We start from the raw sequence: 57,671 nt of genomic DNA on the forward strand, positions 1-57,671 counted from the left end.
TTCAATGCGCTTTTCGCTCAATGTTGAAATCAAATGCTCTAGGGCAGGCAGTAAACGCTTTTCAACGCTCAATACGCTACTGATTTGAATTGCTGTTGGTATAACATCATTGCTGCTTTGTCCCATATTGACGTGATCATTGGGAGACACGTTGCCACCTAACGATTTACTCGCAAGGGTCGCGATCACTTCATTTGCATTCATGTTTGAACTGGTGCCCGAACCTGTCTGGAACACGTCAATGGGGAACTGATCGAGATGTTGATCATTGATGATGTCTTGTGCAGACTCTGCAATCACTTGTGCAATGTCACCTTCGAGTAAACCAAGCTGGGTATTGGTGAGTGCGGCGGACTGCTTGATGTATGCCAATGCTTTGATAAAAGTGATAGGCATGGTGTGTTTGCTGAATGTGAAGTTGTCGATAGCGCGCTGAGTTTGTGCTTGATACAGGGCATTTTCTGGGACTTTCACGTCGCCCATGCTGTCTGTTTCTGTGCGGAATGTTTGCGTCATATCTGTCCTGTCCTTATGAAATCAATCTAACGGTGCTTGAAGATGTTGTAGCAGCATTTGAAGCTGAATGAATTTTCTGTCACCGTCGGGCACTTGCACGTAGTGTCTTTGCAGTGCATAAAGCGGGCTATGAACCGCATCAAGACATACTCGTCGAAAATGATGGCTTTTGTGGGGGCTTTGAATGGCATCAAGTAGCCTGAAATAGACCTGACGAAGAAAGAGTTCGTTCAAAATGATGTTTTCGTTTTCGGCACCAAGTTCATGATAGGACGCCAACATTAATCCTGATTGCACAAATCTCTGCACGATATCGGGTTCGAAGCCAAAGGCGATCTTGTCCGCATCGAACCGATCTTTCGCTTTGAAATACGCGTTATAGTGTTGTTGTTCTGCATCCATTCTCAGCCTCAATTCGCCCACCTAAACTGCAATGATAATTATTATCATTTAATGCATCTTATAACAACCCTCCGTTTGATATGTCTTCTGGTTGAAACATGGAAGCGTTAAGGGGGAGGACCGATGTTGGTTGATATACGGATAAACATGACGCTTTGACGGGTGAAAAGCTGAGTGGCAGGAAACAAAAGGGCACACCGTGCCCTTGTTTCTTGTTTCTTGTTTTGTTTCTCATGTGGAGGAACAAAACGGGAGGCGCGTTAACGTCAGATTAAATGGACTGATCTAACCAAGCCGTGAATTCCGACTGCGGCAGCGCACCATTGATTTGGTTCGCCATTTTTCCCTCTTTGAATACCATGATGGTCGGAATACTTCTGATGCGGTATTTCGCTCCCAGCTGTTGTTCTTGTTCGGTGTTTACTTTGACGAAGATGACGTCATCGCCTTTGCTAGCTGCTGTGGCTTCAAATATTGGCCCAAAGCTTTGGCAAGGTCCGCACCAAGGTGCCCAGAAGTCAATCACGACAGGTTTTCCTGATGCAATCAGTGCGTCCATGTTGGCTTCGGTACCTTCGATAGGCTTGCCGTTGATCAGTGATGATTTACACACGCCACAACTTGGGTTGTCATCAACACGTTCTGCCGGAATGCGATTCAGTTTTTGGCAGTGGGGGCAACGCACGGTTAATGTACTCATAATCAAACCTTTCCCTTGTTTTGTATTGTTCAGTTTATAGCTGTTTCGCTTATGGTTAGTAGACTAAACCGCTCATAGACAAAACACCATTGGGTTTTGTCTATGACTTTGATAGCTAGCCGCTATTGGTCGGCACTATTGGTCGGAACTATTGAGCGGAGTTTTTTATTAGGGTTGATGATCATTGCCATGTGGCTCGATGGTGCGCAACGACGAAATACACATTTCGAAGAAGTCATATGCTTGTGGCGAAATGTATCGGTCACGTAAGCGGAATACCCCAATTTGCCTTTCGACATCTGGCGAGGCGAGGGGCAACCAGCAAAGGTGTTCAGAGTATTCAGGAAAGGCCAGCTTGGGGAGTGTGGTGATACCAATGCCTAACTCTAATACCGAAAACAGCGAAGTAATGTTCTCAACACTATAGAGGGCGTTAGCTGCAAGCACATTCGCAGGCGTAGGCTCCAACAGGGAGCAGGTGCCGTTTTTAACAAACGGGAAAGGCGTGAGCGCTTCCCATTCTAAGGGGGCATTTGTTGATGCCAATGTATGGTCGCGAAGGCAAACAACGCCAATAGGATCTTCCATAAGGCGGGTGAATTCGATTCGTTCATCCTGAATGTGTAAACAGTTCCCCAATGCTAAATCAACATCGCCTGCCAGCAAACGTGCTTCGACGCCTGCGGCATTGTCGTCTATCAGGGCTACCTCCACGTTGGGGTGGCTGTCTGTATAGTCAGCCAAAATGCCAGGAATAAGCTTAGCGGCGACTGAGGGCACGCTGGCAATTCGTACTTGCCCTCGTTGTCCTGCAGCGGCAGCGCGTAAATCTGAATTGAGATCATCATAGCGGCTGAGAAACGCGTTGATTTTCGGTAAACAGAACTCCCCAAATGGCGTCAATTTAGCTTTGTGCCCCGAATCAAAAAGCGTTTGCCCAAGAATCCTTTCCAACTCTTTTACTGAAGTCGATAAGGCGGCTTGAGAGCGATTTGCCTTTGATGCGGCAGCCCTAAACCCTCTTTGTTCTGCAACCAACGAGAAATGTTTGAGTTGCTGAAGTTTGATGTCCACGCCCGCCATCCTTTTGCTAATGAGCCTTTTCTATATTGATAAGTAAAACTGAACAATTGTCAAAAATTAACCGTTCGATTTATCAAGCGTTGTGAGGCAGGATTTAACCATGTATTAACAATTGCGCCAAATGATAAGGAAATCCATGTCAGCTTTATCTCTTTCTATGCCTAAGAAGAGGGTTTATCAAACCGAGCTTTTTGCATCCAAAGCTCCTCTTGAGTGGGTCGTCACACATAACGGGACGCTGTATACAGCGCAAATCCCTATTGATGGCGATGGCAACTTGGTGGATGGCGGAATAGAAGCGCAAACCCGCCAAACCATGGGAAATCTCATGCACACGCTTAACGCCGCTGGCGTAGATAGCGATGCCGTATTGCAAGTTCTGATCTACGTAACAGATCGTGATGACCTCCCTCAGGTAAATAAGATCTATGCCGAATACTTTTCTGCGCCGTTTCCGAACCGAGCGGCAATGGTTGTGGCGGGTTTAGCGCGTGAAGGCATGTTGATTGAATTGGTCGTTTATGCCGCTGTGCCACAATAAATGTATCCAGCTGCTTTTTCGACTTCAGGCGATTAAGCAGCGGAATTTGCAGAGCGATTTTCGCCAAGACATTTGCTAAGGCAAATGTAAAGAGAACGGAATTGAAAAACATAAGGAGCATCATATGACGCACAACACGGAAAGCGCCCTCTATATCGGTGGTGAATGGCAACAAGGTACAAGCACAGTTGCCAATATCAACCCATCAAACATCCGTGAATCCCTCGGAGATTACGCGCAGGCCAGTGAAGCGCAAGTTCAGATGGCAATAGCATGTGCCCGAGAAGCACAGCCAACGTGGGAAAAAACACCGTTGGAGCAAAAGCAAAAAGTGCTACAAACCATTGGTGACGAGTTGATTGCTCGCTGCGATGAGTTGGGGCGCTTATTGTCTTGTGAAGAGGGCAAGCCGTTTGCGGAAGGGCGTGGTGAAGTGTATCGCGCGGGTCAATTCTTTCAGTATTACGCAGCAGAAGTGTTGCGTCAGATGGGTGACATTGCAGAGTCAGTCAGACCGGGTGTGCAAGTCGAAGTAACCCGCGAAGCCGTTGGCGTGGTGGCTATCATCTCTCCGTGGAATTTTCCGACTGCGACAGCGTCTTGGAAAATTGCACCCGCATTGGCGTTTGGCAACAGTGTGATTTGGAAGCCTGCAAACCTGACCCCAGCCAGTGCTGTGGCCTTAGCGGATATTATTCACCGTTCGGGTTTGCCTGCAGGTGCTTTCAATTTGGTTCTGGGTTCTGGCGGCGCAGTGGGCGATAGCCTGATCAATAGCGCTGATATTGATGCAGTGAGCTTCACGGGTTCTGTGGATGTTGGGCGAAAAGTTGCGGCAGCGACAGCGCCAAACTTCGTGCGTTGCCAGTTAGAAATGGGCAGCAAGAACGCTTTGATCATTGCAGACGATGCCGACTTGCAAGTGGCTGTGGAAGCAACCATTGCGGGTTCGTTTTCGGGAGCAGGGCAGAAGTGTACCGCGTCATCGCGCCTTATTGTGATGGATAGCATTCACGATGCTTACGTTGATGCGCTGTCTCAGCGTATGGCTCAGTTAAAAGTGGGGCATGCTTTGGATGAAGGTGTGTTCATGGGGCCTGTCGTTGATGAAAAACAGCTGTCATCAAACCTAGCGTGGGTAGACCGTGCTCGTGAACTGGGTGGCGAACTTGTCATTGGTGGGGACCGCTTGTCTCGTGAGCATGACGGCTTCTATATGTCGCCAACCCTGTTTGTTAATACGCAAAACAGCTGGGATGTGAATCAAGAAGAACTGTTTGCGCCTATGGCTTGTGTTCAACGTGTTCATTCCCTTGAAGAAGCCATTGCTAACGCGAATGACACGCGCTTTGGCCTCACCGCAGGTATTGTCACCACCAGTTTGAAAAACAGCGCGTTGTTTAAGCAACAAGCTCAGACAGGGTGTGTGATGGTCAACTTGCCGACAGCGGGTACGGATTATCACGTGCCATTTGGTGGAAGAAAAGAATCGAGCTTTGGTCCAAGAGAGCAAGGCATGTACGCGCGGGATTTTTACACCATTGTGAAAACTGCGTACCAACGCCCGTACTAATCGCGGACACCGTTACTCGTTTCGAGCAAGGAGTTGCCATGTACCAAAATGAAATCATCATCGACGGGTTGCAGTACTGCTATTGGGATCGCTCCTATTTTCAGTCGCTACAGAAAAGCGGGGTAACCGCGGTACATGCGACCTTGGTGTATCACGAGAATGCCAGAGAAACCTTGACCCGTTTTGCTGAGTGGAATCTGCTTTTTGAACGCAACGCGGATCTCATCATGCCAGTGATGTCGATGGATGACGTACGAGAAGCTAAACGCCTTGGCAAAGTCGGTATCTTCTTTGGCGCACAAAATTGCTCCCCAATTGATGATGAAATCGGGCTGGTTGAAGTGATGCGCAAGCAAGGTCTATTGATCATGCAACTGACTTACAACAACCAAAGCTTGTTGGCGACTGGGTGCTACGAAAAAGATGACGCGGGCATGACGCGATTTGGTAAGCAGGTCATTGAAGAAATGAATCGTGTCGGCATGGTGATTGATATGTCCCATAGCGCGGAACGTTCAACGTTGGAAGCTATTGACCTGTCTTCTCGCCCGATTTGCATCAGTCACGCCAATCCGACAAAAGCGCATGCAGCATTAAGAAACAAATCCGGGGATGTTATTCAGGCGCTTACGGCGCGTGGCGGATTGTTGGGCTTTAGCCTTTATCCGTTTCATTTACCGGATGGGAGCAAGTGTAGCCTAGATACGTTCTGTCAGATGATCGCCGAAACCGCTAATGAATTTGGCGTGGAGCATTTGGCAATAGGAAGTGATTTGTGTCTGAACCAACCACAAAGTGTGTTGGATTGGATGCGAAATGGTAAATGGTCGAAAAGCCCCGATTATGGAGAAGGCTCGGCTTCAAATGCTGGGTGGCCAGCGGCACTGCCGTGGTTCCCAGACAGTAGTGGTATGAACAATATTTATCAGGGATTGCGCGATATTGGGTTCAACGAAGCTGAAGTCACCGCGGTGATGGGGCGAAATTGGCTCAATTTCTTGGAAGCGGGTTTAAAACCAACTCACTAACAATCGCAGTGCGGGCTTAGCCCGCTCACAAGGATTAAATACAGTCTGCTAAGACGTGGAGACAGATGATGTCTGATTTACTCAATACCGAGAAGACAACAGAGACACAAAAACAGCAAAGTGTTTGGGTCAAATTGGGGTTAGACAACCCCGTACTTTGGCTAAGTGGCGGCTTTCTTACCGCTTTTGTGGTGATGGCGTTGGTCGACAACCAACTGCTTTCCAGCATGGTAAATAGTGGCTTCAGTTGGAGTGTGAGAATCTTCGGCCCTTACTGGCAATTATTGCTACTCGCCACCTTTTTGATTGGGATCGCCTTGGCGTTCAATCCTTCTACGGGCAAAGTTCGCCTTGGCGCGATGGATAAGCCTGAATTGGATACGTTCAAGTGGCTAGCCATCATTCTATGTACCTTGCTGGCTGGCGGTGGCGTGTTTTGGGCTGCCGCAGAGCCTATTGCGCACTTTGTGAATCCTCCTCCGCTTTTTGGTGTGCCTGAAGACAACATTCAACGCCAAGCCTTCAATGCACTTGCACAATCCTTTATGCATTGGGGTTTCCTCGCGTGGGCGATTCTTGGCACCTTAACCACCATTGTTCTTATGCACCTGCATTATGACAAAGGCTTGCCGCTTAAACCACGTACCTTGCTGTACCCAGTGTTTGGTGATCGTGCGATGAAAGGTTGGCTAGGTGCAGTGATTGATGCGTGTTGTATCGTTGCTGTGGCGGCGGGTACGATCGGCCCTATTGGCTTTCTAGGCCTACAAATCAGCTATGCCTTGAATGCTTTGTTTGCATTACCCGATGGCTTTACTACTCAATTTATTATCATTCTGTTCGCCATCGCTATCTATACCATTTCAGCATTGAGCGGTGTGAACCGTGGTATCCAGATCCTCAGCCGATACAACGTGATTCTTGCTGTGGCGCTCATGGCTTACATTTTATTAGTCGGACCCACTGACTTTATCATCAATGGCTACGTGCAAGGCGTGGGTACCATGATTGATAAGTTTATTCCGATGGCAACGTTCCGTGGAGACATGGGTTGGTTGAGCTGGTGGACCGTGTTTTTCTGGGGCTGGTTCTTGGGTTATGGGCCAATGATGGCGATCTTTATTGCACGTATCTCGCGAGGAAGAACCATACGTCAGTTGATTGTCACCATTAGCATTATTGCTCCCTTGATCACCTTTTTCTGGTTCACCATTGTCGGTGGCTCCGGTTTGGCGTTTGAAATGGCAGAGCCAGGTTCGGTAAGTAAGGCATTTGAAGGCTTTAATCTTCCTGCATCGCTGTTGGCGATTACGCAACAATTGCCATTCCCAACACTGATTTCGATCTTGTTCTTGATATTGACCACGATATTCATCGTAACAACCGGTGACTCCATGACCTACACGATCAGTGTGGTGATCAGTGGAGATCTGAACCCGAATGGACTGATGCGTACTTTCTGGGGTGTGATGATGGGGGCGGTTGCCATCATTCTTATCTCATTGGGGTCAGGTGGGGTGTCAGCCTTGCAATCATTCATTGTAATTACAGCTGTGCCCGTCTCTTTGATTCTTTTGCCAGCCCTGTGGAATGGGCCGAAAATTGCTCGGCAGATGGCAAAAGCGCAAGGGTTTGATTAACTCCGAACTTGATATCTGATTCGACGCATTATCAGGACAACGCCATTAGGCGTTGTTCTCGATACTCTAGAAAGGCTGAGGAACGGCCTGTTTGTCACGTGATTGAGTATAGGTAAAGTGATGAATACAAATTCTGCCTTGGAAGTTGCAACGGCGCTACGCGATCCAGCGATTGTGATGGATCCGCGTCGACTAGGGGCGATGCACCAAACACGTATCAGCTTTGTACGTTCGTTACTTCGTAAAATGGCGAACGAGGAATGGACGTTATCGACGAAGCGGTGGGATCTTCAGTCTGACGGCTTAGGTACGGTGATCTACGAATTGACGACGCCGAAACACACGTATCAACTCGTTGTGTTTTGTGATGCGATTGAAGACGAAGAGCGTAACGATCGTGTCATTGCTGAAAAATGGGATGTGACGTTTGCCTTGATCAAAGGACGCGTGAGCCAAAAAGGGCTCGATCAATTAAGACAAAATGTGCCACTGCAAGAGGCGGGGCGTAACTCACCCAAAGTATTGGTGCTTTCCCGCGCAAACAAAAGTGTTCGAGTGTTTGATTTGGTGATCTCTGCACTGGCAAAGGGTGTTCAGCCGGATCCGATAGAGATGGCGAAGGTCGGTTACATTCTGCGTACCACTGCCGTCTATGGTAATGGAAAATTTGGGATCGCCGATTTTGAAACCTTACAAGACAATGACGATTTCAATCTGTCTTTTAGTGCCCAGATGTGCGCAGTATATTTATTGCGTCAATTTAGCTTAGATTGGGTGCATTTCATTGCCGCTCAACAAGGTGGCGATAAAGCGACGACGCTAATGCCTGCATTACAACGGTACATAGGTATCGGAAATGCCACAGGCTTAGGTATGGCACCGTTTTTGATTACGCACCCTCGTGTGGTTGCTCAATGGATCACGCAACGCGAAATTGCGTTTGCAACCATACTGGCTATGCCGATTGACGTTGAACGTTTGCATGGGGTTTGCCAACTGCTCGAAAAAGCAAAAATCCATCTCTGCCAAGTGACGACAATTGATGAGCAGCAAAGAACGCTTAATCAACACAGCGTGTCTGAACTGAATGATCTCATTTTACGGGTTCAAGATAATGCGGAAAGTGCGACTCGATGGTCTGAAATTTATGCTTTGTGTGCCGAGTGTAGCTTTGAAACACAAGAGATATTTTTTAGCAGCATCATGGAGTTACACCCAGAGCAGGTAGATGCGCTTGCTGATGATATGAATTGCGATCCGAGTCTTTCGCTTACACCGGGTGCGACCGTTAGTGAAATGATTTCTTTAATTGAAACTCGCTACCAGTGGGCAATTAATATCGATTTCTCAGAGCCTGATAATCAGTACTGGTTTTGGTATCGTTCAGTGGATAAAGAAGAGCCAAGACTTGCTGTTCGAGGAGAAGAGCCCGGCGAGGAAAACGAACTGGCGTTGGACATTGCTCGTCAAGTATCGAGACTGTATAGCACGCTACAGGTCAGCAATGGTGAAGGGTCGCTCGCTCAGTTCTTGCTTATTCATCCAAAACTCAGAACCATAGCACGTCGGGTATGGACCTTGGGCAATGTGCCGATGGGCGATATTCAGATTAATGCGCTTGCGCGCGATATGCTGCCTATTCACCTGCTTAGGTGCAAACTTTCGATGTTTGGAGCGACTAAGTTTGATCCTCGCTCCGCGCGTTGGGTTCGTGTCACGCTATTCCAAGGCGCGCCGCTGTTTACTGACTTGAAGCCCAATCATGAGGAAGAGAGTTGGCTGTTTCCTTTGCTACCTAATACGGTTGCGAGCAATGAGGAGCGCTGCCAATGAAAGTGTCACATAACGAACTCGTGAGCTTATGCGCAAAAGCTTATGACAGCTTAAAGCGAGAATGTGGCGAAGCGGAAAACATCGCTAACATGGTCGTCGATTTGGAGATGGCAGGCATGAATGGCGTGTCACTGTTTTTGTCCGCGTTAGCCTCCATTGAACAAGAAGGTGATTTCCCTGTGGCTTCGGTTGTTCAGGACGGAGAGACGATCATCGTTGATTTGTCTGGTGCGAGCTTGCTGTGTCACTTTCCTGCGTTGATTGATGTCGCCGTGGATCAGTTGATTGGCGAGCAGCATGTTCAGCTTCATATCCGCAATTGCCGCAATAGATGGTTTGGGTTTAGCGAACTTCTTAAATTGGCTGGCAAAGGATTATCTGTGAGGGCGCAATGGGTAAACGGCGAATCACCTGAGTTTGTAGATTGTGTTCACAATGCGGGATATCGATACCCTGAGGTTTATTTTAATAAACCTAAGCAGATTGGGATAAGCGATTTGCCACATCACGATCTGTTGGTTGATATCCAGCTTGCGCCCTTTGAAGACGCCGTATTCGAAGGGGAACCAAGCATCAGTTCAGACATGCTAATGGCAGCTGAAGCGAAAGCATGGAAGAAAGGCATTAATGTGGATGAAAGCCATTGGCATGCGTTGAAGAAATATGTCGCTCGTGGGCTGGTGGAAAACAGTGAACGTTCGCTGCAAGGCGCAGGGGAGTGAGTTGACTTGCCTGATCAAGCTAGCGGCGATTAAACATAGCCATGTACTAAGCATGGTCAGTCATTAAATATGGCGACTAGACACTCTAGCCAATAAATAGCCTAATCAAAAAAAGTAAAGCCCTGATACCGAACTCATCAAAGAGATGAAAAGGCATCAGGGCTTTTTGTTTGCACTCAAAGACTCTTTCAGTGCAAAAAATGAGGGCGTAAATTTACGCGCGGCTCATGAACTTGTGTTCAGTGGTGTTAATGCGAATTTTATCGCCAATACCAATGTACTCTGGAACTTGAACGGTAAGGCCAGTAGAAACAGTGGCTGGCTTGGTACGAGCACTTGCTGAAGCCCCTTTGATTGAAGGAGACGTCTCGGTGATCACCATATCAACGGTTGAAGGCAATTCAATTGCTACAGGACGACCGCTAACAGTCAGAACCTGAATACCTTTGGTGTCTTCATTGATGAATAGAAGTTCTTCAGCAATGGTTTCTTTGTTGAAGTGGTAAGGCGTGTAGTCTTCGCTATCCATGAAGATGTACTCGTCACCATCGATGTAAGAGAAATCTGCCGCGTGACGGCTGAAGTCTGCCAGGTTTAGCATGTCATCAGCTTTGAAGCTTTCGTCAACTTTTGCACCTGTCGCTACATCGTAAAGACGCATTCTGTATAGGCTTGTACCTGCACGACCAGCAGGGGTTAGCTTAGAAATGTCTTTAACCGCAAGCACTTTGCCGCCATGTTCGATAACTGCGTTTTTTTTGATTTCACTTGCCTTTGGCATGGTCATTTTTCCAATTTAGAAAATTTGGCAAGAAAATATCATGATTCTAAATTTTCGCAAGTGGATCTATACCAAAACACCTACTCGTGTCTGTGCATGTGAATGTGATTGTGGTACTGAATCTGAAAGGTGAGGATGGACCAATTGTTCCCTGAGGTGCAGGGAAGAAAACGTAACAGAGCTTAAACTGTTGCTTAAAAACAAAGGACTATGCTAAACACAATGGCAGTGCCTATACCCAAACAACTTGAAGATGCAGGATTCAGTAAACTCGCACTGATGGGCTCTGAAATCGAGCATCTTCAGGTGGATTGGGTATATAACAACATGATGGATAAGCCCGTGATAAAGAAACTAGAAAGCCACATTGTCTACCAGAACAAATGGATGAGTGTAAGAGAAGATAAAGTGGTGCGAGCCAGTGGAGCAGAGGGTATTTATGGTGTCGTAGATAAACCGGACTGTGCAGCGATTCTCGCTATCGACAATGGCATGATTCATCTGGTGCAACAATATCGATACACGGTGCAACAACGCTGTTGGGAGATCCCTCAAGGCGCATGGGAATCAAACCCTGATGCCGATCACCTTGAATTAGCGAAAGGAGAATTGCGTGAAGAAACGGGCATGCAGGCAGAATCGATGACCTATCTTGGCGCGCAGTTTGTGGCTTATGGATTTCTTAATCAAACCTGTCACGTCTATTTGGCGACGGGATTAACTGATGTGGGCAAGCTACTCGATACTGAAGAAGAAGACCTGATTTCAGCGGCTTTTCCTATCAGCGAGTTTGAGCAAATGATTATCGATGGGAAACTGAAAGATACGGTGACTATCGCAGCTTATGGCTTGCTAAAACTTAAGCAGCTTATTTAACAACGTTTGCCTATAAAAAACCTTATAAACACAGTCGATTGGGTCGCAATAAATATGATGTTTATTGCGTCTATTTCACGGGTTGTTGTGTCGAATAACTGTCACTCATCCTCTCTACTCCGTCATATAAATGACACCTATTGCTTTCACTCCCAGAACAATTAAAAAATAGCGGATTCATTGAGTTATAGGAGTACGAAATCCAGTTTGTTGCACGTATAATGTATGAAAAAATACACTGTAATCCAACGGCTGATTTTTCATGGTCGAATGCGGTGCAGTCAATACACAATAACGCAGTAAAAATACGCTTCAAGAAGCTTTAGCGTGAATAAAACTGCGACATCCTGGAAGCCCATAATGCTTAAAGCCCGTCTGGCAGTCTCTACTGCTTGTTTAAGCCTACTTATCTCTTCGCCAGTAATTGCTGACGACGAACTTGCCGCGCTGTTAGACATGCCACTGGAATCGCTCAGCGATACCAAAGTTGTTTCCGCCACGCGAACGGCATTGAGCCTGTCCGATGTACCTGCCGCTGTTCATGTTATTACGGCAAAAGAAATTAAGCGCTCAGGCGCTCGTTCCGTGGCAGATGTTCTGGTACTAGCGCCAGGTTTGCACGTGGCGAAATATTCTAACTATGACTGGGGTATTGCTGCTCGGTCACCTAATGAAACGCTGAGTAACACCATGCTTGTAATGGTGGATGGGCGCAGTGTATTCAACGGCATGTTTTCTGGCGTGGACTGGGATTTGATCCCCGTTAGCTTGGACAGCATTGAACGTATCGAAGTGGTGATGGGCCCGGTTGGCACGATTTGGGGCGGTAATGCCGTGAATGCTGTTGTCAACGTCATTACCTACGATGCAGAAGACGCGCCACGCAATAAAGTGTCAGCCTCTATTGGTAATTACCATTACAAAGAAGCACGGGTTCACCACGGCGGCCAAGTTACCAATAATCTTTACATGAGTGGGTACGCTGAGCTTGTTGAGCACATGCCTTGGACAAGTGATGAAGGCCGTGTTCAACCGATACAGCATTTCCGCGTTCAGACAGAACGTTTCGGCGTGCGTGGCGACTATCAGAAAAACGACCGTGAAGTGTCGTTTCAGCTTGGCGGCATTCGTTCTCGTGAAGACTACAACTGGGGTTCTTATCAACCACACTTTTTGACGCCCGGTGTCGATGGCCCAGATTACGTCAACTACGAAACTGAAATGCTAGCGGAAGAGTATTTTGCTGGCGTTAAGTTCTTGCAAGAATTAGGTGATTCCAAACAGTGGGAGCAGCAATTCTGGCTAACCTACAGCAGTAGCGATGGCTCGGACCGTAATGCCTATTTCACTCGTATCGACTCGGAAACGCGCTACAGCGACAACAACGTGTTGGGTGGGCAACTGACGGTGGGCTTTGACTATCGTGTGATTGACGAATATTTCCGACCGTATGAGCCGAGTGAAATTTATACCTCTCCGTATGTACGTGTGGCAGACGAAGCCGGTTTTGTGAATCAAAGCGCCGCGGCGTATTTCAACTACACCTATCCGCTGACTGACACCACGTCATTGATGGTGGGTAACCGTTGGCAGTACTTCAATATGGTGAGTGAGACCTTCTCTCAGCCTCAAGTGCGTGTCATGCAAGAGGTGGGAGACAATCAGCGAGTGTGGGCTGGCTGGGGCAGGGCGGTGGTGACACCTGCTCGCCAAGGACGTACGACGGATTTCCATCAAAATGCCTATGGAAGCAACTTGGCATTGTGCGATCAAGGCACGCCGCCAAACTGTATTCCAGTTGATTACCTTCAGATCGTGGAGAATCATGGAAACGAGGATCTTCCTGTTCAGAGTGTTGATACATACGAAGTGGGCTACCGTTTCTGGGAAGGAAGCCGTTTCCAGTTTGATGCCAATTTGTTCTATAGCGAAGAAGACGGAATTACGGCTTGGCAGTTGATCAATTCACAACGCCTTTTCCTTCCAGAAAATTCGTCCCCTGGTACTGTTGGAACGATCATTGACGTCTTCCAATATCAACACATTGCACCACTCAGTTCTCAGACCTACGGTGGTGAGTTGAGCATGAAATGGCAGCCAACTTCCGCGGTACAAGTGAATGCGAGTTACAGCTATCGTGAAATTAAAGCAGACTGTCACGGCGCTATCTGTTCTTCGACGGACGTCCCAATGCGTTCTTACGAAAATGAACCTGTGCATTTAGCCAATGCCCAAATTATGTGGGATATCACACCGCAATGGTGGGTGAGTAACGTCGTTAACTATGTACATGCTAGCAGTCCCGATGACGTGCTTCAGGATGTCGAATACTACGCGTGGCCAGAAGTGTTAACGTGGGATATGGTGATAGGTTGGCAGGCATCTGAACACATGCCGCTCGTTACTCTGAGTGCGGAAAGTTTGTTCAACGACCAAGTGAACGAGTATCCCGAAAGTTACGCTGGGTTTAATAATGGTACGCAATATTGGCTAGAAGTCGATTGGCAATGGAAATAAAAAGAGTCTGATTTGGTAGCGCTTTTGAATGATTGATTTGGCGAAACGAGCTTTTTCGCGACAACTAAACTGGCTATTGTTGGCGACAGTCATCACAGTCAGCTTAGGTGCGCGTGCGAGTGATTTTCGTGATGAGGATTTGAAAGCGGTCTACCTATATCGCTTCGCTTTTTTGATTGATTGGAAAACCCTTCAACCGACATCAGGCCGATATGCGTTTTGTTCAGATAGCGACAACGAAGTCAGTCTTCGATTAAAAGATGTGGTTGCGAGAAAACCGGATCAAGCGAGCTTTACCGCTATCACACAACAAAGTGAAACTGATATAAACTGCCACATTGTTTATACCGCCAATACTTCTGCGCAGCACATCTCGACTTTACGCACTCAATTTCCCGACGCATTGGTTGTCGGTGAGGGAAATGAGTTCACTGCTAATGGCGGGATGGCGGCTTTTGTCAAAATGAACAACCGAGTTAGACCCCTTATTAATCTTAATAATTTACAGTACGCACCTTTTTCATTGCGTTCTCAGTTGTTATCAATTTCGATCATTGAAGAAGGAGATAACGTATGAACCTTCGTTTTCTCAACAACCTCCCATTAAGAGTGAAATTCATATTCCCAACTTGGGTATTGATGACATTGGGCTTGATCGTGTTAGGCAGCGCAGTTGACCATGCCGTGGTGCGATACCTAGAGAAAAGCCTGATTGATAGCTCGAAAGTGATGGCGATGTCTGCGGCAAGCAACCTCAATGCGGCTGTGGCATTTGGCGATGTAGAAACAGGGCGTGAACAGCTTCATGCGCTGAGTGCGAATCCCGATCTTATCGCAGCGCGTGTACTCACCAATGAACGTTTGGAATTTGCCTCGTTCTCTCGTTTACCTGATGATTGCGCTCGACAAGCGCAACATATCCTCTGTGCCAGCACGGCGGTGGAACGCGTGTCTGCTGAGATTGTTCTCGGCGACGACAAGTTGGGTGATATCTTTCTTACTGTATCGAGAAACAACATAGAGGAAGAACGCCGAGCTTTGTTGATGTATTTAACCGCAGGCACGACCGCGTTATCTATTCTGTCTCTGGTATTTGCTCAAATGCTTCATCGCATTGTTGCCTCTCCGTTGGCATCACTGCACCAATCTATGTCTGCGATTATTAGGCTTGGTGTGGTGAATCGGAGTATTCCAGTAAGACACAACGATGAGTTGGGCCAAGTGACTGCCTGCTTTAACGAAATGGTGACGAACCTTTCTGAGCGTGATGGTCAGTTGAAACAAACGCTACAGGAACTGGAGAATAAGAGCCGATACATCAGTCAGGTGATGGATACCATGGACCAAGGTGTAATGGTTATTGCACCGGGAGACAACGTTACCTATTACAACCCTGCGGCAGAAAGGCAGTTAACCCGTTTTGGATGCACACCCACTCGCCTTGAAAGCTTGTTGGGGGTGTTTGAACCTGCAGACAATATGGTAGCAATCTCCACTGCCATTGATGCGCATCAGCCGATAAAAAATGTAGAGCTTATTCATCCCGAAACGGGTTCTGTGTTTTTGATCAGCACGCATCCGATGGCAACGGCACTTCACTCACTATTGCAGTTTGAAGATGTGACGGCTCAGCGAGAATCTGAACAGCGTCGTAAATTTGCTGAGATGATTTTTGATAAGAGTCAAAACGCCACGTTGGTCTTGTCTCGTGCTCTGAATATTAAAACTCAAAATACGGCGAGTATTCGCTTATTTGGTGAGAATCGCACATGGAGTGAGCTTGACGTTGATAAACGTTTTCACGCCGCCTTCAGTGAAATTAAAGCGTTAATTTCAACAGGAAGCTATCAATGGCGAGGCATGATGATGTCCGTGGTCGGCGCTGATTTACCGTGCCAAATAACCGCACAAACCTTGGTTAACCACAGAGGAAAAATTGACGGTTATGTCGTGTCCATCGTTGACCAAACTGTGGAGATGGAAATCAAGCGTTTGAATCATATCGCTAATCATGATGTGTTGACGGGCTTACCAAACCGAGCACATGCATTCGATAAACTCAGTCGTGATCATGACAAGGGACACGGTATGCATGTCCTGTTTATCGATTTAGACGGCTTCAAAGCGGTCAACGATCAGTTTGGACACAACATTGGTGATGAGCTATTGAAAGTGGTGGCAAGTCGCATGAAGGCCTGCTTGTCACGGTATGATTTTGTCGCACGTCTTTCAGGTGATGAATTTCTCATCGCGATTCAGGATGCATCTTCAGTGGATTGCATTGTGAGTCGGTTGCTCGAAAGGCTGAGTCAGGAAATGGTGATCAATCATTGCAAACCTCAAGTCAGTGCGAGTATTGGCATTCGACGCTGGGTGGCAAACGATAATGCATCGCTGGCGACGGTCATCGAGCAAGCCGACAAAGCCATGTATGGCGCCAAAGCTAACGGCAAGAATGGTTATGCTTTTGCCCAAGAAGGTATGGTGACTGGTGAGTTAGATAGAAAGCTATTCGCTAGAGAATTATCCGCTGAAGAGCTTTGAGCTTTGAGCTATTAGCAATGAGCAATGAGCAAAGTGATAAGCTTGTCGATGGTATCTCGCTAATATAATTGGCGGTTATAAACTGTTTTGGGTCATCTTGGCCAGTGCAGAACATTCAGGCGTTTCAACGTCTGATTCGAAAGCCTGGCAAGATAGCGCCGTCATGCTTTTCAAACAGGCCGTCGCCGCGGTATCGACTTTATTGCTGAGACTCATCACATCGAACTCGCCACGAATCTGCCTACACGCCGCCCCAATCATCTTCTCCACAAAGGCGCTGTTGGCTGTATCAACATTCTCACCACCCAGACTCTCAAGCGCACAAGACTGCATTTTGTCACACAACACAGATATCTGGTTATCTAGGTCAGGACTGATAGCGGATTGAACAGAAAAACACACGAAAAGGAGTAACCCCATTGTTGCTACTGCGCCATTTCGGGTGAATGATTCCATCCAATTATTGGCTTCTTTTTTCATGATTCTTTCCTGCCTGAATATCCGCCCGTTACCGTGAAATTAGCAGCGTTTTCGATGCTACAAGCCTCACAAATGTAAGAATCAAATCGCATGACGTCACCATCATAGTTGTCGGTAACCTCAGAAGTTTTTTCATCAACTCTAAAGAGCGTGAACTCATACAAAACTCCTCTCGTCTGTACTCGAACTTTCTGATACTTTCAGTCTGTTGTTAGAAATATCCATAGGAAGAACAATGTCTATCGAAGGGGCGCTGACATTCACGTTGGCCATTTTTATTTTTGTATTGACGCCGGGTCCGGGCATCTTCGCGATTCTTGCTCGCGCGATGGTGAAAGGGGCGAGAGGCTGCACGGCATTGGCTGCCGGAATGGTGGTGAGCGATTTGGTTTATCTCACTTTGGCCTGTTTTGGTTTGGCGACGATTGCGGAAAATTACTCTGAGTTGTTCACTGTGATTCGCTTTGCAGGTGCAGCGTATTTAATTTATCTCGGCTACAAAATGTTCCGTGCTTTACCACAACTGGCAACAGTAACCGGATCTGCTGAAGAGAAAACAAAGGGGCACATTTCTGCCTTCGTTCAAGGCTTTTTAATCTCAGCATCGAACCCGAAGGTGATTCTGTTCTACATCGCGTTTTTGCCCACTTTTATGGATTTAACTATTCTCAGCATGGCAGATGTGGTGTTAGCCAATGTATTGGCTGCCATTGCATTGATGAGTGGTGCAATGCTGGTGGCCTTTGGCGCCGCGAAAGCGGCTAAGCTGTTGAAAACTGAAAAAGCAGTGAGACGCATGAATCGGGGGGCTGGCTCAATCATGATTGGGGCAGGGGCATACTTGGCTTTGAGCCGTTAACTCGTACTTGGCCCGTTACCAGCCACATAAAAAAGCAGCGAATTCGCTGCTTTTTTTGTACCTATCTGAATCACAAATGGTATTCCTTTAGGGCTTTACGATGCCAGTGATGCCACGTTCACGTTACCTTGGTTGGCTAGAAAAGCGTGAGATAATTGTGAAATGATCGACGGTGAAATCAGAGGATGAGAGCGACTTGCCGTCACGACCACAATATCGACAGCAGGTAGAGGAGGAAGGCTTCCGTTTGTGATGATCTGTAAGTCGGGAGGCACACTACCCGATGCCATGGCCGAAATCGCGAGATTTGCGCGTGCTAAGCCGTGCAGAGTGGAAGCACTAGTGGTAAATGCAATCAAATCCACCTCAATGCCAAGCTTGCCTAATCCATCCAATGCCGTGGAGTGAAACTTACAGTTTTTGTCGAACAGTGCGACGGGCATGGGTCTACGATGGAGCAGGTTTACGTCACTGCCGCTGACCCATACCCCTTTATCATGCTTGAGTAACCAGCCTTCGTCAGAATCGGGTGAGCGTGTGAGGATTGCCATGTCTAATTCACCACTGTCTAACCGCTGCCTTAGACGCGTACTGGATGCACACAGAACATCAAATGTTTGGTCGCCAATCAGTGAGCGTAAAGCACTAATAAATTCTGGTAACAAAGATTCAGCATAGTCATCGGGACAACCTAGTCTGATGGGGCGGCTCGTATCGTCGCGTTTGAAAGCATCTAGCGCTTCATCATGCCCAGCAACAAGACGTCGAGCATGGCTGACAAGGCGTTGTCCTGACAAACTCAAGCTGAGCGGACGTTTCTCGCGGTCAAATAGCGGGCTGTCGAGCTCTTCTTCGAGCCGTTTTATCTGCATGCTGATCGCTGATTGCGTGCGATGAATTTGTGCTGCAGCGCGGGTGAAACTCCCTGTGTCTACAATGGCTAAAAAGCTTCTTAGTGAATCAATATCCATGTGTTACCCACTTGCGATTTGTTATCTCGATACTCATAGCATCAACAATTCAAATAATAACTATCAAGACTATGCGTTAGAAACCGCCACCGCAACCTTGCATACTGAATTCGTCCTAACCTATCTCATGCAAAGGAGTGTGTCATGAAACTCATCATCGCAAACAAAAATTATTCGACGTGGTCACTACGTGGCTGGTTGGTATTACGTGGATTCGACATTGCGTTCGACGAAGTGGAGCTTGAACTGTTTACCGAATCTTTCTATGCCGAGATTGCGAAACACTCTGGCGCTGCCAAAGTCCCTGTTTTGGTGGACGGCCCAATAGAAGTGTGGGACTCATTGGCGATTTGCGAATACGTGAATGATCAATATCTAGGTGGAAAGGGCTGGCCTGGAGATATTGCACAACGTGCAAAAGCACGCGCATTTTCAGCAGAAATACACTCAGGTTTTCAAGCACTTCGTAATGAAATGCCAATGAATATCCGTGGTCGACGCAAAATCTCACCGTCTGAAGCGTGTTTGAAAGATGTGGCACGAATCGATGAAATCTGGGCGGGGCAGAGACAAGAATTCGGCAACAAAGGCGGTTGGCTATTTGGTGAGTTTTCTATTGCTGATGTGATGTACGCACCAGTTGTATTACGGTTTATTACCTACGGCGTGGCGTTATCACCTGATGCGCAAGCTTATGCCGACCATGTGTTGAACAGCGCGGCGGTTCAGCAGTGGGTTAACGAATCAAAGTCTGACACCTCTGTGGTTGCCGAAGACGAGGCGGGCACAGAAATAAGCTAGGGACAGAAAACGGCATCTATCAAAGATGCCTCCAGTTACCATACTTTTGGCGGGCGTTTGCCCGTCTTTTTTGTTTGTATATATTCCCATCAAATCGAATGTTTCTTTGATGTAACCCATATAAAATGCGCCGCACTTCAGTTTAAGGTGTGTCTTCATCTCGCAGAAAAGAAGTCGCACACCGATGGCAAAGATTAATCAAGAAAGACTGGTTGAGCATTTTATTGAGCTGGTGAAAATTGACAGTGAATCGGGTAACGAAAAAGCTGTTGCCGAAGCTCTGGCAGAACAATTGGGTCACATGGGATTTGCAGTAACAAAATTGCCTGTTCCTGACACCATTTCTAACGGCTTTAATATTTACGGTAAATTGCAAGGGTCATTGGAAGGCAGCATTATTTTCAGCAGCCACATGGACACAGTGACACCGGGCAACGGTATTGAGCCAATCATCGAAGATGGTATTATTCGCTCAAATGGCGAGACCATTTTGGGTGGCGATGATAAATCGGGTATTGCTGCGGTGATGGAAGCGGTTCGTTCCATTCAAGAGAGCGGTGAAGCCCACAAAACGATTGAAGTGGCTTTCACGGTGTACGAAGAACTTGGCCTTGAAGGTGCCAAGCATTTCGACATCAGCATGATCGAATCACAACAAGCTATTGTATTAGATTCAGGTGGCCCGATCGGCACTATTATCACCACGGCGCCTGGCCAACAAAGCCTAAAAGTCACCATTAAAGGTAAGCCAGCACACGCGGGTTTGGCACCTGAAACGGGGATAAATGCCTTAACCGTGGCGTCTGATGCGATCAGCAACATGACGCTAAGCCGTATCGATGAAGAAACCACTGCAAATATCGGTGTGGTACGTGGCGGTCAGGCGACGAACATCGTGATGCCTGAGCTTTACATTGAAGCGGAAGCCCGTTCGCTAGACGACAATAAGCTGGCGAAACAAGTTGAGCACATGGTATCAACGTTTGAAGCTGCCGCTGAAAAGCACGGCGCGGGTATCCATATCGAATCAACACGTTCTTACAATGCTTACCGCATTGCTGATGACAACCCACATGTTGTTGCTATTAAAGCGGCATTTGAGGCAATAGGCATTGAGCCTGTCACCAAACCTACGGGTGGCGGTTCTGACGCGAATGTTTTCAACGAAAAAGGTTTACTGACAGTCAACATGTCGACTGGCATGGCAAAAGTTCATACCACGGAAGAGTTCATTGCCGTGAGTGACCTTGTTTCTATCAGTGAGTTTGTTCGTGCATACGTGACGCGATAAACGCTGATTTGTAGAAAAAAACCGCCGTTTTCAGGCGGTTTTGTATTTCTAGCTCAAGGCTTATTATATCGATGGCAATCTTAATTTAACCAACGGATAGGTAGGAAAAATTCATTTGAACCACGGCGTATAGACGTTTTGGTGAAAAATATCGATAGCGACAAAGGCCAACATCAGCGCCATTAACACGTTGAATGCGCGAAAATAAATGGGCTGCTGAATTCGACGACCTATCAACCCACCTATGACTGAATAAGAGGTGGGTGCGCCAAAGGCCAATAGGCATAGAACAAAAATCCAGAACAAACTGCTTGCGCCATGAATACCGGCAGCAGGGAATTGAATGGTCACGATAGGTAATGTCGCGATAAACCCTTTGGGGTTGAGTAGTTGCAGTACCAGCCCGTCTTTGAACGACAATGAATCTTCCATTTTGTTGTTATCAATTTGTATGCGAGCGCTGATCAACTTACTGGCAATATATAAGATATAACAGCCTCCCACCGCGCTGACGAAAGGCAATGATTCCTCTGTCACCAAAGAACCCCCAACCACATTCAGCGAAACAAACAGAATGAGCATGGCAATGGCAACCCCCGTAAAATACGGAAGGTTTTGCTTAGTTTTACCCTGGATACCGCCATTTAGCCCCAGTAAATTAACCGGCCCCGGTGAGTACATAATGCCGATGGCGTATGCGAAAAGTTCTAACATAACAATCTAATCTCTATATTCAAGGCGAGCGAAAGGCCTCTTCAGCGTGTGAACTGAAGCCTGAGTGAGTTGGAAATTGGAACACTTCCAGTGATTCCGACGCGCTGGTATTAACGAGCGCTGATTCTAAGAAGTGAGGTTGAGCACTTATTCGAGGTGGGGCGGCGGTAGTGCTCTAACTTGGAGCTGGTATTGTTTTGGTGTCATACCAAATACGCGCTTAAAACGGCGGTTGAAGTGGCTGCTATCGGAGAAGCCAAATGCTTGTGCTACATCACTTGATTGCATACCTGACTCCAAGGCCTTTCTCGCGCCATTGATGCGGCAATTGAGTACGTATTGGTGGGGCGTAATACCAAATTGCGCGCGAAACAGACGGATAAAGTGGAACTTCGACAATGAAGCCGCATTTGCGATGTCATCAATGGAAATATCTTTATCGATGTGCGATTGAATGAAATCTTTGGCACGGAGCAACAGCGTATCTTGCCGGCGGGCTGGCACCACATCCTCAAGAAATTCGGTGCAAGAAACCATGGCATGAGACAGCTGAAACAGTGCGGATTCTTGCTCGATTCGGTTGCTTGCTTGGTCTTTGATAAGGGATGACATGATTAGCGCTTGGTTGCGAAGTGCCATGCTGTCTAATCGGCAGCCTTCTATACGAAGGCTTGAAGGGTTTTTCACTCCTAACGCCTTGAATTGGCTTGCCACGCTGCTTGGGTGAACATACAGCATCAAATACTCAAGATCTTGCTGCCCGCCAGAATGACCATCATGAACATCTTCAGGGTTAAAGAGCAGAACTGCGCCGGCTGGATTCTTATGATACGCACCCTGACAGAAAAAATCTTGCCTACCTCGTAACGTAACCCCGATAGAAAACTCTTCATGAGCGTGTTTGTCGTAGGAAAAATCACGCATGTTTGCGTCAAGCACAGAGACACCATCAAGGTGTTGGCTTTGGGCAAAATGAAAACGATTTTGTGTCGTCACGTCGATTCCCTCAGTGTGCGTTCTCAACATCTTTGCAAAGTATAAGCATCGAAGCTAACCAAAACTTGAACAAAATTGCTTGATTTAAGGCGTGCTGAAAGAGGGTTAGGGGATTAAGGGGCTTAGATTGACTGAGTGTCTTCTCGTGGAATGGCGATTTGACGAAGATGTTGACGGATCTCTTTTGCGGCAGAGTCCGTCAGAATCACATTCATCGCACACAAAAACACGACCGACCCAGCCAGCCCTGCTGAGAAGAATGCGCCAGCACCAAGGAACATGAAGCACTGAATAACAAAGGCGATAGCGCAAAGAAGTTGGCCAGTCTGATTATATGTTACGGCAAGGGTGTCTTTGGCAATGTCGTGCTTAATGGTGATAGGCAATACAGCCCAACCCGAATGCACTCGGACATTGCCATCTTTCATTGTGGTGTTAAAACCGTTGTGATTAAGAAGTTCAGAAAGCGCGTCTAACTGCATTAGATACCACCAATACTGTCTGTGTGCCCAAATGTTGAGCCACAGCAAGTGCACTGTTCATAAGAACTGCCGAGCATTAAATCCATTGAGTTAGAAAGAACAATGGTGGCGCGCTGAAAGAGTGTGCTGTCTGGTGAGACTTTTCTCGGTTCTAGTTGAATGTGAGTGTGCGGCGTTACTCGTCCACAATCCTCACAGTAAAGCGTATTGTTTTGTTCTGCCATCTCGCCCTCCTTGGTTTCCTTGTCAGAATCCCATGCTGCAACTTGAAACGGACTTGCTGGTTTCTGCTGCTTGGGAGGTTTCAGACTACGGTTTGCCGAGTGAATCGGAAGCCTACCAGACAATTTTTGAGATCTTCATCAACTTTTCAGTGCGGATGTGGCGGTGTTTTAACCGCATTGGCTACCCCCAAATGTCGCCCCAATTCTTTAGTGAATCATCTCAAACAGATTCTCATGAATGCCAATGAATCCGGCTCCTCGAATATATTTTCTGTATTTCACTCATGAAATTCGATCACAAGAAGATGCATTTAACGTATACATTAATTGAAAGAATGAATTGAAATTTGCGATTAGATTTAAATCAGAAAAGATGTTAAACCTAACATTTTGGTGACAAATGTCTCATTTTTCGAATGAAAAATGCCAGTCATTGTTATTAACTTGCGAAATTCTTGGTTTTTAACAAAACTATCAACGTATACGTATTTTTATAGTCGTCATGACGGAATACAAGGTTTTCTGAGGAAACGCATCCTCAACGAATCGTGTGAATGTTAAGGATGGTAATGAGGAAAACGCTGACAGAAACGGCATATCAAGCTGTCAGGCAAATGGTTTTGTCCAATGAACTGGAAGTCGGAAGCTATTATCTCGAAGAGGCGCTAGCACGTCGTATTGACGTTTCGCGTACGCCACTGAGAGAAGCGTGTATTCGGTTAGCTCAAGAAGGCTTGATCGAGCCCGTGCCGAGACGTGGCATTTATATCAAGCCAATTTCTTTGGATGAGCTTCATGAAGTGCTCGAAGTGGTTGCTGCATTAGAGCTTTACGCCATCAGCTATCTCGACATTCAAACGTTGGATGATAAATGCTGGGATACCTTGAAATTTCATCTTCAAATGCTTTATGACGCCCGCGATCAGAAGAACAACACCAAGTGGGTGAAGCATGAGGCGGCTTTTCGACTGTCGTTAATCCGTTTAACGGGTAACAAAACGTTTCTATTACTTATGCAACGAATGATGGATAAATCCCGCCGTGTTCGTGCAATGGTTTCTAAATTGGGTGTTACACCTTGGGAGGCTGTAGATGCGTATTCGCATTTAGTCAGAGCAATAGAATGTGGTGATAAGGAAACGGCGAAACGTTCACATGAAGCGTACTTGCAGCGATCCTCGAGAGAATTAATTTCTTTATTGAAGGGCATCACGGGCTTGATTGAAGCAAGACCGATTCAATAGACGTTACGATATTTTTGGCTGTGGCAATTAACTTGGTTGGAGAAGAGACATGGTAGAGCAGGATAATCTACGGAATCAGATCGTTGATTACTGCCGCGAACTGTTTGCGAACAGGCGAGATACAGAGGATAGCGGTAATATCTCTGTGTTGATGAGTGATAACACAGTGTTAATGACGCCAAACAGTAGCCATGAAAAACGTCAACCCCAACGTCTATCATTAATGTCTCTTGAAGGTCAGTTATTGTCCGGTGATAAACCGCAGTGGGATATTGAGAGTCATCTTTCTATTTATCGCATCAATCCTCAATATCGCGCGATTGTTTCTATGCGTTCCAAGCACATTTCTAGGCTAGCGGATAATGAAAACCTGAATCCGGAAAACGTCTTGCCCGCGTTTGCGCCGTTTGTTTCAATGCGTACGTCAATTTTGCCTTGTATCTCTGTTGCTGATCATAATGACGCGAGCAGTGAATTCTATTTGTTGGCGGAAAAAGCCAGACAACATCATGCTGTGTTGACAACGAATGTGGGTTTAGTTGTGATGGGTGAAGACCTTCAAAATGCGATGCACAATGTTGAAGAATTGGAGGAAACGGCGGCACTACGATTACAGTCTTTAAATGAAAACCTTCAATACCTCAGCAATGAAGAGATAGCTGAAATCCATGCCGTTTTTGCACATTGAAACAAGGATAGACTCTGCTTTTTCAAATCCACAAAGAAGTGATTGATCAACACGGTGTTAACTGAAGTGATAATAGTGGGTAGCATAGATACTGATCACGGGTGTGCGATTTTTTGTTATTTATAGTTGAAATGAATGAAAATAAAATAAGCATTTAGTAACAAGACCAAGCATTCATCACTGGTTTTAGGCTGTGACCCTGAGGCTACTAATTACTCATAGTTTACATAATATTTCTGTATTTCATTGTTCGTCTATGTTTCGTGTTAATTATACTAATTCCTCGTCACTATTACCTAGTCATGGGCACTGAAAAAGTTCAATGACACCATTGTCAGTGGTACGCATGCCTGATGGTAGGTTGTTACGATTTGCCCCCCGTTTTTCTGAGTATTCCATTTAAATGCTTCTACATTTTATTTATACTTCATCGTATGGTTGATGGAGTGTTAAAGCACGTCACATTGGCATTGAACGCCCTAAAGGATAGCCGAGTTAATTATTTTTCAAATGATTAATCCAAGATAAATGAATCCAAAATTTCAAATGTGGGAAAAGTACAATGAATGTAAACATCAATGATCGGCTGATTGCTGGATTCTGGCGAACCTCTCTTTGGGGTAAGTCTTCTAAAGAATTGAATTATTTTATAAATCAGCTTATTGAGTGTGGGATAACTACATTTGATCATGCCTATGTTTATCGTAGCGAAGCCGCTTTTGGCGAGGCTATGGCGCTCTCTGAATCCCTTAGAGATCAGGCCAAAATAATCACGAAATGCGGAATTCGTGGTGTCGGCCCAGGCTCTTTAGATGCAAAAAATACTAGCCATTATGATTCTGACAAATTAACTATCATTAAATCGGTTGATAACTCGCTAAAAGATTTAAAGACTGACTATGTTGATACGTTGCTTTTACATCGTCCTGACTACTTGATGAATGTTCAGGAAGTCAATGAAGCGTTTAATGAATTGAAGAGAAGCGGAAAAGTTAGGGACTTTGGTGTTTCAAATTTTAATGTAACGCAGTTCAATTTGTTGCAAAGCGCCTTGGACGTCAAGCTATGCACCAACCAAATTGAGTTTTCGCCATTTAATACGGAAGCACTTGATAATGGCTTGTTTGATCAGTGTTATCAAAATCAAGTAAGCCCGATGATTTGGTCTTGTTTGGGGGGAGGGAAGCTCTTTGATGAGAGTCATCCTGTTACATCTAGACTAACAAAATTGTTGAATGAAATTGCAGAGGAAATTGGCGCAGTCTCAATTTCACAAGTTGTGTACGCGTGGGTATTTAAAATGCCATGTCAGCCAAGAATCATTACAGGTTCTAGCAAGATTGAAAATATTTCGCCATTGGTAGATTCAATTCATTTAACTCTATCAAAAGAGCAGTGGTACCAAATTTGGGCCGCTGCTGTGGGTCATGACGTAGCCTAATGTCACTTCAATTCACAGTCAAAAGAACACACTGAGAGAGGCATACTGGAAGCTATCTTAAAGGGATAGTTACCACTCTGTCAGTTGAATACAGTTTTCTGTCGCTAGCACAATCAAAGAAAAAAAAAAGGCGAACCGAGCGGTTCGCCTTTTCTTATTCAAGTCAGGTTTTAACTTGATTGGATGCGATCAGTGCGATCATTCTTCCATATAGCTTTCAATGCTTGGGCATGAACAAATCAGGTTACGGTCACCGTAGACGTTGTCGACACGGTTAACTGTTGGCCAGTATTTGGCAGCTCTTACTTGTTCGCTTGGGAAGCAAGCCAGCTCGCGGCTGTAAGGGCGTTCCCACTCGTTCGCCATCAAATCAGCTTGAGTGTGAGGGGCATTAACCAATGGGTTGTTTTCCAAAGGCCATTCACCGTCTTGCACTTTCGCGATTTCTTCACGAATGGCGATCATGGCATCACAGAAACGATCAAGCTCTGCTTTGTCTTCACTTTCCGTTGGCTCAATCATGAGCGTGCCTGCAACAGGGAACGACATGGTTGGCGCGTGGAAACCAAAGTCCATGAGGCGCTTCGCGATGTCTTCTTCTGAAATGCCAGACGCATCTTTAAGCGGACGAATATCGATGATGCACTCGTGCGCAACACGACCATGTGTACCAATGTACAGTACTGGGTAGTATGGGCGTAGACGTTCCATCACGTAGTTTGCGCTTAGGATGGCAATCTTGGTCGCTTCCGTCAGACCTTCTTCGCCCATCATGGCAATATATGCCCAAGAGATTGGCAAGATTGACGCACTACCTAGTTGTGCAGCAGATACCGCATAGTTTGAGCCGTCTTCAACGTGACCTGGCAAGAAAGGTGCAAGATGTGATTTCACACCGATTGGACCCATACCAGGGCCGCCACCACCGTGCGGGATACAGAAAGTCTTGTGAAGGTTCAGGTGAGAAACATCTGAGCCGATGAAGCCCGGTGTCGTTAAGCCGACCTGTGCATTCATGTTTGCACCGTCTAGATAAACCTGACCACCAGCTTCATGTACTAATTCACATACTTCTTGAACCGCCTCTTCATACACGCCGTGTGTTGAAGGGTAAGTAATCATGATGCATGACAACTCGTTACGGTGTTTTTCGATCTTCGCTTTCAGATCGTTCACATCGATATTGCCGTTGTCATCACAACCTACAACAACTACTTTCATGGAAACCATGGCAGCTGACGCTGGGTTAGTACCATGCGCAGAGCTTGGGATCAGACACACGTTACGCTGTGTATCGCCTCGGCTCTCGTGATAACGCTGAATGGCAATCAAGCCTGCGTATTCGCCCTGTGCGCCAGAGTTTGGCTGAAGCGACATAGCGTCATAGCCAGTGATTTCACACAGCATTTTGTTGAAAGAATCAGCGAGTTCACCGTAACCCAGTGCTTGGTCAGCAGGCACGAACGGGTGCAGCGCACCAAACTCAGGCCACGTTACCGGGATCATCTCTGCAGCAGCGTTTAGCTTCATGGTGCAGCTACCAAGTGGGATCATGCCGTGCGTCAATGAGAAGTCTTTGTTTTCAAGCTTCTTCATATAGCGCATCAACTGCGTTTCACTTTGGTGAGTGTTAAACACTGGGTGAGTCAGGTAATCGCTGGTACGAAGGCAAGATTCAGGAATCGCAGCGAACTCATCCGCTTCTACGGAAGAAGCAAATTGCGCGACGTTTGATTCACCTGTCATTGCGGCGACTAATGCGTCGATTTCTTCAAGCGTGGTGGTTTCGTCAAGGCTTAGGCCAAGTTGACCATCAAGCTTGCGCAGGTTGAAGCCTGCATCTTGCGCTTTTTGGAACAAGGCATCAGTGTCTGCGCCTGTGTTCAAGGTGATGGTGTCGAAGAAATCATGGTATGCGAGCGCCACACCTGCGTGGTTAAACGCGGCAGCTGCCAACGCGGTCAGGTGATGTACGCGACGAGCAATTTTCTTCAAGCCTTCTGGGCCATGGTAAACAGCGTAGAAAGCCGCCATGTTCGCCAGTAACGCTTGTGCAGTACAGATGTTTGACGTGGCTTTTTCACGGCGAATATGTTGTTCGCGTGTTTGCATTGCCATGCGCAGTGCTTGGTGACCTTTGGTATCAACCGATACGCCAATCACGCGGCCTGGCATGGTGCGTTTGAGTTTGTCACGTGTTGCCATGAATGCTGCATGTGGACCACCAAAGCCCATTGGCACGCCGAATCGTTGTGCCGAACCAATGACAACGTCTGCGCCCATTTCACCCGGTGCTTTTAGTAGGGTTAATGAGAGAAGATCGGTGGCGACAGCGACAAGCGTTTTCTTGGCCTGTGCTGCGGCAATCAAGTCGGTCAAGTCACGAACTTGTCCCGTAGTGCCAGGGTATTGAAGCAGGGCACCAAAAACGTCGTGGGAAGACAAGGTTTCTTCAGGACCAACAATCACATCGAAGCCCATGAATAGGGCACGGGTGTTGATCACATCCAGCGTTTGGGGGTGAACATTGTCTGCTACAAAGAAAGCGTTACTTTTGCTTTTCCCGCCGCGCTTACACAAGGTCATGGCTTCGGCAGCTGCGGTTGCTTCATCCAGCAGAGAGGCGTTCGCCAGATCCATGCCGGTTAAATCCATCACCATTTGTTGGAAGTTCAACAAGGATTCAAGGCGACCTTGAGAAATTTCAGGCTGGTAGGGTGTATAAGCCGTGTACCAACCTGGGTTTTCAAGCACGTTACGCAAAATCGGGTTTGGTGTATGTGTTCCGTAGTAACCTTGACCAATAAAGCTGCGCTTGATGACGTTCTTGCTAGCAATAGCTTTGAGCTTTTGCAGCATGGCGACTTCGCTCAATGCGTCATCAAGTTGAAGTGGTTGTGGCAAACGAATGCCGGCAGGCACGGTTTCTTCAATCAAATGCTCGACGCTGTTAGCGTTAATCGCTTTTAGCATCTCTTTCTGATCGGCTTCACGCGGACCATTATGACGAGTGGCAAACTCAGCATGAGGTTGAAGTTGATCGAGTAGGCGTGATTCTGTCATGACCTTACTCCTGAATTAGTCTTCGATGGTTTCTTGGTAAGCGTCAGCATTCATCAGATGATCAAGGTTGCTGTCATCGGCTAGCTTAATTTTTGCAATCCAGCCGCCTTCAAACGGTTCTTCGTTGATCAACTCTGGGCTGTCATCCAAATTCTCGTTCACTTCAACGACTTCGCCGTTGACTGGGCCGTAAATGTCAGATGCTGCTTTTACTGATTCTACAAGAGAAAAGCCTTCGCCTAATTCGACGTCGCTGCCGACTTCTGGCAGATCAACAAAAACGACATCGCCAAGAAGTTGCTGGGCGTGTTCAGAAATGCCGACAGTCACAGTGCCATCGCCATTATCTTTTACCCACTCATGGCTTTTAGAAAACTTCAGGGTTGCATCCATTTTTACATCTCCGTATGAAACGAGTTAATTGTTGTCTATTGCTGAAGCAACAGAAATTCGGGCTTCCTAGGTGTTCAGGTATTTGGGTGTTCAAGTGTTTCCGTTGAACACCCCTGTATTCGTTGTGTTGGTCAATACGCTATATGACTAACAAGCGACGACGTTGATGGCGATGGCGTTTGTCGCCAATCCACCTTGCGACGTTTCTTTGTATTTACTCATCATGTCCAACCCGGTCTCGTGCATGGTTTTAATGACGCTATCGAGCGAAACATGGTGGCTGCCATCGCCATTGAGCGCTAGCCTTGTTGCGTTGATCGCTTTTACTGCGCCCATAGTGTTTCGTTCTATACATGGCACTTGTACTAAGCCATTTATGGGGTCGCAAGTAAGACCGAGGTTGTGCTCCATGCCAATTTCAGCGGCGTTTTCAATCTGTTCGGGTGTTGCATCCATGGCCGCAGCTAACCCTGCTGCTGCCATTGAACAGGCCACTCCAATCTCACCTTGGCAGCCTACTTCAGCCGCAGAAATAGATGCATTGGTTTTGTACAGTGAGCCAATTGCCGCGGCTGTCGCTAAAAATATACGAATGCCTTCGTCATTATTTGGCGAGACAAACTTGTTGTAGTAAGCCAATACCGCGGGAATTACACCGGCTGCGCCGTTTGTGGGGGCGGTAACAACACGCCCGCCAGCCGCGTTTTCTTCATTTACTGCCATGGCATACATGTTGACCCAATCATTGGTGTCGACAGGTAAGCCGTCTGTGTCTTTCTTCAAAATACAATCATGCAATTTTTTAGCGCGTCGTTTTAGCTCTAGTCCGCCTGGTAACACACCATCTTGGGCAACGCCTCGTTCAATGCAGGCAAACATGACTTGCCACAATGCATCAACTTGTTCGTTCACCGTGTCTATCGTTGCCTTTTTATCTTCACGCTTGGCTCGCGCCAATTCGTTGATAAACATGATTTGTGCAATCGATTTTTTTTCACTCTCACAATGCGCGAGCAGTTCAACGGCGCTGCTAAATGGGAAAGGTGGTTGGAAATCAGAGGCGAGTGCATCTGTTTCACCTTTCTTAACGACAAAGCCACCTCCTACAGAAAAATACGTGCAAGAGAGCAGTGCTTCATCGCTTTTTCCAAAGGCCGTCAGTGTCATGCCATTTGGGTGTTCAGGTAGTACTTTGTCGAAATGGAAGACTAAATCAGCCTCCCAGTCGAACGGAATAAAACGATGCCCATCTAGCGGCAACTCTTTGCTGCCTTTGACCATGGCTGCCAGAGTAGGGATGTCGTCTGAGTTAATGGTATCTGGCCATTCCCCCATCAACCCCATGACACATGCAACGTCGGTTGCGTGGCCTTTTCCCGTCAGCGCGAGTGAACCATATAGCTCTACACGTACCTTTTCTACGTTGTGAAGCAGTTCTTGATCACGTAAAGCAGAAGCGAATCGAGCGCTTGCCAACATAGGCCCCACGGTGTGGGAACTTGAAGGGCCAACGCCAATTTTAAACAGGTCAAACATGCTGTGACTCATCGCACGTATCCTTGCTTTGTAGGTTATGCATCGCGGATGTCATCGTAATGACTGATCCGTGTCATGTGTTGTTGCCTTATCTTCGAACTGTGTTGCTGGTGTGTGTTTCGACACATCACTACTCTGGGTATAGCAACAGTGGTTCGTTATCGTTATTTCGGCGTCAACATTTGCGTAACATACATCTCGAATTTGCGGTCTGCAAAATAAAATTTCCTATAGGAAACTCTGGGTGTGATCTCGTCTACAGTTCTGAGTTTCAACTGCCCGATCATCGTCACTACCATACTCAGCGTACGCAATCGTTTGCCTTTTTACTATTTTGCTGAAAGAATTGCAATTAACAATTACTTGGCAATATTTAATTAACTTTAAAAACAGTGCCTTATGATTTCATCTTGTTGGGTGCGTGTTTTGTGAACGATTTGGGTGTGATGACAGCCGAGACACGACGCACTGGACTTCCGGAGTGAGAGCGTTAAGGTAAATGCACAAGTTTCCTATAGGAAACTTTTTGTTAAAAATGTTAACTTGGCCTTATTGGATAAACGCGATCTCGTGTAAGAATGCCCGTGCTACAAAAACACGAGTAACGCGTTGTGAGAAATCAGTAAGACAAGGTGAGGGACGAATAATGACAGATTCAGATGCACAGGATGTGTATCCGTCAGTAACCATTGAAAGGTCGAATGGTCAAGCGGATGCGCACATAGCACCGTTAAGGCTCGGCGAACGCTTGAAAGAAATTCGAACGGGCAGCGGGCTGACGTTAGAAGAGGCGAGCAAGCTTACCGGCCTAGCGCGATCTACCTTGTCTAAAATTGAAAATGAACAAATCTCGCCTACCTTCCAAGCGATGCAAAAGCTTGCTGCTGGATTGAGTATTGATATTCCACAGTTATTTGCTCCACCGAAGAAGACCAAAGCTATGGGTCGTCGAGACGTTACGCGTGTCAACGAAGGCAAGATGCGACCAACAGGCACTTATGAACATGAATTGTTGGCGTCGCAGTTATCGAATAAGAAAATGTTTCCTTTCAAATCTCGTGTGCGTGCACGTTCTTTTGAAGAGTATGACGGGTGGATTCGCCATGATGGCGAGGAATTTTTGTTAGTACTGGAAGGTAGCATTACTTTCTATTCTGAGTTTTACGAATCGATAGCGCTGAACGAGGGCGATAGCGTTTATTACGACGCAGCGATGGGGCACATGCTTACCTCGGTCAGTGAAGAAGATGCCCTGATTTTATGGGTGACCGCGTCTTAACTGATTGAGACGAAAGATATTAACTCCGCTACGTGAGGTGGCGGGAAGTGACAACGTCGGCTAAAGCCGTGATCATGGAGTGAAACATGTCTCAGGATCTATTGAAAACACCACTACACGATTTGCACATTGAGATGGGTGCGAAAATGGTGCCATTTGCTGGCTATAACATGCCTGTTCAATACGCATTGGGCGTGCGCAAAGAGCACATCCATTGTCGCGAAAATGCTGGCTTGTTTGACGTATCGCACATGGGGCAAGTTCGCCTACACGGTGAAAGTGCGGCGAAAGCATTAGAAGCTTTGGTGCCTGTCGATATTATCGATTTACCATCAGGAAAGCAGCGCTATGCCATGTTTACTAACGATCAGGGCGGCCTGATGGACGACTTGATGGTGGCTAACTTTGGTGACCATCTGTTTGTTGTCGTGAATGCTGCGTGCAAGGACCAAGACATTGCGCATCTTCGTGCCAACCTGCCAAGTGACGTCTCTTTGGAAGTGATTGAAGACCGTGCATTACTGGCATTGCAAGGGCCTAAAGCGGCAGCCATCTTAGCGACAATTAATCCTGCCGTGGCTGATATGGTGTTTATGGATGCTGCTGTGATGGATCTTGGTGGCGTTGAGTGCTTAGTGAGCCGCTCTGGTTATACCGGCGAAGATGGCTATGAGATCTCAGTACCTGCTGACCAAGCTGATGCGTTTGCGCGACAACTGCTCGCGCATGACGACGTTGAATGGATTGGTCTTGGCGCGCGTGATTCATTGCGACTTGAATGCGGTCTGTGTCTATATGGTCATGATATTGACACGACTACAACGCCTGTTGAAGCTAGCCTGCTTTGGGCGATCAGCAAGCCTCGTCGTGCTGACGGTGAGCGTGCTGGTGGATTTCCCGGTGCGGATATCGTGCTTGATCAAATCGCCACTAAAGATGTTTCGCGTAAACGTGTTGGTTTGCTAGGCACGAGCAAAGCCCCTGTTCGAGAAGGCGCAAAATTGTTTGATGCCGACGATAATGAAATCGGTATCGTAACAAGTGGTACGTTTGGACCGACTAAGGGCCAGCCTGTTGCGATGGGCTACGTGACGACCGAGTTAGCCGTATTGGGCACAGAAGTGTATGCGGAAGTACGAGGTAAGAAATTACCGATGGTAATCGAAAAGATGCCATTTGTACCACAGCGTTACTATCGCGGTTAAATTGCGGTTAGCGTAAACCACTGCGTAATTCGCAGAACGCGCTTAGAAGTGGCAAAGTAGCGTCAACGTTTTGTCGCCAGTTCTTGCCACCAAGGGTTAATGCTTGTTGAAAGCATGCTGTTGAGTTGCGCAATAAAGAAATAAATAACGAAAGGCCAGAGCGAATGCTCTGGCCTTTTTGCTTAGTTCTCAACCCACTGCAAATCGTCCATTCGTTTTCTGTCAGATTTTTTTACACCGCGAGTCAAAACTGGCATTTCCTATGCAAAGAATATTGAGTTGTTTGTCATTAGCGAAATGAAAAGCAAAGGATGACATTGAGATGTGACGCATTGCAGAACAATGGAATTTTGCGAGCGATTCACAGAAATTTGGATTAATGTCTTATATGTACGACATGATGTCGATAGGAGATATAGCAGTATGCTTGCAGAACAACGGGATGATATTGATAACCCTCTGATCTGGCCAATACTCAGTGTGCTCGAAAGTTCTAATGAGAGCTGGAAAGTTCACTACCTGATGGCTGAACTTCAGAAGAATACCATCATGGACCATTTGGATGATGACCCCCAGCTGGACCTGTTCAAGCGCAATTTCCTTATCATGAACGCGCTTTACCAATTGCAGGAGTCTCTGTTGCCCAATCAATGGCTACAGGTCGAATCCATGGATATTCGTTTGATGTGGCGAGGAGCCGGAGCGGGATTTGTTCAGCATGAGGTGAATCGTGATGATCCTCTGCGCGAATACTACATGGATTGGAAAAACTATGACGCACAAACAGAAGATGTCCGTGAACTTCTGAAGTCTTTCTGGAAACGCTACCAGCAACATGTTGGCCATTGTAGCGAAACGACGGTTGAACGGCGGAATGCACTCAAAGCATTGGGGCTGTCAGACAGTGCAACCAATTCAGAGATCCGTCGTCAGTGGCGAAAAATGGCTTTGAAGTGGCACCCTGATCGCCCTGAAGGAAACGCTGAGACGTTCAGAACCATGTGTGAAGCTTGGCAGAGCCTGAGACTATAGCATTAGACCAATGGCTTCTTGGTAAACTGCAAAAGATATACTCAAAACCCAGCCGATCATTCGCTGGGTTTTTTATTGAGCGAATGTCGACTCTTAGCCGATGACAGTGTAAACAGCACCAACGTCAGCATAACAATGCTACCGCCAATTAATACGTTGTCACTGGGCACTTCCCCTAGCACCATCCATACAAACAGGGGCCCTAGAATAGCCTCTAATAACATGAACAAATTGGCATGAGCTGCGGGAAGAAATTTGGGTCCGATGGATATCAGAATAAAGGCCGACGGTACGACAACAGCGCATAGGATGATGACGTAAACCCATTCCTGTGACGTCAGAGAAAAAGGTTCCGCCCCTGCAAGTATCGCAATGACAGCGGTACAAAGCCCGCCAAAAACGAGAAATAGGGGAGCATTAGCGCTTTTGCTTTCTCGCAACACCACAAAATAGATAGCCAGCATCAAAGCCGTGACTAAGGCTAACATATTGCCGAAAGAAGCATTGGGTAAGGCTTTACCGTAGAAAACAAACACGATACCCAGTGTTGCCGCCAAAATGGCAATCAATGTACGTAATTCGATGGTTTCTTTTAGGAAAAAAAACGCAAGCGCGGCGCATATTAGCGGGCTAACGTTGATAATAATGAGCGTGCTGGCAACTTGGGTGTGCTCGATTGACAGAACAAAGCATACCGTTGACAGAGAGAACGCAACGGAACCAATCAGCAAGTTTTTAGATGGTTTACGCAGAGCATTCATCGTCTGCTTGGGTTTGGTTGCCATTGTAAAGACCAACACCACTAAGGCTGAAATAATTCCTCGCCAGAACAACAATGTCCAACCGGATGATTCAATCAACCGAATGAGTAGGCTATCAACACTTAATATGCTGACGCCGACCATCATGGCTAATGTCCCTTTGTAAATCGGTGCCAATAGATACACTCCCTGTGTCTTTTGCATCAATAAATCATGAATGCGATGTTCATTTATGACGTGATCCATCTCTAAGTGCAATCAGGCTTTTGCTTTTTCTCACTTTATCAACAGCGAGTCGGGGTCTACGCTTACTTGAGGTAGTGTCACCAATTCGAGAATCTTGGAGACAAAATGAGATCGATTCGCCACATATTCTTTGCATTGATGGGATTTATTCTCCTTCTTGGTGTGCTTATAATTTTTGCAAATCTCCGTTCGGAGGTATTGTCCAAAGAAATAAATTTGCTTTACGAACAACGACACCAACAATTCAAACTTGCCACCGAACTCAAGAACAGTTCAGATTTACTCACGCAATTTGCACGTAACTATTCGGTGACGTCAAATGTGCGCTGGCGATATCTATTTGAAAATGTCAACGCGGTTCGAGAAGGCTACTTGCCGCTGCCAGAAAGTTATAATTTCGACTACTGGGCACAACTGTCAGACCCAAACTACGAAGTACAAGCGCCAGCCGTCCCAATTCGTCCCGACTATCCTTCTTTGTTGAGCCGTTTGCGTGAGTCAGGTATTAGCGAAGCGCATATGTCATTTTTGACTCAAGCGCTTTCGCGATCACAAGAACTCATCGCGATTGAACAAGCGGCGATGGACATTGTTCAAGGCAAAAAGCGAACTGCACGAGGTTTTGAGCGTGTTATTCCTGATCGTAAACAGGCTCAAGAAATGTTGTTTGGCCCTGAATATATCCATGAAAAAAATAAAGTCATGGGGCCGATTGGTGCTTTCTACGACATCATTAACAGAACGACACGCGACAAGTTGGACAATCTCATTCAGCAACGTAGCAATATGGACGGCGTGGCGGCCTCCATGTCCTTCTTGTTGATACTGACCGTTGGCCTTTCTACCGTATTGCTGTGGTATCGCTTCCTTAAACCGCTAGACAACATTCGTCGTGTGATTGTAAGCAAAGTGCGTGACAAGCAGTTTGAATTCAAACTCGATGTAGAAAGCCAAGGTGAGCTGAAAGATCTCGCAGCAGCACAGAATGAGGTGTTGGGCGAAATCGCACAACGTTTTGAATTTAGTCGCCAGATTAAAGCGTTTTCTGATCTCATCCGTGGCTGCTCAGATACCAAAGATCTGGGTTTACAAGTCGCAAACTTTTACTCGCAACGCCTTGAATTGCCGTACGTGGCTATTTATGTTCAACGAAACGAAAAGCTTCACTTAGTGGGTGGCGTGGGGACCGACGAAACCACTAAAGAGATGGACGTGGAGTCAGTGTCTTTCCATCGCACCATTATGTTAACGAAAGAATTTCTACGAATTCGTAATGAGAAAGACAAGTTCTCATTGATGTTGCCAGCAGGTGAGTTGCGCTTGGAAGAGATGTACTTCATGCCACTTGTGGTTAACAACGATATGGTCGGTGTGCTTGAATTAGGTTCAACCCGTTCGTTCACCGATCAGGAAATTGATTGGTTGCTGGAAGCGCAGGAAGACTTGGCGGTAGGTATACAGCTTACGATTAACTCCGAACTTCAGCTAGAAGCCGAGAAGCGGGTATCTGAACAACTCAAGCTCAACCAACAAATTATTAATGCGATTCCTAACCCTACCTATTTTAGGAATACCGATGGCATCTACATTGGCGTGAACGATGCGTTCACTGACTTCCTCGGATTGTTTTATGTCGATGTGGTGGATAAAGCGCCGAGTGAACTGTTCCCGAGTGATGTAGCGAGCATGTTCCACGAAAAAGAAAGTGCATTGCTAGAGAATCCAGGGTCGAGTGTTTATGACATCGAATTGCCCAACCCCAGCGGTGATATACGCATATTGACGGTATACGAAGCCACATACTTTGGCAGTGATGGTGAGCCTTTAGGTATTGTCGGGCTGTTTGTTGATGTGACAACGCAAAAACGCTTGGAATCGGATCTGATCTCCGCGAAAGATCAGGCCAACGAAGCCAGTAAAGCCAAAGGCGAGTTTCTTGCCAACATGAGCCATGAAATCCGTACGCCAATGAATGCCATATTAGGGATGTCACATCTTGCGTTATTAACAGATTTGAATGATAAGCAGCGTAACTATGTTGGCAATATAGAGAAAGCGGGTAAGTCTCTATTAGGCATCATCAATGACATTTTGGACTTTTCGAAAATTGAAGCTGGGAAACTTTCCGTCGAACACATTGGCTTCCGTTTCAGTGAAGTTCTGGACAACATCAGCAATATTATTTCGGTAAAAGCGAAAGAAAAAGATTTGGAATTGATATTCGATATTGATCCCGATTTGCCCGATGATTTGGTGGGTGACCCACTGCGCTTGGGTCAAATTATCATTAATTTGACGGGTAACTCCGTTAAGTTTACTGATAGCGGCGAAATTATCATACGGGCGAAAAAAATCTCCGAATGTGATGAGCTTGTTGAAGTTCAGTTCGATATTCAAGACTCAGGCATTGGTATGTCTGAAGAGCAGTTGAGCCGACTGTTCCAATCGTTTTCTCAGGCTGATGGTTCTATCACCCGTAAATATGGTGGTACGGGATTGGGTTTAACCATCTCTAAGAGCTTTGTCGAATTGATGGGTGGACGTATATGGGTCGAAAGTGAACCAGGCCATGGTTCAACATTCTCATTCACTATTCGCTGTGGTCGCAGTGAAGCCAGTATCAAAGAGCAAGTCGCGAGAACCACGGTTCTTAATGACAAGCGCGTGCTGGTGGTGGATGACAACCAAGCCTCTCGAGACATCATGTATGCGCTACTAGATAATTTGGATTTGCGTGTCGCTGCGGTGTCAAATGGTGAAGAAGCGGTATTTGAAGTGCAATCCGCCGATGAAAGTAATGATGGTTTTGACGTGGTGGTGATGGACTGGAAGATGCCAGGCATTAACGGCGACGAAGCGACATTACAGATCCAAGCGTTAGACGTTAAGAAAACGCCGAAGGTGATTTTAGCCAGCGCTTATGGCGAGGATGCTGGGTTGATTGGGGATGACATCCAAAACATATTTGATGCCTCCTTGGTGAAACCGATTAACCCATCTTCGTTATTCGATGCACTAATGGAAGCGTTTGGGCAAGAGGAGCTGAAACTTCTCAGCAGCCGAGATGCTCATGACGAAATCTCTGAAGATATTGATTTCACTGGCTTGAATATCTTGCTGGTGGAAGACAACATGATTAACCAAGAAGTCGCCAAAGGGATACTGGAACAATTTAACCCATCCATTGAAGTTGCTGACAATGGCCAGATTGCGCTCGATATGGTGCAAGAGCAACGGTTTGATATTGTGCTCATGGACATGCAAATGCCAGTGATGGATGGTGTGACAGCGACTAAGAAAATCCGAGAGATAGATTCTCTTGCTGATATGCCCATCGTGGCAATGACAGCCAATGCAATGGAGCGAGACGTTAAGCAATGTAAAGAAGCGGGTATGAATGACCATGTTTCTAAGCCAATCGATGTTGATGAGTTGATATCTGCTATCCGTCGTTGGACATCTGCATCAAAAGAAACAGTCAAAACGTCAGTTGTGATGAATGCGCCTAAACCTGAAACGGTTGAAATCAATACAGAATTGGGTGATATCGACCCATTAGTGTTGGATGCAAATGAAGGCATACAACGTATCGGTGGCAACGCCAAAGCATATTGGAAGGTGATTGGTGCGTTTACCGAAACTAAACTGGCGGTGATAGACAAAATTCGACAAGCGTTGAGTGATGGAAACCGAGAAGACGTTGAAATGTTTGCGCATTCATTAAAGGGCGCGGCAGCTAACGTTTCCGCGAAGGGATTAGCGGTGATTGCTGGTACATTGGAAGATCAGTCGGGCTCTGATCTTAAAATGGATCCGGTGCTCTTAGACAAAATAGAAACGTGCCTGAAAGAAATTAAAACTTACATACCCGTTGAGAAAGAGAACAAGGTCGAAGAACAAGCAACTTTTGCTGGTTATACGCCGAGAGAGTTTCGCATCGAACTGGAGCAACTGAAAATCCTACTAAACAATTTTGACACGCAAGCCGTTGATTTTATTTCAGGGATCAAAGAAAGCTCGAAGAGTATGAATGTCGATCTTGAGTCTGTTGAAGATGCTATTCGTAAGTTTGAATATGAGGTTGCTGCGAAAAAGCTTGAGATTGTATTGGAAACTTTAGGTGTCGATGAAGAGGAAGATACACCTACGTTGTTTTAAAAGACAATGTGTTCAGTTAGATGAAATAAAAGGCCGCAAATGGTGACATTTTCGGCCTTTCTTATGTCTGTTTCACTGGCTATCTGACGTGTCGACTACACGCCAATATTGCCTATTTTGTCAGAGAACGACTACGCAGTTCGAAGATAAGTTTCTCAGCACTACATTCAAACTTAAGTCTGACATTCAATGGGTTGTGAGAAAACTCCGCCTCTTCATCGAGATCGTGAATCACTGCGTCATTGACTTCTTTTGCTAGTGCAAGGTATGCACCAAATTCAGCAAGGGCAGCAGCTTTATTTGTTGCAAAGATTTCGACTTCAGCAACGTCGTCACCTTCGCTGATCACGTAACCCATTTCAGCGGTTACACCGCAAGCATCACATACTTGAATTTCTTCCTGGCTCATTGATCACTCTCTCGATGTTAGGGATGAGTATCGTCATCACCTGATAGGTTTTACGTAATATTACTACACATGACAGTTCATTTTGTAGGGTTTTTTCAGCAGAAAGAGAAAGTAAAAATTAGACGAATGTTTGCCTCGAAAAATAAAAAACGGGCCGACTGGCCCGTTCAACTTATTGATGTTTAACAATGGTGAGTTGTTAGTCTTCCCATTGTACCAATTTATCCGAGGGCCAACTGGCACCAATATCGTGATATTGCTTCTCAAGTAAGTGGCGACGAATTTTCAGCGTAGGTGTTAGTAAGCCGTTTTCAATGCTCCACGCTTCCTTAATCATCAATACACCTTTGATTTTCGCGTGTGATTCCAATTCTTTGTTGATCGTCTCAATCACATGCGTCACTCGGCGTTCATAGCGTTCACGATCAAAGTTCGGAAACTGATGCGGAAGTGCAAGCAGAATTGGGCCTGGCATACCTGATCCCACCAAACACATCATTTCTACGTTACTTAGCTCAAATAAACGCTTTTCAATCGGAACAGGGCTAACAAACTTACCCTTGGCTGTTTTGAATGTATCATTCTTGCGCCCTTGGATGGTTAGGTAGCCATCCTCATCAATATCGCCGATGTCGCCTGTGTGAAGCCAACCGTCGATAATCGTTTCGGCGGTCGCTTCTGGGTTTTTATAATACCCAGCAAAAAGCCCCTGACTTTTTGCCAAGATTTCACCATCTGCTGCAATGCGCAGTTCAATGCCAGGGCCCGCATTACCCACCGTGCCGATTTTGTCAGCTCTAAACGGGTAATTTAGCGTGGTATAGGCAAAGGCTTCTGTCATGCCCCAAGCCTCGGTAATGTGCAGACCAAGCTTTTCGTACCAATCTAGTAGCGCAGCAGAAACGGGGGCCGAGCCACAACCTAATACGCGGGCTTGGTCTAAGCCCAAATTCTGTGCGATCTTCTTCTTAATAAGCCCTGATACGACGGGGATTTTAAGCAACAGATTCAGCTTGGCTGGTGGAAGTTTTTGTTGAATGCGTTGCTGGAAGAGTGTCCACAATCGAGGCACCGAGATAAACATAGTCGGGCGATGCATTTTCACGTCATCAATAAACGTGTCTAAAGACTCAGGGAAGGCGGTGCAAATACCTGAGAGCAAAGCAGTACCGAGAATGTATACGCGCTCAGTGATGTGAGCGAGAGGCAAATAGGAAAAGAGTCGCTCTCCGTCCTTCATGCCAATGTGATTGATCAGTTGCTGAGATGACCAAGCAAATGCGCCGTGGGTGAGCATGGCGCCTTTCGGTAAGCCTGATGTTCCTGATGTGTAAACAATCGACATCAGGTCATCATCTTTGTGGTCAGGGTTTACTTCAGCACGGCTATGTTGCGCAATCAAATCCCCCCAGTCATAACCGCAATGAATCGTTGGATAGGGAAGCGCTATGGTCGGTAGCTTACTGCGGGTTTCTAGCGTCTCTTTTAACGCCTTAGTGTCATCCAGCTTGCCCACAAATAACAATTTGGCTTCTGAGTGGTCAATACAATGTCCAATGGTGTCGCTGCCTGCGGTAGGAAAAATAGGAACGCTGACATAGCTTCCAAGCATTAGTGCAAGATCAGTGATAAACCATTCGGCACAGTTCTTAGAGATAAGCCCGACTTTGTCACCAGGCTCCAATCCCATTCCCCTTAACGCCGACACCATTCTTAAGGCTTGGTCGACGACATCAGAATACGTGAAGTCCGTGAACTGGCGATTAATGATCTGGCGGAGAAAAATCTCATTAGGGCGTTCTTCAGCCCAGCGCAGTGCTTGTTGGTAAGGTTTTAATTGAGCCATAAAGGACCCCGTATAGCTGTAGGGAATAGAGTGATAGTTATAATTCTATGTTATCGAAGTGTTAAATTAAGGATTTTGTTGCGCCAACGTCAAGTGATTCATTCAAACGCTTGTTCAAATTTTGATGTAGGTAACGCTCAATGCTTTGAATGCTATTTTTAAGTGTAACAATAGCATTTTGCTTTCAGTACGTTACAGGATCGAGTGATTGGTATTTCGACAAATCTAACCCATTTCACGCTTCTCGGAATTTTGGCTTACTTTCACTCAAAAAATAGACACATGTACTATCTTTAAGATCGTTAGCTTAAGGGTTGGTGGTCGGTAACTCTTTTGTGTGATGCAGAATCAAGACATACAGTAAAGCGACATCAATATTAAAAGCGCTCGCGGCAATCGTCGCAATGTCTTGGTTTCTTATGAGTTACAGAAGCCATGAAACAGGGATATAACGATGCCAAAGAGAAGCAAAGAAGACACGGAAATCACCATTCGCTTGATACTAGATGCTGTAGTCGATCAACTGGTCACGTTGGGGTATGACAAGATGTCATACACGACGCTTAGCCAGCAGACGGGCATATCACGCACAGGGATCAGCCATCATTTTCCCAAAAAGACCGATTTCATCACTCGGCTCGATGATAGGCTGCTTGGAATATTGATCGATCGACTCGATCTTGAGGGTGACAAAAGAACCTTTATCGAAAGCTGGTTGACAGCACTTCGTTCGGATAATCGTTTTACCGCGGTACTTCGTCTCTTTTTCCTGCACACTGTTTCGTCAGAGAATGCCGTCGAGTTCACAAGTCACGCGAGTCAGAAGCTGCATGATGTTTGCTGCAATCGATATGGTGAAGAATTCGAAAAAGAATTTGAGTGGTTACTGGGTAAATCACTTCTTACCATGGCGTGACGGTTTCTTCTGCGATAAACCGCGAGAACACTGCTTTTAAAAGGCGTCCCGAGTGGGCGTTTTTTGTTCATCTGTCTTTATTAATGCGGTGTTTTTTTACGAGAAATGCACTCATTGTTGATCTGAGACAGTAAAAGGCTAAAAAACAATTAATCGTTCAAATAAAAGTTGAGTAGCTCAAAAATAATTGAATAATGGGGATTCTGAATGTTCCGTATCACCCATTTGCCAACGAGATTTTTCATGAGCAATTCACTAGTACTCGTCCTGAACGCAGGCAGTTCCTCTCTTAAATTCGCATTGATGGATGCACAAACCGGCGAGGCGATGTTATCTGGCCTTGGTGAGTGCTTCGGCCTTGACGATGCGCGTATTAGCTGGAAGCGCGAAGGACAAGACAAGCAAGAAGTTATGCTTGAGCAAGGTGGTAGCCACCACGAAAAAGCGGTGGGTCTCATCGTTGAATTGGTCGAAAGCATGGATGTGGGTAGTCGACTGGTTGCTATTGGTCACCGTGTTGTGCACGGTGGCGAGAAATTTGCTACTGCAACCCTGCTTGATGAAAGCGTTGTGGCAGAGATTGATGCACTGAGCGACCTAGCTCCGCTGCACAACCCAGCGAACGTCATGGGCATTCGTGCCGCAATGAAAGCATTCCCAAGCCTGCCACAAGTGGCGGTGTTTGATACTGCATTCCACCAAACCATGCCTGAGAAAGCCTTCACCGGCGCAATCTCTAACGAGCTTTACAAAGAATACGGTATTCGCCGCTACGGCTTCCACGGCACAAGTCACTTCTTCGTTAGCCGTGAAGCTGCGAAGCAATTGGACAAGAACATTGATGAAGCAAATTTCATTTCTGTTCACTTGGGCAATGGTGCTTCAGTGTGTGCTGTACGCAACGGTCAGTCTGTTGATACCTCAATGGGCTTTACTCCGCTTTCTGGTTTGATGATGGGCACGCGTTGTGGTGACCTAGACCCTGGCATCATTGAGTTCCTGCTGAAAAAAGGCTGGAGCCAAGAGCAAGTGTTTGAAGCACTGAACAAGAAATCGGGTTTCTTGGGTGTATCAGGCCTGACTTCAGATGCACGCGGCATTTTGGAAGCGATGGAAAATGGTCACGAAGGCGCGAAACTGGCGTTTGAAGTGTTCACTTACCGTGTTGCCAAATACATCGGCTCATACTTGATCCCGTTAGACAGCCTAGATGCGATTATTTTCACCGGTGGTATTGGTGAAAACTCGTTGCCTATCCGTCGTCAGATCCTGAGTAATCTGAAACTGCTGGGCTTTGTCGAAGACGAAGCAGGCAACGAAACTGCACGTTTCGGTAACGGTGGCATCATCGCTAAATCAGAAATGATGGGCGCGGTCGCGATCGTTGTGCCAACCAATGAAGAGTTTGTGATTGCCTCACAAGCTGCTGGGTTTGCTAACTAATCCACAATAGCTGAATAGAGTACGAAAAGCCGCTGATGAGAGTCAGCGGCTTTTTTGCATTAAATAAGAGAGCAACTTGTGAAGCAGAAAATTAGAAAACGAAGCATTCAAATATATTTTTAAGCAGAGATATTTCCTGAATGAATGCTAACGTGGGTATACGGAATATACATAAGTAGATATTAGTTCATAAAGCTGGGGCCATTAACGTTATTGTTGGTCTGAGATACTAACTGGCATCACTAGTTAAAAACAGATGACGTCTACTACGTGGATTCATCAAGGTTAGACTTTTTTACGTAAAAATATAAATTTGGAAAATACGCGATAGCGAAAAACATTGGCTTCTCCGCTTTAGCTGATGAAAAGCCGGCGACATAAAAGCGTTAGGGATTAGCTTTATAGATTTTTAATATGGCGTCGTCTAACATCAGCGTTAGTGTTTGAATATACTCAAGGCTTATTGGGCAACAAGTGTAATGATTTGACTCTCTGTCATGGTGAACTGGCATTCAAATGTCGAGTACTGAGGTAGTTGCTTTCCAATTCTCTCATCTAATGCTAATTCAATATGATTCTCGCTAATTCCAATTACCTTTGACGTTTCAAAACCAATAACATCTTTGATATAGGGGTAAATAGCTTTATAGACGCTTTCTTTTGCCGAAAATACGAGAGTCGCAAACTGCCTAAAAGACAGCTTACACTCGTCAAGAAACTTCACTTCTCTTGTATTCATGATGTGGCGGGAGAGGTTGTCTGCTGTTTTGTGGCATAAGAGATCTTCGATATCAACGCCCAGGAAGTTGATAGCATTATTACTTGTTACTGCACACAATGCTTGATCACGAGTGTGTGAAATCGAACCAGAAATGCCTTTAGGGAATCCTGGTGTCCTGTCCACGTTTCGTATGACCTCAGTAGAATTTGAACCTATAGAGGCTAAGGCTTGTCGCGCAAGAATTCGCCCGGCCATATATTCTGCTTGCCGTTTTGGTACTGAACGGCGTATGTCATCGGGTATATCTATATTCAGTGAGCAACCCAGATTTTGGGTTAGATGATGGCTGTTAAATCGACACCACCATACTTCAACCCCAATATCTCGATGCTCCTGAAAAAGACCTATTTCTTCAATTAGACGCTCACTCATTTTTGATTGTTCTCTTCCTGTTTCCTTCTTGAAGACTATCTTCATGTGCGTTCTAAAATGAACGATGAACTCACACAGCACTTTCCTCGACAAAATGGTCGACATTGTTGGCTTTGCTTTCCTGATCAAAAACATTAGCAGCATTTAATATGGCCGTAATGACTCTGTCGATGTCCTCGGTAGTGGTTAGTGGATTAGATATGACGACCCTGAAAACAGTAATTGGCTCTTTCGAAATATTATGCTCAGTGAGCGAAGTTTTTGATACAAAACAGCCATTCAAATTAAATAGCCTCTCCTGTATCTTCTCATTAATTTTGTTGATTTCAGCATTGTCACTTTCTGAAAGGCAAATGTTTTTTAATCTGGAAGGTATATACCTAAAATTTACGATATTTAAATCACATGATTTTAATAATTGGAAAGATACTTCTGATTTTATCGTGTTTTTTAAGTGTTCGGTATTCTGCATCGACTTTTCTATGAGATAAGAGTAGCCTTCTTTTCCGACAATCCTAAGTAGAGCGTGAATAAGAAGTGAATTAGCTGCGCGCGATCCTTCTAAAGAAAATTGACCTAGATCTAAGCTTCCAGGTTGTGACTGATAGCTTGCAGTAGTTGAATAACAGTCTGCATCATTCATGTTTCTGAATAAGCACATACTTGCTCCTTGAGCTGAATATAACAGTTTATGTGCGCAAAAAGTGATGGAGTCTGATGAGTGAATGCCTGAGAACTTATGTTTGTACTTGTCGGAAAATATAAATCCGCCACCCCAGGCTGCATCAACATGGAAGTGAATACCATATGAGTTTGAAATTTCACGAAGAGAATGAAGAGGGTCAATTGTGCCAGTCTCTGTCGCACCTGCTATCCCGACCAACGATATCACGAAGACATTCTCTTTTTTACATGTCTCGAGTTTTGACTTTAAATCCTCAACACACATACGATTATTGTCGTCTGTGTCTACATACAGTATTCCATCCTCGCCAATGCCTAGTATATTGGCGGATTTCTTGAATGAGTAGTGCATTAGCCGAGTTCCAACAATAACGGCTTCCTTAAACCCTAGTAATTGAAGACACTTATGAAATCCCTTTTTCTTTAATTCGGATTTTGTTATGCCTAACTCAATGAGCTTTCTGTTTCTTGCATAAAGCATTGCGGTCATATTAGCAATGCTACCACTGCTGGTGATCGTTCCATAGACTGAAGCTTCATCATGAATATTGCTTGGGTAACAAGATGAATGTAAATCAAAAAACAGTTTATGAAATGTGTACAGCACCTGTCTTTCTAACTTTGTCAGAATGTTTGATGTTTCGACTTTCACCACATTTTGGTTCATTCTTGTGATAATTTTGGCTATCTCAGGAATAAAGTTGGGAAGTCTGGAGGTCATGTGGCCAATATATCGTGGTGACGACACATCGATAGTAAAAGGTATGACGTCATTATCTAGAAATTGGAGGTAGTCCTCTACACCAATTTGAGCTTGGTCAAGTAAACTTTTTTCAAGATGAGCGAAATCTTGGATTAACTGAGTTGATGAGTTATCTTTGTTTTTTATTCTATCTAAGTTTGTTTTAGGCTCAAATAATTGGGTGTACTTATTGTTCATGTCGATCCTAAATGGCTAATTTAATACAATGGCTTTTTATTTGATTTGTAGGTTTTTATGTGTTTATCAATTTTGTTCAAAAATGGACTTTTTCTAAAATTTCACTAACGAGATTTGTAACGTTTTTATAATCCGAATTAATGAAGAAATGCCCGCCATCAAAATATGCGTAATTAAAATCACGTGTCGATAGGTCTGACCAAGAAATCAATTGTTCCTTGGTAACTTGCGTATCAGAGTCGCCTGAAAATGCAGTGATAGAGCAGGGTAAAGCTTCTTTGGTAGCGATGTAGTTATCCGCAATGGTAAAATCGGCTTTTAACATTGGCAGCAGTAATGACATCAATTCTTTGTTTTGCATGACTTCTACTGGTGTGCCGTTCATTGCCTCTATTTTCTCAAGAAATACGTCATCAGGCAGGTCGCAAATCCGCTCGCTGAGTTTTGGGGTATGAGGCGCGCGGCTTCCGGAGGCAATAAAATGCAGAGGAGGCGTTCCCCCTCTTTGAATGACTTCGATTGCAAACTGGAACGCTATTCGACTCCCTAAACTGTGCCCAAGCAATACGTAAGGCTTCTCGGTAAGTTCGCATTCAAATGGCAGTAGTGCTTTCATCATTTCAGGCATTGTTGAAATGGCTGGCTCTAACAATCTTGATGCTCTCCCTGGAGGTTGCACAATGACGAGCTCTACGAATTCGGGGAGTCGTTTAACCCAGCTTTGATAGTTAGCTGCGCTTCCCCCCGCATAAGGGAAGCAAACCAATCTCATTGTCGCGTTGGCATTTGGTGATGGAATAACAAACCAATCACTGTTTGTTAGCGTCCCTGCGTTGACTGATTTCAAGCGATTCTCCTTCTTTATCACTTATGGCTGCCATCAAGCAGCGTTCTTGCGAGTTTTCTAATTTGTTGAATATGTAGTGAAGAGAACAAGCGAATGTCCTCACTGGAATACATGGCAGGGCTGTATCCCCACACTAAGGTTAACTTGCCATTTTCCGAGCTCAGTTTTCCAAAAGGCGCAAATCTAGATGGATGCAAGCCTTCTTCCTTCCCTTTATATTCTGGAGCTATATTGTCTTGTGTGCCTTCTACCGCGTTAGTTTTTGGCACGTAGTTAAATTCAACATTGTGCTCTGGAATTGTTGATATCTTATTTGCTAGTTGAGGGTCGTTGAATCTTGCGTATTGCATCGCCTGACTTGGTTTTTCAGCCTCTATAATCTGCTTTGATACGACGCGAAGGTAGTCTTCAATGGAGTGAGACAGCGGTTGGTCGAGGTATACGAAATCGTATCGAGAAATCCAACCCACAGTACGGCTTAAGTTGAAACCTTCGTGCGCTCTGTTGTTACGCGTGATACAGAGGAAGGCTTTGTTTCCCTCTGTCCAGTTCTCGTAAGCCAGAGACAGGGCGCCTATCACAAGAGTTTCAATATCGAACTGAGAATCTTGAAGCGAGCTGTCCAATAAGTTAGTGAGTTCCTCATCGAATAGGGTGGAAATCAATTCAGGCTCTACAAGTTTGTGTTCGCTTTCATTGTTAAGCGATAAGCTATCGATATTATTGCATTTATCCCAGTCTTTACTCAGCCAGTCATCGATATACTCAGGTGCATATGACTTAGCGACTTCTAGCTGACAGTCAATAAACTGATTGAGTTGCGTTTGTGTATTTGGGAGTACAATCGGCTTCCTTGCTGTTAGTTGACCATATGCCAACATAAGATCTTCTTTGAGCACACCCAGTGAATAACCATCAACAATAAGGTGATGAAAAACGAGAAGTATCCTGCCAGGCGTTTCATCGCCTAGTTTAAACCTGACAACGTAAAACAGCTGTTTTCCAATATCTAATCGCTTTTGCAGCAATGTGCAAACTTGCTCTAGTTCAGTGGTCTGAGCCATACAATTTAGATGTGAGAAATCGTATTCAAGCCACCAGTCTTTCATTTCTTCCAATGGTTGATATAGCTGGCTCCAAATCCCATCCTTGTGTCGCCAAATACGTCGAAGGCCCTCATGATGTTGAAGAATGGCAACGACTGCCTTTCTGGCATTGATTGGATCAAAGTTTTCTCTTACGACAAAAAGTTCAGATATGTTCCAGTGGTTACGCTGCGGCCGCTTGAATAGCCAGTGATCATTGAAGCCGATATCGTAGGCAACATTGTGCGTAGCCGACGGCAGAATGTTCTGGTTCGAGTCATCTCTAATACTCACTGCCAGAGATTCTATATCGTGTTCGCCGAACAAAAGAGGTAACGCGAAGCTTATGCCTTTTTTGGTAAAGGTGGATTGAAGTTGTACGGCTTGAATTGAATTTCCCCCCAAAGAGAAGAAGTTATCCTTTAGCCCCACTTTTGGCATTCGTAGCAAAGCCGCGATTTCGTCGCACAACATTTTTTGGATTTCTGTTGTTGGCGCAACATACGTTTTGGATGTCCCCAACGCCGATGCGCGAGTTCCGCTTGCTTCAACAATTTTAGCCATGTCGAAATGAAGGGCACTTGCAGACCAAGAAGAGAGGGGGAGTTTTGATTCCTTTACGTTTTGATTTTCGTTGGTGATCTTAGGCGTTGTTGAAGCCTTACTCGATGCTTTGGTTGCATCGAACTCAATTTGTGCGAGGGTGTCTCCGCTGATCTCTGTTGATTCGGGATAGACGCCGATGTTCGTTAGGAAGTTCCGCGCTGGGGTATTACGCTCCCCAATTTCAACGGGAATAATGCAGGGGTTGTTGCCCGCCATTACGCCAAAATACGCCATCATCTTATGTTCAACGCCGCGGCCCATTGCACGGCAACTAAGCAGAAAACTGTCCAGGCTAATTTGGGTGTCTTGTTTCTCCCAAATAACAGCACCAACAATGCCAAGATCGCCAAATATGTCGGAGACTCTGACAACAAACCCTTGAAGTTGATTGTTTGCAAAACGTCGTGACAATGTTATTTCGTCATACCGTCGTAAGCTGGTGTTAAACTGGTTAGTTCTAAGACTCAACTCCGATACACGGGGCAGGTTCCCCTCTTCGATAGGAGAGAAGGAAATATCTGTGTTCAAAGACTCGAGATATTCCATGAAGGATTTTGTCGTTGCTTTAAATCTGCTTCGTTTCTGATTTTGTTTGTATTGTGTCGTGCGATCCGATGCGACATCGTCATCCAATGCAGCATCAAACACCCACAAATGAGTGAGCCATTCTGAAATAGCTTCCAGCCTAGGTCTTTGTAGAACGTGAACTTCTGGGCAGTTTGCGGTGACTTCAGCACACTGCACTGGGTCGTCATCAATAAATACAAAACTGTCTAAACCAAGGTTGAGTTCAGCCGCGATAGCGCGGATGTTTTCGGACTTAGATGCCCAGTTAATTCGGGTAGTGGTAATGTCCTCTTTGACCAGAAGCATGTCGGGTGTGTGGTCAAAGGCATTCCACACGTCCATTTCTTCGTTCTTGCTGCATAAAGCGAGTAGAACACCTTTCTTTTTCAGCGATAATGCCAGTGTTTGAATCGCTTTAAACGGTTCGGTGACCGCAAGTTTTTCTGCGCCAACCTCTCCAACAACACCTTGCCAGAGTGTATTGTCACAATCTAAAACCAGAACTTTGGTTTGTTCTTTTTTCGGACGGTACAAGGTTCGAATGATAGACGTTGAAAGCGCTGCATAGCCTTCGGGTGTGTAGGCGATGTTGGCAGACTTGAAACTGTCTTCATCAAACGCATTATTGACAGGATATAACGCTGATAACGTTGAATTTGGGGTGACCGAAACGTGACTAATGTGTGCCAATTGGCTGACGAACTCGTTTTCGAGCTCAGCAATCTGCTGACTGTATGCCTCAGCCACCTTTGATGACAGTGGGCCAAATACAATATGACAAGGCTTTAAGTGCTTTGCCTGCTGGGTGATGATTTGGAGAAGCTGCCTGCTCTGTGTTTGAGCAAACTCTAGCGGTTGGCCGCCCACGAGCCAGCTCTCCCAATTAAGTAAAATGGCACTGTTTGCCGTCAAGTCTGAGTACAACGCGCTATTTAGGTTTAGCAACTCTTGTTGTATCTGATTGAAAGGTCCAAATTTCCATTGATGCACAAAATCGAGTTTATCGTGCCAAAACGCGAGTGAAGGTTGCATCGGTTCAACGGAAAAATTACCCAGAAGATAGGTTGATGGCTCTGAGTAGGCCAGTAATTTATTGCTTAGCGCGAGGTTACTGATTGTCGTGTTGTCGCTATCGACGAAAGTGAGAATGATCTTCCAGTAGTCCTCAAGGAGAGCCTTCGCCAACGTTGGCTCAAACATCGCTGTGTTGTAGTCCACACACAACGCGGTACTCTCGCCAATATCAATAAACGAAAACATTAGGTCGAGTTGAGCGTTAACGGCATCCGGCAAAAGATCGTCCAGTGCGGTATCGCCATTGATGGATGAAGTGTCCAGCAACTGGATGTTTTGATAACGAAGAGAAACGTTATAGAGAGGACTTTTGCCGCCTCGTGCTGGGTTGATTTCATTAACAATAAAATCAAAGGGACACGTTTGATGCTTTCGTATTTTACTAAACGTAGTTTGTACATTTTTAAGCAGTGAAGCGAGAGTGTCATCGTTTTGGTATTGCGTGCGTATGGCCAGAAAGTTGATAAAGCAGCCAATCATATTGATCACTTCTTGCTGCTCTCTTCCTGCTTCGACAGAGCCAATGACAACATCGTGCGTGTTTGCCCACTTAAACATCAATGCACTGAGTGACGCCAGCATTAACTCAAACATGCTGACCCCGTTTTGCTTTGCGTAATTACGCACTTTGAGACTTAACGCATCGGGAACGGTGAGGGTCGCTCTTTCACCCTGATAGGATTGATAATTGTCTGCTTGTTCATCCACGGGGAACCGTATCGCACGCGGCGCATCTGCCAGCTCATGTCGCCAAAAATTAAGATGCTCTTGAAGCCTTTTTGAGGGCTTTCCATTGTCAAAAAACGTTTTGTGTTGCCAGCGCGCGTAGTCGGCATATGTATGCTTAATCTCAGGCAGGGCAGGAGGACGATTGTTCTCCAATGCTTGGTAGGCTGCCAAAAACTCTTTGCCGAGGATTGCCGTTGACCAGTCATCCCCGATGGCATGATGCATGACTACCGAGAGTAGGATTCGACCTTCGTCAGATTTAAACAATGCCAAGTTGATGAGCGGAGCCTGACATAAGTCAAACGTGGTTTGATGGTGAGCATTCACGGCTGAAAAAAGCGCAGTGTCATGACTCACTGTTCTGATGGTTAGCCCTGGGACACAATGATCATCAATCTTTTGGAACAGCGTATCTTCCTCGGTGAAGAAATATGTCCGAAGGCTGGCGTGTCGCGAGACCAAAATGCTTATCGCCTCTTTAACCAAGGGCAGTTGTGTATCGCTGGCCAGTGGGAGTGTAAACGCCATATTGTGGTGAGGGCTACCCCCTGTAATTTGATGAAGCAACCAGAAACGTTGCTGTGCAAAAGATGCGACGGCATGCAGCTCATCGGAAGCGTCAAAAGACAGTAACTTCTCTGTATCAAGTTGCTCTAAGAACAGAATGATGGCGTCTTTATTCGCCTTTATGTGTTGTGAAATGTCTGGCGTCATGGCACCCGGTTTAGACCGAGCACCCAATTTCCCATCCTTGACGAATAGCACTATCCCTGCTTTTCGCCATTGTTCAATGTGTTGCGCAATATTCATAACTATCCTTTAAACCTGCGGTTAGAAGAAATCTTCTTCCGTGAAGACGTCTTGATCGTCTAGATCGCGCTCTAACGCATTTGCCAGTTGTAGCTCATCGACCCGTTTAGCAACGTCCTGCAAGGTTTGACGTTCAATGAACTCTCTAACCGATAGGCTAAGCGACAGTTCATTGTTGATTTCATTGACCAATTGAACAGCAAGGAGTGAATGTCCGCCAAGTTCAAAGAAGTTGCTTTCAATGCAGACTTCCTCCAATTTCAATAACGTCTGCCAAATAGGCGCGATGTTTTTCTCGGTTTTAGTAACAGGGTGCACAGGTCCTCGGGATTGGACTCTTGAAGGCTGTGGTAAAGCCGCCTTGTTTAACTTCCCGTTGGCCGTTTTTGGCAGGTTATCCATAAACATGAAGGAGGTTGGAACCATATATTCTGGGAGCGCATCGCGAAGCACCTGTTTTAGGCGATCTTCCGATAAACCTATTTCTGGCGATTTGACGATATACGCCGCGAGATGGCTGGCTGGGTTGCCAATAGGCATTACAACGGCATCTTCGACCTCTTCCAGAGCAAGTATGTGAGCAGAAATCTCAGCAGGTTCTACCCGATAACCACGCAGTTTTACCTGCTCATCAACACGACCGAGATAGCGCAGCGATCCATCCTTGTTCCAAGAAACCTCATCACCCGTTTTGTAGAGCTTGACCATGCCGCCATCCTTACCAACAGGATGCATTGAGAAGCTTTTCTCTGTCAGCGTCTTCTGGTTCAAGTAGCCTCGGGTGACAGATGCTCCGCCGATATAGAGTTCGCCCCTTGCACCGACTGGCAAAGGCATGCCTGATGGAGAGAGGTTATGCAGACTGACATTCGGATACGCAAACCCGATGCCTTTATCTTTTTTCGGATGGACCTGAGAAATCATCGCGCCAACGGTTGTCTCTGTTGGTCCATACTCATCGAGAATTAGCTTAGCTGTCGCTGATAAGCTCTCCAGCGTCGAGGTTTCAAGTGCTTCACCACCGAGCATGAGAACGGAAAGAGGCTGTCCGTCATACTCATTTAGCAAGGCTTTTGCCAGACTTGGCGTGGTCTTTACCATCTCAATCCGGTTGGCCATCAAATGGTGTTGGTAAGCCTTGGTGTCCAATATATCGCCTGTGTAGACACAAACTGATTTGCCGCTCAGAAGAGGGATGAGTGTTGTCGTCACCGTTAAGTCGAAGCAGTAGTTGGTAGAGAAATCTACATTGTTCACAGTGCTCATCCATGGAGAGACAGCCTGACGGTAGTTCTCAACATTGCGGTGCTCGACCATAACGCCTTTAGGTTTCCCAGTGGTACCTGAGGTGTAAATGACATAAGCGAGATCATCGCTTTGCAGGCTGCAATCAGGGTTTACCTTAGAGGCAGTGTCTCGACGATGGTCGTCCATCAAGATTGTTGTGAGCGTCGTGGAATCTGACACTGACGCCAACAGCGTTTCAAATGATGACTCAGTGACGATGGTTCTTGCGCCCGTATCCGCCAAAATGAATGCGATTCGCTCTTTCGGATAATCGGGAGAGACGGGCACATAGGCACAACCTGCTTTCAACACGCCAATGATGCTGATGAGGACATCTGCGCCTGGTGAAAGCATAAGAGGAACCAATCTCGACGCTTGCTTCTCAGATGCCATTGCCTCAATCAACGTATGCGCCAACTGATTGGCTTTCTCGTTCAATTGTCCGTATGACAAGGTTCCTTCGGAGGTAACCACTGCAGGGGCGTCAGGGTTTTCCGCGACCATTTCTTCGAATCTTGCTTTCAACGAAGAAGAGTACTCAGTTTTAGCGGAAGCGTTCTGATATTGGAAAACGATCTCTTTGTCAGAGCCCGTTAAAACAGCCTGCTGAGACAAACTTGAGTCAGGGCTGTGAACGAGGGTTTTTAGCGATTCAACGAACAGCTGTGCGAAGTGTTCAACCGTCGAACGGCGGAAAAGCGATTCGGCAAAGTTAAACCGTCCTTGAATGGCTGATTCGCTGTCATCCATGAACAGGCTTAGATCGTATCTGGCGACCGATTCAGTCGATGAACCCGTTGGAATGATTTGTCCAAACTGACTGTCGCCGTGATTTCCTGAATGACGGCCAAACGACTGCAAACTGAACATTGTTTGGAACAACGGATGTCTGGATGTGTCCCGAGGCACATTTAACGCGCTTACCAATTTTTCAAACGGCAGTGCTTGATGTGATTTGGCTTCACCTAACGTATGGTGGAGTGCACCGATGAGCGCACGTGCTGAAGTTTCTTCCGCAACAGAGATGCGAAGTGGCAACGTATTTACGAAGAAACCGATCAGGTTGTGCAACTGCGGGTGATCGCGATTGTCTGAAGGTGTGCCTACAACAAAGTCGGACTGGCCAGACAACGTTTTGAGCATGTTAGCAAAGCCCGCAAGCAATACAGTGTAAAGCGTTGTTTCATTATCTACCGCCAGTTTTCTCAATGACGCAGAGAGGGCTTCGTCCAAATTAAAAAGAATGTTATCGCCACGGTAATCGACATGGCTAGGACGATGGTGATCAGTCAGCAATGCTAACGTATCAATACCTTCAACCTGACCTTTCCAGTACGAGACTTGTTCGTCAATGGCAGACGCATCCATCGTGCTCCTTTGCCATGCTGCATAGTCAGCATACTGAATATCAAGTGAAGGTAACGTCGGAAACTCACCAATTAACAACGCGTCATAGGCTGACGAAATCTCCGACATAAAGATATCGGTCGACCAACCATCTACAGCGATGTGGTGGAAAACAAACAGCACATAATTTTGGTTTGCCTGACGGACAAATGCGATTCGAAGTGGACACTCGTGCTCGAAATCAAACGGCTTTTCAATAAACGTTGCCACCAGTTCTTTAATATCTTCGTCATCTTTCGCGTTTATCTCTGTCATTAAAGAAGGTTTAGAGATACTGCGCTGATAGTCCTTTCCTGCGGCATCCGTGGAAATGACAGTTCGAAGGATCTGATGCCTTTCAACCACATGAGTGATGGCATCGCTGAGAATAGAAACATCAACGGATGGCGCCAAGGCCAGTAAGGTGGGCAGGTGATATGCATCCGTGCCTTGTTCAAGGCGCTCAATAAATAGCAGTCTTTCTTGAGCAAATGAAAGTGGCGCGTGCTCGGTATCAATAACCGGAATCGCTTGTGTTCTGTTCTCTGAAACTGACGCTGCTATGCCTTTGATCGTCGGGTTAGTAAACAGCGCTTGCAAGCTCACCGTCATCCCAAGGTTTTGCTCAATCATCGCGACGAGCTTGACCGCTGAAATCGAGTTCCCGCCGGCTGCAAAAAAGCTCTGATTAATACAGACCTCTTCAGTGGCAAACATGTCTTTCCAGATGGACGCTATTTTATGTTCAACATCCGTACGCGGTGCCTCTGCTTGTTGACTTATCACAGAAGAGCGAGTGCTCGGGAGAGGGAGAGCGGTTCGATCAATTTTTCCGTTTGGAGTCAGTGGCATTGCATCCAAGATTTCGATGAAGTTCGGAACCATGTAGTCAGGCAGTCGTGCACGTAACAGTGTGTCGATGTCTGTGGGTGTGACATCGCCACCTGACGTTGGCACGATGTAAGCGACTAAGGACGTGTCTCCTCCAATGTCTACGCTGGTTACAATGCTTCGTGCAATCCCGTCAATAGCAAGGAGGTTGGATTCAACATCGGCGATATCAATTCGGTGACCGCGAATTTTTATCTGGAAGTCGGTCCGGCCTACAAACTCCAAAGAACCATGGATATTCCACTTAACGAGATCGCCTGTTTTAAACAAACGAACTTGGTGACAATCCAGAGTCACGAAGCGCTCATCCGTAGCAGCTAACTGGGTGTAGCCTTGCGCAAGGCAAGAGCCAGCGATGTAGAGTTCTCCAACGGTACC

General features: G+C 46.0%; 44 protein-coding genes (2 of these 44 cut by a window edge). 22 read left to right on the forward strand and 22 right to left on the reverse strand.

What is annotated here, in order from left to right; all coding sequences use genetic code 11:
• From L4D06_RS13735 to L4D06_RS13750, 4 genes are all read right to left on the reverse strand, one after another.
• Nucleotides 1-516: the 5' portion of a class II fumarate hydratase gene (locus L4D06_RS13735; protein ID WP_429739990.1), read on the reverse strand. The gene continues 870 nt to the left of window position 1, outside the view; the window shows 516 of its 1,386 coding nt (coding positions 1-516); the start codon lies at nucleotides 514-516; its stop codon lies beyond the left edge, outside the window.
• Between the two features lie 21 nt (nucleotides 517-537).
• Entirely contained in the window at nucleotides 538-918 is a 381-nt protein-coding gene (locus L4D06_RS13740; protein ID WP_274164522.1) for a hypothetical protein, read from the reverse strand.
• Between the two features lie 271 nt (nucleotides 919-1,189).
• Nucleotides 1,190-1,618: a thioredoxin TrxC gene (gene trxC, locus L4D06_RS13745; RefSeq protein WP_429739992.1), complete on the reverse strand. Its 429-nt coding sequence runs from the start codon at nucleotides 1,616-1,618 to the stop codon at nucleotides 1,190-1,192.
• A 168-nt stretch (nucleotides 1,619-1,786) separates the two neighbouring features.
• On the reverse strand, nucleotides 1,787-2,692 hold the full coding sequence (locus L4D06_RS13750; RefSeq protein ID WP_429739994.1) for a LysR family transcriptional regulator: 906 nt from the start codon (nucleotides 2,690-2,692) through the stop codon (nucleotides 1,787-1,789).
• Between the two features lie 145 nt (nucleotides 2,693-2,837).
• Here L4D06_RS13750 and L4D06_RS13755 point away from each other — a divergent pair, with 145 nt between their 5' ends.
• From L4D06_RS13755 to L4D06_RS13780, 6 genes are all read left to right on the forward strand, one after another.
• On the forward strand, nucleotides 2,838-3,242 hold the full coding sequence (locus tag L4D06_RS13755) for a RidA family protein (RefSeq protein WP_274164519.1): 405 nt from the start codon (nucleotides 2,838-2,840) through the stop codon (nucleotides 3,240-3,242).
• 124 nt (nucleotides 3,243-3,366) lie between these two features.
• Nucleotides 3,367-4,815, forward strand: a complete 1,449-nt coding sequence (locus tag L4D06_RS13760; protein WP_274164518.1) for an aldehyde dehydrogenase family protein — start codon at nucleotides 3,367-3,369, stop codon at nucleotides 4,813-4,815.
• Nucleotides 4,816-4,853: 38 nt separating this feature from the next.
• Nucleotides 4,854-5,843 carry a membrane dipeptidase gene (locus tag L4D06_RS13765; RefSeq protein WP_429739995.1) on the forward strand — a complete coding sequence of 330 codons (990 nt, stop codon included), beginning with the start codon at nucleotides 4,854-4,856 and terminating at the stop codon, nucleotides 5,841-5,843.
• A gap of 68 nt (nucleotides 5,844-5,911) precedes the next feature.
• Nucleotides 5,912-7,483: a BCCT family transporter gene (locus L4D06_RS13770; RefSeq protein ID WP_429739996.1), complete on the forward strand. Its 1,572-nt coding sequence runs from the start codon at nucleotides 5,912-5,914 to the stop codon at nucleotides 7,481-7,483.
• 120 nt (nucleotides 7,484-7,603) lie between these two features.
• The gene (locus tag L4D06_RS13775) at nucleotides 7,604-9,316 is read left to right on the forward strand and encodes a hypothetical protein (protein ID WP_429739997.1); all 1,713 of its coding nucleotides are present in this window, start codon (nucleotides 7,604-7,606) and stop codon (nucleotides 9,314-9,316) included.
• A complete protein-coding gene (locus tag L4D06_RS13780) occupies nucleotides 9,313-10,038 on the forward strand; it encodes a DUF3726 domain-containing protein (protein ID WP_429739998.1) in 726 nt (241 codons plus the stop codon). Before L4D06_RS13775 ends, L4D06_RS13780 begins: the two co-directional genes overlap by 4 nt.
• A 214-nt stretch (nucleotides 10,039-10,252) precedes the next feature.
• Here the strand turns inward: L4D06_RS13780 and efpL are convergent, their stop codons facing one another.
• Nucleotides 10,253-10,819 carry an elongation factor P-like protein EfpL gene (gene efpL / locus L4D06_RS13785; protein WP_274164513.1) on the reverse strand — a complete coding sequence of 189 codons (567 nt, stop codon included), beginning with the start codon at nucleotides 10,817-10,819 and terminating at the stop codon, nucleotides 10,253-10,255.
• Nucleotides 10,820-11,149: 330 nt separating this feature from the next.
• Here efpL and L4D06_RS13790 point away from each other — a divergent pair, with 330 nt between their 5' ends.
• The 4 genes from L4D06_RS13790 (at nucleotide 11,150) to L4D06_RS13805 (ending at nucleotide 16,756) form a co-directional block, all read left to right on the forward strand.
• Complete coding sequence (locus L4D06_RS13790; protein WP_429740053.1) at nucleotides 11,150-11,695, forward strand: NUDIX domain-containing protein; 546 nt, start codon at nucleotides 11,150-11,152, stop codon at nucleotides 11,693-11,695.
• Between the two features lie 360 nt (nucleotides 11,696-12,055).
• Nucleotides 12,056-14,212 (forward strand): TonB-dependent receptor plug domain-containing protein, encoded by a 2,157-nt coding sequence (locus tag L4D06_RS13795; RefSeq protein WP_429740000.1) that lies wholly within the window; start codon nucleotides 12,056-12,058, stop codon nucleotides 14,210-14,212.
• 28 nt (nucleotides 14,213-14,240) lie between these two features.
• On the forward strand, nucleotides 14,241-14,789 hold the full coding sequence (locus L4D06_RS13800; protein ID WP_429740002.1) for a YfiR family protein: 549 nt from the start codon (nucleotides 14,241-14,243) through the stop codon (nucleotides 14,787-14,789).
• Complete coding sequence (locus L4D06_RS13805; protein WP_429740004.1) at nucleotides 14,786-16,756, forward strand: diguanylate cyclase domain-containing protein; 1,971 nt, start codon at nucleotides 14,786-14,788, stop codon at nucleotides 16,754-16,756. The genes L4D06_RS13800 and L4D06_RS13805 overlap by 4 nt, the downstream gene beginning before the upstream one ends.
• A 75-nt stretch (nucleotides 16,757-16,831) precedes the next feature.
• Here the strand turns inward: L4D06_RS13805 and L4D06_RS13810 are convergent, their stop codons facing one another.
• Nucleotides 16,832-17,236, reverse strand: a complete 405-nt coding sequence (locus tag L4D06_RS13810) for a hypothetical protein (RefSeq protein WP_429740006.1) — start codon at nucleotides 17,234-17,236, stop codon at nucleotides 16,832-16,834.
• A gap of 235 nt (nucleotides 17,237-17,471) precedes the next feature.
• On the opposite strand from L4D06_RS13810, the gene L4D06_RS13815 reads away from it, so the two are divergent.
• Nucleotides 17,472-18,095 carry a LysE family translocator gene (locus L4D06_RS13815; RefSeq protein ID WP_274164507.1) on the forward strand — a complete coding sequence of 208 codons (624 nt, stop codon included), beginning with the start codon at nucleotides 17,472-17,474 and terminating at the stop codon, nucleotides 18,093-18,095.
• A 95-nt stretch (nucleotides 18,096-18,190) separates the two neighbouring features.
• Here the strand turns inward: L4D06_RS13815 and L4D06_RS13820 are convergent, their stop codons facing one another.
• Nucleotides 18,191-19,066 (reverse strand): LysR family transcriptional regulator, encoded by an 876-nt coding sequence (locus L4D06_RS13820; protein ID WP_429740008.1) that lies wholly within the window; start codon nucleotides 19,064-19,066, stop codon nucleotides 18,191-18,193.
• A gap of 144 nt (nucleotides 19,067-19,210) precedes the next feature.
• On the opposite strand from L4D06_RS13820, the gene L4D06_RS13825 reads away from it, so the two are divergent.
• Complete coding sequence (locus tag L4D06_RS13825) at nucleotides 19,211-19,867, forward strand: glutathione S-transferase family protein (RefSeq protein WP_429740010.1); 657 nt, start codon at nucleotides 19,211-19,213, stop codon at nucleotides 19,865-19,867.
• A gap of 184 nt (nucleotides 19,868-20,051) precedes the next feature.
• Complete coding sequence (locus L4D06_RS13830; protein WP_429740012.1) at nucleotides 20,052-21,158, forward strand: M20/M25/M40 family metallo-hydrolase; 1,107 nt, start codon at nucleotides 20,052-20,054, stop codon at nucleotides 21,156-21,158.
• Between the two features lie 111 nt (nucleotides 21,159-21,269).
• On the opposite strand, the gene L4D06_RS13835 is transcribed toward L4D06_RS13830, so the two are convergent.
• The 4 genes from L4D06_RS13835 to L4D06_RS13850 form a co-directional block, all read right to left on the reverse strand.
• On the reverse strand, nucleotides 21,270-21,872 hold the full coding sequence (locus L4D06_RS13835; protein WP_429740014.1) for a LysE family translocator: 603 nt from the start codon (nucleotides 21,870-21,872) through the stop codon (nucleotides 21,270-21,272).
• Between the two features lie 147 nt (nucleotides 21,873-22,019).
• Nucleotides 22,020-22,868 (reverse strand): AraC family transcriptional regulator, encoded by an 849-nt coding sequence (locus L4D06_RS13840; RefSeq protein ID WP_274164502.1) that lies wholly within the window; start codon nucleotides 22,866-22,868, stop codon nucleotides 22,020-22,022.
• 122 nt (nucleotides 22,869-22,990) lie between these two features.
• Complete coding sequence (locus L4D06_RS13845) at nucleotides 22,991-23,350, reverse strand: hypothetical protein (RefSeq protein WP_429740016.1); 360 nt, start codon at nucleotides 23,348-23,350, stop codon at nucleotides 22,991-22,993.
• Nucleotides 23,350-23,574 carry a hypothetical protein gene (locus tag L4D06_RS13850; RefSeq protein WP_274164500.1) on the reverse strand — a complete coding sequence of 75 codons (225 nt, stop codon included), beginning with the start codon at nucleotides 23,572-23,574 and terminating at the stop codon, nucleotides 23,350-23,352. Before L4D06_RS13850 ends, L4D06_RS13845 begins: the two co-directional genes overlap by 1 nt.
• A gap of 569 nt (nucleotides 23,575-24,143) precedes the next feature.
• Here L4D06_RS13850 and L4D06_RS13855 point away from each other — a divergent pair.
• The 3 genes from L4D06_RS13855 (at nucleotide 24,144) to L4D06_RS13865 (ending at nucleotide 26,947) form a co-directional block, all read left to right on the forward strand.
• Nucleotides 24,144-24,818, forward strand: a complete 675-nt coding sequence (locus tag L4D06_RS13855; protein WP_274164499.1) for a GntR family transcriptional regulator — start codon at nucleotides 24,144-24,146, stop codon at nucleotides 24,816-24,818.
• A gap of 49 nt (nucleotides 24,819-24,867) precedes the next feature.
• Nucleotides 24,868-25,506: a class II aldolase/adducin family protein gene (locus tag L4D06_RS13860; protein WP_429740017.1), complete on the forward strand. Its 639-nt coding sequence runs from the start codon at nucleotides 24,868-24,870 to the stop codon at nucleotides 25,504-25,506.
• A gap of 562 nt (nucleotides 25,507-26,068) precedes the next feature.
• Entirely contained in the window at nucleotides 26,069-26,947 is an 879-nt protein-coding gene (locus L4D06_RS13865) for an aldo/keto reductase (RefSeq protein ID WP_429740019.1), read from the forward strand.
• Nucleotides 26,948-27,145: 198 nt separating this feature from the next.
• Here L4D06_RS13865 and gcvP read toward each other — a convergent pair whose 3' ends face one another.
• From gcvP to L4D06_RS13880, 3 genes are all read right to left on the reverse strand, one after another.
• On the reverse strand, nucleotides 27,146-30,010 hold the full coding sequence (gene gcvP, locus L4D06_RS13870) for an aminomethyl-transferring glycine dehydrogenase (protein ID WP_429740021.1): 2,865 nt from the start codon (nucleotides 30,008-30,010) through the stop codon (nucleotides 27,146-27,148).
• Nucleotides 30,011-30,025: 15 nt separating this feature from the next.
• A complete protein-coding gene (gcvH, locus tag L4D06_RS13875; protein WP_274164320.1) occupies nucleotides 30,026-30,403 on the reverse strand; it encodes a glycine cleavage system protein GcvH in 378 nt (125 codons plus the stop codon).
• Nucleotides 30,404-30,550: 147 nt separating this feature from the next.
• Nucleotides 30,551-31,951 (reverse strand): L-serine ammonia-lyase, encoded by a 1,401-nt coding sequence (locus L4D06_RS13880; protein ID WP_274164319.1) that lies wholly within the window; start codon nucleotides 31,949-31,951, stop codon nucleotides 30,551-30,553.
• A gap of 634 nt (nucleotides 31,952-32,585) precedes the next feature.
• On the opposite strand from L4D06_RS13880, the gene L4D06_RS13885 reads away from it, so the two are divergent.
• The 3 genes from L4D06_RS13885 (at nucleotide 32,586) to L4D06_RS13895 (ending at nucleotide 35,455) form a co-directional block, all read left to right on the forward strand.
• Complete coding sequence (locus L4D06_RS13885) at nucleotides 32,586-33,218, forward strand: helix-turn-helix domain-containing protein (RefSeq protein WP_274164318.1); 633 nt, start codon at nucleotides 32,586-32,588, stop codon at nucleotides 33,216-33,218.
• A gap of 86 nt (nucleotides 33,219-33,304) precedes the next feature.
• Entirely contained in the window at nucleotides 33,305-34,423 is a 1,119-nt protein-coding gene (gene gcvT / locus L4D06_RS13890) for a glycine cleavage system aminomethyltransferase GcvT (protein ID WP_429740023.1), read from the forward strand.
• A gap of 423 nt (nucleotides 34,424-34,846) precedes the next feature.
• On the forward strand, nucleotides 34,847-35,455 hold the full coding sequence (locus L4D06_RS13895; RefSeq protein WP_274164316.1) for a DNA-J related domain-containing protein: 609 nt from the start codon (nucleotides 34,847-34,849) through the stop codon (nucleotides 35,453-35,455).
• Nucleotides 35,456-35,511: 56 nt separating this feature from the next.
• On the opposite strand, the gene L4D06_RS13900 is transcribed toward L4D06_RS13895, so the two are convergent.
• On the reverse strand, nucleotides 35,512-36,420 hold the full coding sequence (locus L4D06_RS13900; RefSeq protein ID WP_274164315.1) for a DMT family transporter: 909 nt from the start codon (nucleotides 36,418-36,420) through the stop codon (nucleotides 35,512-35,514).
• A 147-nt stretch (nucleotides 36,421-36,567) separates the two neighbouring features.
• Here L4D06_RS13900 and L4D06_RS13905 point away from each other — a divergent pair, with 147 nt between their 5' ends.
• On the forward strand, nucleotides 36,568-40,620 hold the full coding sequence (locus L4D06_RS13905; RefSeq protein WP_429740025.1) for a hybrid sensor histidine kinase/response regulator: 4,053 nt from the start codon (nucleotides 36,568-36,570) through the stop codon (nucleotides 40,618-40,620).
• Between the two features lie 112 nt (nucleotides 40,621-40,732).
• Here L4D06_RS13905 and L4D06_RS13910 read toward each other — a convergent pair whose 3' ends face one another.
• Entirely contained in the window at nucleotides 40,733-41,029 is a 297-nt protein-coding gene (locus L4D06_RS13910; RefSeq protein WP_274164313.1) for a DUF406 family protein, read from the reverse strand.
• 199 nt (nucleotides 41,030-41,228) lie between these two features.
• Nucleotides 41,229-42,875, reverse strand: coding sequence for an AMP-binding protein (locus tag L4D06_RS13915; RefSeq protein WP_429740027.1), 1,647 nt, complete (start codon nucleotides 42,873-42,875; stop codon nucleotides 41,229-41,231).
• A gap of 454 nt (nucleotides 42,876-43,329) precedes the next feature.
• Between L4D06_RS13915 and L4D06_RS13920 the strand changes: the two genes are divergently transcribed.
• Nucleotides 43,330-43,791 carry a TetR/AcrR family transcriptional regulator gene (locus L4D06_RS13920; protein ID WP_274164311.1) on the forward strand — a complete coding sequence of 154 codons (462 nt, stop codon included), beginning with the start codon at nucleotides 43,330-43,332 and terminating at the stop codon, nucleotides 43,789-43,791.
• 243 nt (nucleotides 43,792-44,034) lie between these two features.
• A complete protein-coding gene (locus L4D06_RS13925; RefSeq protein ID WP_429740029.1) occupies nucleotides 44,035-45,234 on the forward strand; it encodes an acetate/propionate family kinase in 1,200 nt (399 codons plus the stop codon).
• Nucleotides 45,235-45,694: 460 nt separating this feature from the next.
• On the opposite strand, the gene L4D06_RS13930 is transcribed toward L4D06_RS13925, so the two are convergent.
• From L4D06_RS13930 to L4D06_RS13950, 5 genes are all read right to left on the reverse strand, one after another.
• Nucleotides 45,695-46,432 (reverse strand): 4'-phosphopantetheinyl transferase family protein, encoded by a 738-nt coding sequence (locus L4D06_RS13930; protein ID WP_429740030.1) that lies wholly within the window; start codon nucleotides 46,430-46,432, stop codon nucleotides 45,695-45,697.
• A 25-nt stretch (nucleotides 46,433-46,457) separates the two neighbouring features.
• Entirely contained in the window at nucleotides 46,458-48,011 is a 1,554-nt protein-coding gene (locus L4D06_RS13935; protein ID WP_429740032.1) for a pyridoxal-dependent decarboxylase, read from the reverse strand.
• Nucleotides 48,012-48,087: 76 nt separating this feature from the next.
• Nucleotides 48,088-48,858 (reverse strand): thioesterase II family protein, encoded by a 771-nt coding sequence (locus tag L4D06_RS13940; protein ID WP_429740033.1) that lies wholly within the window; start codon nucleotides 48,856-48,858, stop codon nucleotides 48,088-48,090.
• A gap of 17 nt (nucleotides 48,859-48,875) precedes the next feature.
• Complete coding sequence (locus tag L4D06_RS13945; protein WP_429740035.1) at nucleotides 48,876-53,729, reverse strand: HAD-IIIC family phosphatase; 4,854 nt, start codon at nucleotides 53,727-53,729, stop codon at nucleotides 48,876-48,878.
• A 21-nt stretch (nucleotides 53,730-53,750) separates the two neighbouring features.
• Nucleotides 53,751-57,671: the end of an amino acid adenylation domain-containing protein gene (locus L4D06_RS13950; protein WP_429740036.1), read on the reverse strand. 13,653 nt of this gene lie beyond the right edge of the window; the window shows 3,921 of its 17,574 coding nt (coding positions 13,654-17,574); the start codon falls outside the window, past its right edge — the gene reads right to left on this strand; its stop codon occupies nucleotides 53,751-53,753.

The organism is Enterovibrio makurazakiensis, from assembly GCF_050336585.1.
Taxonomy (GTDB): domain Bacteria; phylum Pseudomonadota; class Gammaproteobacteria; order Enterobacterales; family Vibrionaceae; genus Enterovibrio; species Enterovibrio gelatinilyticus.

Excerpts from the sequence above, each read along its gene's own strand:
- L4D06_RS13740 (WP_274164522.1), bottom strand. The coding sequence starts at position 918 with ATGGATGCAGAACAACAACACTATAACGCGTATTTCAAAGCGAAAGAT.
- trxC (WP_429739992.1), bottom strand. The coding sequence starts at position 1,618 with ATGAGTACATTAACCGTGCGTTGCCCCCACTGCCAAAAACTGAATCGC.
- L4D06_RS13755 (WP_274164519.1), top strand. The coding sequence starts at position 2,838 with ATGTCAGCTTTATCTCTTTCTATGCCTAAGAAGAGGGTTTATCAAACC.
- L4D06_RS13760 (WP_274164518.1), top strand. The coding sequence starts at position 3,367 with ATGACGCACAACACGGAAAGCGCCCTCTATATCGGTGGTGAATGGCAA.
- L4D06_RS13765 (WP_429739995.1), top strand. The coding sequence starts at position 4,854 with ATGTACCAAAATGAAATCATCATCGACGGGTTGCAGTACTGCTATTGG.
- L4D06_RS13770 (WP_429739996.1), top strand. The coding sequence starts at position 5,912 with ATGTCTGATTTACTCAATACCGAGAAGACAACAGAGACACAAAAACAG.
- L4D06_RS13775 (WP_429739997.1), top strand. The coding sequence starts at position 7,604 with ATGAATACAAATTCTGCCTTGGAAGTTGCAACGGCGCTACGCGATCCA.
- L4D06_RS13780 (WP_429739998.1), top strand. The coding sequence starts at position 9,313 with ATGAAAGTGTCACATAACGAACTCGTGAGCTTATGCGCAAAAGCTTAT.
- efpL (WP_274164513.1), bottom strand. The coding sequence starts at position 10,819 with ATGCCAAAGGCAAGTGAAATCAAAAAAAACGCAGTTATCGAACATGGC.
- L4D06_RS13790 (WP_429740053.1), top strand. The coding sequence starts at position 11,150 with ATGGATAAGCCCGTGATAAAGAAACTAGAAAGCCACATTGTCTACCAG.
- L4D06_RS13795 (WP_429740000.1), top strand. The coding sequence starts at position 12,056 with ATGCTTAAAGCCCGTCTGGCAGTCTCTACTGCTTGTTTAAGCCTACTT.
- L4D06_RS13800 (WP_429740002.1), top strand. The coding sequence starts at position 14,241 with ATGATTGATTTGGCGAAACGAGCTTTTTCGCGACAACTAAACTGGCTA.
- L4D06_RS13805 (WP_429740004.1), top strand. The coding sequence starts at position 14,786 with ATGAACCTTCGTTTTCTCAACAACCTCCCATTAAGAGTGAAATTCATA.
- L4D06_RS13810 (WP_429740006.1), bottom strand. The coding sequence starts at position 17,236 with ATGAAAAAAGAAGCCAATAATTGGATGGAATCATTCACCCGAAATGGC.
- L4D06_RS13815 (WP_274164507.1), top strand. The coding sequence starts at position 17,472 with ATGTCTATCGAAGGGGCGCTGACATTCACGTTGGCCATTTTTATTTTT.
- L4D06_RS13820 (WP_429740008.1), bottom strand. The coding sequence starts at position 19,066 with ATGGATATTGATTCACTAAGAAGCTTTTTAGCCATTGTAGACACAGGG.
- L4D06_RS13825 (WP_429740010.1), top strand. The coding sequence starts at position 19,211 with ATGAAACTCATCATCGCAAACAAAAATTATTCGACGTGGTCACTACGT.
- L4D06_RS13830 (WP_429740012.1), top strand. The coding sequence starts at position 20,052 with ATGGCAAAGATTAATCAAGAAAGACTGGTTGAGCATTTTATTGAGCTG.
- L4D06_RS13835 (WP_429740014.1), bottom strand. The coding sequence starts at position 21,872 with ATGTTAGAACTTTTCGCATACGCCATCGGCATTATGTACTCACCGGGG.
- L4D06_RS13845 (WP_429740016.1), bottom strand. The coding sequence starts at position 23,350 with ATGCAGTTAGACGCGCTTTCTGAACTTCTTAATCACAACGGTTTTAAC.
- L4D06_RS13850 (WP_274164500.1), bottom strand. The coding sequence starts at position 23,574 with ATGGCAGAACAAAACAATACGCTTTACTGTGAGGATTGTGGACGAGTA.
- L4D06_RS13855 (WP_274164499.1), top strand. The coding sequence starts at position 24,144 with ATGAGGAAAACGCTGACAGAAACGGCATATCAAGCTGTCAGGCAAATG.
- L4D06_RS13860 (WP_429740017.1), top strand. The coding sequence starts at position 24,868 with ATGGTAGAGCAGGATAATCTACGGAATCAGATCGTTGATTACTGCCGC.
- L4D06_RS13865 (WP_429740019.1), top strand. The coding sequence starts at position 26,069 with ATGAATGTAAACATCAATGATCGGCTGATTGCTGGATTCTGGCGAACC.
- gcvP (WP_429740021.1), bottom strand. The coding sequence starts at position 30,010 with ATGACAGAATCACGCCTACTCGATCAACTTCAACCTCATGCTGAGTTT.
- gcvH (WP_274164320.1), bottom strand. The coding sequence starts at position 30,403 with ATGGATGCAACCCTGAAGTTTTCTAAAAGCCATGAGTGGGTAAAAGAT.
- L4D06_RS13880 (WP_274164319.1), bottom strand. The coding sequence starts at position 31,951 with ATGAGTCACAGCATGTTTGACCTGTTTAAAATTGGCGTTGGCCCTTCA.
- L4D06_RS13885 (WP_274164318.1), top strand. The coding sequence starts at position 32,586 with ATGACAGATTCAGATGCACAGGATGTGTATCCGTCAGTAACCATTGAA.
- gcvT (WP_429740023.1), top strand. The coding sequence starts at position 33,305 with ATGTCTCAGGATCTATTGAAAACACCACTACACGATTTGCACATTGAG.
- L4D06_RS13895 (WP_274164316.1), top strand. The coding sequence starts at position 34,847 with ATGCTTGCAGAACAACGGGATGATATTGATAACCCTCTGATCTGGCCA.
- L4D06_RS13900 (WP_274164315.1), bottom strand. The coding sequence starts at position 36,420 with ATGCAAAAGACACAGGGAGTGTATCTATTGGCACCGATTTACAAAGGG.
- L4D06_RS13905 (WP_429740025.1), top strand. The coding sequence starts at position 36,568 with ATGAGATCGATTCGCCACATATTCTTTGCATTGATGGGATTTATTCTC.
- L4D06_RS13910 (WP_274164313.1), bottom strand. The coding sequence starts at position 41,029 with ATGAGCCAGGAAGAAATTCAAGTATGTGATGCTTGCGGTGTAACCGCT.
- L4D06_RS13915 (WP_429740027.1), bottom strand. The coding sequence starts at position 42,875 with ATGGCTCAATTAAAACCTTACCAACAAGCACTGCGCTGGGCTGAAGAA.
- L4D06_RS13920 (WP_274164311.1), top strand. The coding sequence starts at position 43,330 with ATGCCAAAGAGAAGCAAAGAAGACACGGAAATCACCATTCGCTTGATA.
- L4D06_RS13925 (WP_429740029.1), top strand. The coding sequence starts at position 44,035 with ATGAGCAATTCACTAGTACTCGTCCTGAACGCAGGCAGTTCCTCTCTT.
- L4D06_RS13930 (WP_429740030.1), bottom strand. The coding sequence starts at position 46,432 with ATGAAGATAGTCTTCAAGAAGGAAACAGGAAGAGAACAATCAAAAATG.
- L4D06_RS13935 (WP_429740032.1), bottom strand. The coding sequence starts at position 48,011 with ATGAACAATAAGTACACCCAATTATTTGAGCCTAAAACAAACTTAGAT.
- L4D06_RS13945 (WP_429740035.1), bottom strand. The coding sequence starts at position 53,729 with ATGAATATTGCGCAACACATTGAACAATGGCGAAAAGCAGGGATAGTG.